Annotated in this window: 53 protein-coding genes and 1 riboswitch; of the genes, 34 read left to right on the top strand and 19 right to left on the bottom strand. The window is 73.2% G+C overall.

The window, feature by feature from the left end:
- The first annotated feature begins 200 nt into the window (after nt 1–200).
- Nucleotides 201–953 (top strand): carbonic anhydrase, encoded by a 753-nt coding sequence (locus ACPXCB_RS24070; RefSeq protein WP_425877793.1) that lies wholly within the window; start codon nt 201–203, stop codon nt 951–953.
- A 123-nt stretch (nt 954–1,076) separates the two neighbouring features.
- Here the strand turns inward: ACPXCB_RS24070 and ACPXCB_RS24065 are convergent, their stop codons facing one another.
- The 3 genes from ACPXCB_RS24065 to ACPXCB_RS24055 form a co-directional block, all read right to left on the bottom strand.
- On the bottom strand, nt 1,077–2,093 hold the full coding sequence (locus ACPXCB_RS24065) for a coiled-coil domain-containing protein (protein ID WP_425877792.1): 1,017 nt from the start codon (nt 2,091–2,093) through the stop codon (nt 1,077–1,079).
- Nucleotides 2,094–2,096: 3 nt separating this feature from the next.
- A riboswitch (cyclic di-AMP (ydaO/yuaA leader) is annotated at nt 2,097–2,228 on the bottom strand.
- 166 nt (nt 2,229–2,394) lie between these two features.
- Entirely contained in the window at nt 2,395–3,726 is a 1,332-nt protein-coding gene (locus ACPXCB_RS24060; protein WP_425877791.1) for a YibE/F family protein, read from the bottom strand.
- A 315-nt stretch (nt 3,727–4,041) separates the two neighbouring features.
- A complete protein-coding gene (locus ACPXCB_RS24055) occupies nt 4,042–4,344 on the bottom strand; it encodes a metal-sensitive transcriptional regulator (protein ID WP_132231828.1) in 303 nt (100 codons plus the stop codon).
- Between the two features lie 150 nt (nt 4,345–4,494).
- Between ACPXCB_RS24055 and ACPXCB_RS24050 the strand changes: the two genes are divergently transcribed.
- From ACPXCB_RS24050 to ACPXCB_RS24030, 5 genes are all read left to right on the top strand, one after another.
- Nucleotides 4,495–4,704, top strand: a complete 210-nt coding sequence (locus ACPXCB_RS24050; protein ID WP_132231826.1) for a heavy-metal-associated domain-containing protein — start codon at nt 4,495–4,497, stop codon at nt 4,702–4,704.
- Nucleotides 4,705–4,733: 29 nt separating this feature from the next.
- Nucleotides 4,734–5,732 (top strand): hypothetical protein, encoded by a 999-nt coding sequence (locus ACPXCB_RS24045; protein WP_425877790.1) that lies wholly within the window; start codon nt 4,734–4,736, stop codon nt 5,730–5,732.
- 8 nt (nt 5,733–5,740) lie between these two features.
- Nucleotides 5,741–7,993: a heavy metal translocating P-type ATPase gene (locus ACPXCB_RS24040; protein ID WP_425877789.1), complete on the top strand. Its 2,253-nt coding sequence runs from the start codon at nt 5,741–5,743 to the stop codon at nt 7,991–7,993.
- A gap of 175 nt (nt 7,994–8,168) precedes the next feature.
- A complete protein-coding gene (locus ACPXCB_RS24035; RefSeq protein ID WP_151455121.1) occupies nt 8,169–8,342 on the top strand; it encodes a CsbD family protein in 174 nt (57 codons plus the stop codon).
- Nucleotides 8,343–8,525: 183 nt separating this feature from the next.
- Complete coding sequence (locus tag ACPXCB_RS24030) at nt 8,526–9,023, top strand: hypothetical protein (RefSeq protein WP_425877788.1); 498 nt, start codon at nt 8,526–8,528, stop codon at nt 9,021–9,023.
- Between the two features lie 94 nt (nt 9,024–9,117).
- Here ACPXCB_RS24030 and ACPXCB_RS24025 read toward each other — a convergent pair whose 3' ends face one another.
- From ACPXCB_RS24025 to ACPXCB_RS24000, 6 genes are all read right to left on the bottom strand, one after another.
- Nucleotides 9,118–10,389 carry an RNA polymerase sigma factor gene (locus ACPXCB_RS24025; RefSeq protein ID WP_425877787.1) on the bottom strand — a complete coding sequence of 424 codons (1,272 nt, stop codon included), beginning with the start codon at nt 10,387–10,389 and terminating at the stop codon, nt 9,118–9,120.
- Entirely contained in the window at nt 10,386–10,754 is a 369-nt protein-coding gene (locus tag ACPXCB_RS24020) for a YciI family protein (RefSeq protein ID WP_151455124.1), read from the bottom strand. Before ACPXCB_RS24020 ends, ACPXCB_RS24025 begins: the two co-directional genes overlap by 4 nt.
- Before the next feature lie 98 nt (nt 10,755–10,852).
- On the bottom strand, nt 10,853–12,091 hold the full coding sequence (locus ACPXCB_RS24015) for a DUF2786 domain-containing protein (RefSeq protein ID WP_425877786.1): 1,239 nt from the start codon (nt 12,089–12,091) through the stop codon (nt 10,853–10,855).
- Between the two features lie 227 nt (nt 12,092–12,318).
- The gene (locus ACPXCB_RS24010; RefSeq protein ID WP_425877785.1) at nt 12,319–13,278 is read right to left on the bottom strand and encodes an anti-sigma factor RsbA family regulatory protein; all 960 of its coding nucleotides are present in this window, start codon (nt 13,276–13,278) and stop codon (nt 12,319–12,321) included.
- Nucleotides 13,275–14,108 (bottom strand): MEDS domain-containing protein, encoded by an 834-nt coding sequence (locus ACPXCB_RS24005; protein ID WP_425877784.1) that lies wholly within the window; start codon nt 14,106–14,108, stop codon nt 13,275–13,277. Before ACPXCB_RS24005 ends, ACPXCB_RS24010 begins: the two co-directional genes overlap by 4 nt.
- A gap of 171 nt (nt 14,109–14,279) precedes the next feature.
- Nucleotides 14,280–14,735 carry an ATP-binding protein gene (locus ACPXCB_RS24000; RefSeq protein ID WP_425877783.1) on the bottom strand — a complete coding sequence of 152 codons (456 nt, stop codon included), beginning with the start codon at nt 14,733–14,735 and terminating at the stop codon, nt 14,280–14,282.
- A gap of 122 nt (nt 14,736–14,857) precedes the next feature.
- On the opposite strand from ACPXCB_RS24000, the gene ACPXCB_RS23995 reads away from it, so the two are divergent.
- On the top strand, nt 14,858–15,265 hold the full coding sequence (locus tag ACPXCB_RS23995) for a four-helix bundle copper-binding protein (RefSeq protein ID WP_225852248.1): 408 nt from the start codon (nt 14,858–14,860) through the stop codon (nt 15,263–15,265).
- 68 nt (nt 15,266–15,333) lie between these two features.
- On the opposite strand, the gene ACPXCB_RS23990 is transcribed toward ACPXCB_RS23995, so the two are convergent.
- Nucleotides 15,334–16,434: an L-dopachrome tautomerase-related protein gene (locus ACPXCB_RS23990; RefSeq protein WP_425877782.1), complete on the bottom strand. Its 1,101-nt coding sequence runs from the start codon at nt 16,432–16,434 to the stop codon at nt 15,334–15,336.
- Between the two features lie 182 nt (nt 16,435–16,616).
- Here ACPXCB_RS23990 and ACPXCB_RS23985 point away from each other — a divergent pair, with 182 nt between their 5' ends.
- The 9 genes from ACPXCB_RS23985 to ACPXCB_RS23945 all read left to right on the top strand — a co-directional run bounded on the left by ACPXCB_RS23985 (nt 16,617) and on the right by ACPXCB_RS23945 (nt 27,171).
- Nucleotides 16,617–18,725: a copper-translocating P-type ATPase gene (locus ACPXCB_RS23985; RefSeq protein WP_425877781.1), complete on the top strand. Its 2,109-nt coding sequence runs from the start codon at nt 16,617–16,619 to the stop codon at nt 18,723–18,725.
- A 350-nt stretch (nt 18,726–19,075) separates the two neighbouring features.
- Entirely contained in the window at nt 19,076–19,729 is a 654-nt protein-coding gene (locus ACPXCB_RS23980; protein ID WP_425877780.1) for a Crp/Fnr family transcriptional regulator, read from the top strand.
- 119 nt (nt 19,730–19,848) lie between these two features.
- On the top strand, nt 19,849–20,652 hold the full coding sequence (locus tag ACPXCB_RS23975) for a hypothetical protein (protein WP_425877779.1): 804 nt from the start codon (nt 19,849–19,851) through the stop codon (nt 20,650–20,652).
- The gene (locus tag ACPXCB_RS23970; RefSeq protein WP_425877778.1) at nt 20,645–22,768 is read left to right on the top strand and encodes a hypothetical protein; all 2,124 of its coding nucleotides are present in this window, start codon (nt 20,645–20,647) and stop codon (nt 22,766–22,768) included. The genes ACPXCB_RS23975 and ACPXCB_RS23970 overlap by 8 nt, the downstream gene beginning before the upstream one ends.
- A 10-nt stretch (nt 22,769–22,778) precedes the next feature.
- Nucleotides 22,779–23,780 carry a hypothetical protein gene (locus tag ACPXCB_RS23965; RefSeq protein ID WP_425877777.1) on the top strand — a complete coding sequence of 334 codons (1,002 nt, stop codon included), beginning with the start codon at nt 22,779–22,781 and terminating at the stop codon, nt 23,778–23,780.
- A gap of 34 nt (nt 23,781–23,814) precedes the next feature.
- Complete coding sequence (locus ACPXCB_RS23960) at nt 23,815–25,251, top strand: DUF4407 domain-containing protein (protein WP_425877776.1); 1,437 nt, start codon at nt 23,815–23,817, stop codon at nt 25,249–25,251.
- 19 nt (nt 25,252–25,270) lie between these two features.
- Entirely contained in the window at nt 25,271–25,684 is a 414-nt protein-coding gene (locus ACPXCB_RS23955) for a hypothetical protein (protein ID WP_425877775.1), read from the top strand.
- 118 nt (nt 25,685–25,802) lie between these two features.
- The gene (locus tag ACPXCB_RS23950; RefSeq protein WP_425877774.1) at nt 25,803–26,411 is read left to right on the top strand and encodes an ArsR/SmtB family transcription factor; all 609 of its coding nucleotides are present in this window, start codon (nt 25,803–25,805) and stop codon (nt 26,409–26,411) included.
- A gap of 1 nt (nt 26,412) precedes the next feature.
- Entirely contained in the window at nt 26,413–27,171 is a 759-nt protein-coding gene (locus tag ACPXCB_RS23945) for an SRPBCC family protein (protein ID WP_425877773.1), read from the top strand.
- Nucleotides 27,172–27,205: 34 nt separating this feature from the next.
- On the opposite strand, the gene ACPXCB_RS23940 is transcribed toward ACPXCB_RS23945, so the two are convergent.
- Nucleotides 27,206–28,138 (bottom strand): NADP-dependent oxidoreductase, encoded by a 933-nt coding sequence (locus ACPXCB_RS23940; protein ID WP_425877772.1) that lies wholly within the window; start codon nt 28,136–28,138, stop codon nt 27,206–27,208.
- Nucleotides 28,139–28,214: 76 nt separating this feature from the next.
- Between ACPXCB_RS23940 and ACPXCB_RS23935 the strand changes: the two genes are divergently transcribed.
- From ACPXCB_RS23935 to ACPXCB_RS23910, 6 genes are all read left to right on the top strand, one after another.
- Complete coding sequence (locus ACPXCB_RS23935; RefSeq protein WP_425877771.1) at nt 28,215–28,619, top strand: winged helix-turn-helix transcriptional regulator; 405 nt, start codon at nt 28,215–28,217, stop codon at nt 28,617–28,619.
- A 250-nt stretch (nt 28,620–28,869) separates the two neighbouring features.
- On the top strand, nt 28,870–30,465 hold the full coding sequence (locus ACPXCB_RS23930; protein ID WP_425877770.1) for an ABC transporter substrate-binding protein: 1,596 nt from the start codon (nt 28,870–28,872) through the stop codon (nt 30,463–30,465).
- A complete protein-coding gene (locus tag ACPXCB_RS23925) occupies nt 30,462–31,526 on the top strand; it encodes an ABC transporter permease (RefSeq protein WP_425877769.1) in 1,065 nt (354 codons plus the stop codon). The genes ACPXCB_RS23930 and ACPXCB_RS23925 overlap by 4 nt, the downstream gene beginning before the upstream one ends.
- The gene (locus ACPXCB_RS23920; protein ID WP_425877768.1) at nt 31,519–32,388 is read left to right on the top strand and encodes an ABC transporter permease; all 870 of its coding nucleotides are present in this window, start codon (nt 31,519–31,521) and stop codon (nt 32,386–32,388) included. The genes ACPXCB_RS23925 and ACPXCB_RS23920 overlap by 8 nt, the downstream gene beginning before the upstream one ends.
- Complete coding sequence (locus ACPXCB_RS23915; protein WP_425877767.1) at nt 32,385–33,428, top strand: ABC transporter ATP-binding protein; 1,044 nt, start codon at nt 32,385–32,387, stop codon at nt 33,426–33,428. Before ACPXCB_RS23920 ends, ACPXCB_RS23915 begins: the two co-directional genes overlap by 4 nt.
- Before the next feature lie 48 nt (nt 33,429–33,476).
- A complete protein-coding gene (locus tag ACPXCB_RS23910) occupies nt 33,477–34,166 on the top strand; it encodes an ABC transporter ATP-binding protein (protein WP_425877766.1) in 690 nt (229 codons plus the stop codon).
- 54 nt (nt 34,167–34,220) lie between these two features.
- Here the strand turns inward: ACPXCB_RS23910 and ACPXCB_RS23905 are convergent, their stop codons facing one another.
- From ACPXCB_RS23905 to ACPXCB_RS23890, 4 genes are all read right to left on the bottom strand, one after another.
- A complete protein-coding gene (locus ACPXCB_RS23905) occupies nt 34,221–36,395 on the bottom strand; it encodes a cytochrome c oxidase assembly protein (protein ID WP_425877765.1) in 2,175 nt (724 codons plus the stop codon).
- 86 nt (nt 36,396–36,481) lie between these two features.
- On the bottom strand, nt 36,482–37,111 hold the full coding sequence (locus ACPXCB_RS23900; protein ID WP_425877764.1) for a copper resistance CopC family protein: 630 nt from the start codon (nt 37,109–37,111) through the stop codon (nt 36,482–36,484).
- Between the two features lie 51 nt (nt 37,112–37,162).
- A complete protein-coding gene (locus tag ACPXCB_RS23895) occupies nt 37,163–37,918 on the bottom strand; it encodes a zf-HC2 domain-containing protein (protein ID WP_425877763.1) in 756 nt (251 codons plus the stop codon).
- Nucleotides 37,919–38,005: 87 nt separating this feature from the next.
- The gene (locus ACPXCB_RS23890) at nt 38,006–38,572 is read right to left on the bottom strand and encodes a sigma-70 family RNA polymerase sigma factor (RefSeq protein ID WP_425877762.1); all 567 of its coding nucleotides are present in this window, start codon (nt 38,570–38,572) and stop codon (nt 38,006–38,008) included.
- A 204-nt stretch (nt 38,573–38,776) separates the two neighbouring features.
- Between ACPXCB_RS23890 and ACPXCB_RS23885 the strand changes: the two genes are divergently transcribed.
- Nucleotides 38,777–40,375, top strand: coding sequence for an amidohydrolase (locus tag ACPXCB_RS23885; protein WP_425877761.1), 1,599 nt, complete (start codon nt 38,777–38,779; stop codon nt 40,373–40,375).
- 81 nt (nt 40,376–40,456) lie between these two features.
- On the opposite strand, the gene ACPXCB_RS23880 is transcribed toward ACPXCB_RS23885, so the two are convergent.
- Complete coding sequence (locus tag ACPXCB_RS23880) at nt 40,457–41,419, bottom strand: hypothetical protein (RefSeq protein ID WP_425877760.1); 963 nt, start codon at nt 41,417–41,419, stop codon at nt 40,457–40,459.
- Nucleotides 41,420–41,733: 314 nt separating this feature from the next.
- Here ACPXCB_RS23880 and ACPXCB_RS23875 point away from each other — a divergent pair, with 314 nt between their 5' ends.
- The 8 genes from ACPXCB_RS23875 (at nt 41,734) to ACPXCB_RS23840 (ending at nt 49,664) form a co-directional block, all read left to right on the top strand.
- Nucleotides 41,734–44,571 carry a Na+/H+ antiporter subunit A gene (locus ACPXCB_RS23875; protein ID WP_425877759.1) on the top strand — a complete coding sequence of 946 codons (2,838 nt, stop codon included), beginning with the start codon at nt 41,734–41,736 and terminating at the stop codon, nt 44,569–44,571.
- The gene (locus ACPXCB_RS23870; RefSeq protein WP_425877758.1) at nt 44,568–45,053 is read left to right on the top strand and encodes a Na(+)/H(+) antiporter subunit C; all 486 of its coding nucleotides are present in this window, start codon (nt 44,568–44,570) and stop codon (nt 45,051–45,053) included. The genes ACPXCB_RS23875 and ACPXCB_RS23870 overlap by 4 nt, the downstream gene beginning before the upstream one ends.
- Entirely contained in the window at nt 45,050–46,627 is a 1,578-nt protein-coding gene (locus tag ACPXCB_RS23865) for a Na+/H+ antiporter subunit D (protein WP_425877757.1), read from the top strand. The genes ACPXCB_RS23870 and ACPXCB_RS23865 overlap by 4 nt, the downstream gene beginning before the upstream one ends.
- Before the next feature lie 11 nt (nt 46,628–46,638).
- Nucleotides 46,639–47,256, top strand: coding sequence for a Na+/H+ antiporter subunit E (locus ACPXCB_RS23860; protein ID WP_425877845.1), 618 nt, complete (start codon nt 46,639–46,641; stop codon nt 47,254–47,256).
- The gene (locus tag ACPXCB_RS23855) at nt 47,253–47,516 is read left to right on the top strand and encodes a monovalent cation/H+ antiporter complex subunit F (protein WP_425877756.1); all 264 of its coding nucleotides are present in this window, start codon (nt 47,253–47,255) and stop codon (nt 47,514–47,516) included. Before ACPXCB_RS23860 ends, ACPXCB_RS23855 begins: the two co-directional genes overlap by 4 nt.
- A complete protein-coding gene (mnhG, locus tag ACPXCB_RS23850; protein ID WP_425877755.1) occupies nt 47,513–47,875 on the top strand; it encodes a monovalent cation/H(+) antiporter subunit G in 363 nt (120 codons plus the stop codon). The genes ACPXCB_RS23855 and mnhG overlap by 4 nt, the downstream gene beginning before the upstream one ends.
- A 143-nt stretch (nt 47,876–48,018) precedes the next feature.
- Nucleotides 48,019–48,585: an RNA polymerase sigma factor gene (locus ACPXCB_RS23845; protein WP_425877754.1), complete on the top strand. Its 567-nt coding sequence runs from the start codon at nt 48,019–48,021 to the stop codon at nt 48,583–48,585.
- Nucleotides 48,582–49,664 carry a hypothetical protein gene (locus tag ACPXCB_RS23840; RefSeq protein WP_425877753.1) on the top strand — a complete coding sequence of 361 codons (1,083 nt, stop codon included), beginning with the start codon at nt 48,582–48,584 and terminating at the stop codon, nt 49,662–49,664. The genes ACPXCB_RS23845 and ACPXCB_RS23840 overlap by 4 nt, the downstream gene beginning before the upstream one ends.
- A 316-nt stretch (nt 49,665–49,980) precedes the next feature.
- On the opposite strand, the gene ACPXCB_RS23835 is transcribed toward ACPXCB_RS23840, so the two are convergent.
- The gene (locus tag ACPXCB_RS23835; RefSeq protein WP_425877752.1) at nt 49,981–50,247 is read right to left on the bottom strand and encodes a helix-turn-helix domain-containing protein; all 267 of its coding nucleotides are present in this window, start codon (nt 50,245–50,247) and stop codon (nt 49,981–49,983) included.
- A 74-nt stretch (nt 50,248–50,321) separates the two neighbouring features.
- On the opposite strand from ACPXCB_RS23835, the gene map reads away from it, so the two are divergent.
- Nucleotides 50,322–51,140 carry a type I methionyl aminopeptidase gene (map, locus tag ACPXCB_RS23830; RefSeq protein WP_425877751.1) on the top strand — a complete coding sequence of 273 codons (819 nt, stop codon included), beginning with the start codon at nt 50,322–50,324 and terminating at the stop codon, nt 51,138–51,140.
- Between the two features lie 138 nt (nt 51,141–51,278).
- Here map and ACPXCB_RS23825 read toward each other — a convergent pair whose 3' ends face one another.
- Nucleotides 51,279–52,235, bottom strand: a complete 957-nt coding sequence (locus ACPXCB_RS23825; protein WP_425877750.1) for a DUF817 domain-containing protein — start codon at nt 52,233–52,235, stop codon at nt 51,279–51,281.
- A gap of 1,303 nt (nt 52,236–53,538) precedes the next feature.
- Between ACPXCB_RS23825 and ACPXCB_RS23820 the strand changes: the two genes are divergently transcribed.
- Nucleotides 53,539–53,841, top strand: a complete 303-nt coding sequence (locus ACPXCB_RS23820; protein WP_425877749.1) for a DUF4193 domain-containing protein — start codon at nt 53,539–53,541, stop codon at nt 53,839–53,841.
- Between the two features lie 9 nt (nt 53,842–53,850).
- On the opposite strand, the gene ACPXCB_RS23815 is transcribed toward ACPXCB_RS23820, so the two are convergent.
- The gene (locus ACPXCB_RS23815) at nt 53,851–54,162 is read right to left on the bottom strand and encodes a hypothetical protein (RefSeq protein WP_425877748.1); all 312 of its coding nucleotides are present in this window, start codon (nt 54,160–54,162) and stop codon (nt 53,851–53,853) included.
- A 400-nt stretch (nt 54,163–54,562) separates the two neighbouring features.
- Here ACPXCB_RS23815 and ACPXCB_RS23810 point away from each other — a divergent pair, with 400 nt between their 5' ends.
- Nucleotides 54,563–55,840 carry a GNAT family N-acetyltransferase gene (locus ACPXCB_RS23810; RefSeq protein ID WP_425877747.1) on the top strand — a complete coding sequence of 426 codons (1,278 nt, stop codon included), beginning with the start codon at nt 54,563–54,565 and terminating at the stop codon, nt 55,838–55,840.
- The last annotated feature ends 98 nt before the right edge of the window (nt 55,841–55,938 follow it).

Here is a 55,938-nt window from a genome sequence, read left to right as displayed (position 1 = left end):
TGCTTCGTGTTTTCCTGCGCGCCCTCGCGGCCGACGGACGCGCGGAGGCCCGGCCGCCGTCGCGCCAGGGCCGCCGAACACATGAAATGCATATCACGCATCCCTTGACGTATCTTGCAGTGCGTGTGACGGTGGTGGCAGCCCGCGTCCAGCGTCGGCCCGGGTGACCAGGCCGTTCACGTGAGGTAGCGAGGTGTGGGATGAGTCGTCCCGGATCGCCAGGAACGCAACCCGGCCCGGAGCGGACGCTCCCGGTGCCGGCCACGGCCGGGGCCCCGGCCGACGTCGGCACCGCGTTCGCCGTCCCCACGAGTCCCAGGCAGGCGCTCGCCGAGCTGCACGCCGGCAACCGGCGGTTCGTGACCGGCGCCCCGCGCCACCCCAACCAGGACGCCGGGCACCGCGCCGCGGTCGCCGACGGGCAGCACCCCTTCGCGGTGATCGTCGGTTGTTCCGACTCCCGGCTCGCCGCCGAGATCATCTTCGACCGCGGCCTCGGTGACCTCTTCGTGGTCCGCACCGCCGGGCACACCATCGGTCCCGAGGTGCTGGGCAGCGTGGAGTACGCCGTCACGGTCCTGGGCACGCCGCTGGTGGTGGTGCTGGGGCACGACTCCTGCGGGGCCGTCCAGGCGGCGCGTACGGCGGACGCCACCGGCACCCCGCCGGTCGGGCACCTGTGCGCCGTGGTGGACGCCGTGGTGCCGAGCCTGCGCCGGGCCGCCGCCGAGGGCGTGGACGACATCGACGGGATCGTCGACATCCACATCGCGCACACCGTCGAGGCGATGCTGGGCCGCTCCGCCGTCCTCGCCGTGGAGGTGGCCGCCGGCCGCTGCGGGGTGGTCGGCATGTCGTACCGGCTGACCGCCGGCGAGGTGCGGACGGTGGCCGAGGTGCCCGCCCGTACGGCCGACGCGCCGGAGACGGCGGCCAGCGCCGCGCTCGCCTGAACAACCGCCCACCGCCCGCCCGTCACCGCCGTGGCGGGCGGGTCCGTACGACGAGACAGGGCCGCCCCGCGTTCGGCGGGGCGGCCCTGTCCGCGCTCTCGGCTGTGCCGCGCGTGTGCGTGTCTACCAGAGCGACACGTGGACGTGGTCGGTGTGGTTCGACGGACCGCTGTAGGAACTCCAGCCCGTCGCCGGGAACCAGATCTGTCTGTTCCAGATCACGTAGTAGACGCCGAGCCGGTCGGCGTTGCGGACCAGGAACGCGGTCAGGTTGTTGCCGTACATGTAGGTGTCGTCGTTGTGCCAGGGGGAGAAGCCGCTCCTCTGCAGCGACCAGTCGCAGGCCCGGCCCTTCGGGTGCTCGTACGGCCCGCCGGAGCGGTAACAGCCGACGAACCGGTTGAAGCCGGCCCGCTTGACCTCCTTGTACATGTGCAGGGTGCGCGCGGTGATGCGGCCGGAGGTGGTGGGGTCGTCCTCGGTGGGTGACAGCGGCGTCCAGTCGCCGTCGGCTGCCCGCCCCGGCGCGATCTTCGCCACCGGCGAGGTGGCGACCACCTTGCCACTGGTCAGCCCTCTGCCGCCGACCAGCGCGAGCGCCTTCTCCGCCTCCCGCTTGCCGCGCGCGATCTCGTTCGTCAGCTTCTGCTGTTCGCGGACCTCGGTGTCGAGCGCCAGCTTGGCCTGCTCGGCGCGGTCCTTGACCGCGTTCACCTCGGCGAGCTTCTTGGAGTTGACCAGGTTGAGCTCGTCGAGGGCGGCGGCGCGCTTGACGAACGAGTCGGGGCTGGCGGTGTCCAGCAGCATGGACACCGCGCCGATCCGCCCGGTGCGGTAGGACTGGGCGGCGATCTGGCTGACCTGGGGGGCCAGCGCGTTCAGTTCGGCCTGCGCCCGGGAGACCTCCAGGGCCAGTTCGAGTTGGCGCTTCTTCGAATTGGCCAGCTTCGCCTTGGCCTGCACGTAGGACCGGTTCCGGGCCTCGATGAGGTCGTCGAGCAGCTTGGGCTCGTCGTCCCCGTGCCCGGAGGGCTTGGGCGGGGTGGGCGCGGCCGCTGCCGGGAGAGGCCCGGCGAAGACCGCCAGGGCGGCGAGTACGGCCACCACGGGCGTCAACCAGCGGCGTAGGGGTGCCGTCACAGTTTTCCCTTCCGTCGACCGCCGACCGGGTTAGCTGACGGGTTCGGGGCGGAAGTGGCCCCTACCGCTGTCGCGGATTCACCCCACGTACCTGGGTCCCCGGTTCGCCTCGCGGCGATTGGGCGGCGGCACCGCAGGCGCCGCTGCGCGCCTTCGGCGGTGACCGGCAGCGAGGTTACCCGAGAACGCTCCCGGGGATCTACGTCCCTAAGCCGACTAAATGCGTTATTTCGTAATGGCGGACGGTGAGCAGTGACGCGTTTATCAGGTCGAACGTTCTGTTCGGTCACGCTGAGGAGCGTCACCATGCGATGTCCGTACTTCTGCCCCCGGCGGGCGCGGCGGACGGCGTGTCCCCACGCGGCCCGCTGAGGGCCTCCAGCGCCTCGGACCGGTCGGTGGCCGGCCGGGGCGTCGGCGCGGGCGTGGCGCGGTCGCTGGCGTCCCCGCCGCGTCGGCCGGCCGTGGTCACCAGGGCCGCCAGCGCGGTGGTCAGCGGCACGGCGGCGATCAGGCCCAGGGTGGCGACCGCGCTGCGGACGATCTCCTGGGCGAGGAACTCGCTGGTGAGAAGCTGGGTCACCGCCCGCGAGTCGGCGGTCAGCAGGAGCAGCACCGGCAGCGAGGCACCGGCGTACGCCAGCACGATGGTGTTCACCGTCGAGGCGATGTGCGCCCGGCCGACCCGGGTCGCCGCCCGGTAGAGCTGTGTCCGGGACAGCCCGGGGTTGGCGTGCGCCAGCTCGGTGACCGTGGCGGCCTGGGTCACCGTGACGTCGTCCAGCACGCCGAGGGAGCCGATGATGATGCCGGCCAGCAGCAGCCCGTGCAGGTCGACGTCGGCCTGGTACATCGACAGCGTGGTGGCGTCCTCGGAGCCGAACCCGGTCAGGTGGGTCGCGGCGGTGGCGATCGTGCCGAGGACACCGGTCAGCACCAGGCTGCCCAGCGTGCCGAGCACGGCGACCGAGGTCTGCGCGGTCACGCCGTGGGTCAGGTAGAGCACCACGAACATGATCAGAGCGGCGCCGACGACCGCGACCAGCAGGGGCGGGTTCCCGGCGCTGATGCCCGGCAGCACGAAGGTCAGCAGGATGGCGAAGCTCGCCGCCAGGCCGGCCAGCGCGGCCAGCCCGCGCCACCGCCCGAAGGCGACGATGGCGGCCGCGAAGAGCGCCACCAGCCAGACCAGCGGCTCGCCGCGCTGGTGCTCGGCGATGTTGTAGGTGCTGGCCGTGGGGTCGGCGGGGTCGGTGAGCTCGACCAGGATGATCTCGTCGTCCACGGCGACGGTCGGCGCGCCGGGGCCCGCGGGCACCGGCGTCTCCACCTGCTGGCCGGCGTCGGGGCCGTCCTGCACCTGCACGGTGACCGTGCCGCAGGGGCCCTGCGACGCGTCGGGGCTTCCCTCCGGGGCCTCCGGGGCGGGCGGGCACGGCTCCGTCACCACCCGGGTCACCGTGCCGTGGTAGCGGGGCGCGTCGGTGCCGGTCGCCGGGTCGGGCGCGTCCCACGGCCACAGCACCAGGGCGGCGATCAGCGTGGCGACGAAGAGGGGCACCACCGTCGCGACGAGGATCCGTCGCACCCTCGGCGGGGCGGACGGAGCGGGACGGCTGTGGTCGGCGCCCATCGAGTGTCTCCCTACGAATCCAGGGCGGGGTACGTGCCGGCGGGGCCGGTCGGTTCACCCGTCGCCGCGTGGCCGGGACGGGGATCGCTTCCGCGTGGCGGTGCGGTCACGTACCGCGGTCCTGGGCCCCTGCCCGGTCGCGGGTGGGCGGTGCCGCCGCCCGGCGGGGCGCGCGGGGCGGGCGGTGCGGAATCCGGAGGGCCACCGGCCGAATGGTAGCCACCCCGACATCCGGGCGCAGGTCGTGCGGGTGGTGTCGGAGGAATGGCGTCGCCGTGGGGGCGCGCTCGTCGCGGGGCCGGGTGCCGGGGCGGGTCAGCCGCGCTTCATCAGGCGGCCGACGGCGGCCATCATCTCGGTGGCCATCTCGTCGGCGCGGCCCTCGGCCGCGCCCTCGCGCATGCAGTGCCGGGCGTGCCCGTCGAGCAGGCCCAGCGCGACCTTGTCCAGGGCGGCCTGGATCGCGGAGATCTGGGTGAGCACGTCGATGCAGTAGCGATCCTCGTCGACCATCTTCTCGATGCCACGGACCTGCCCCTCGACGCGGCGCAGCCGCGCGAGCAGCTGATCCTTGGTGGCGGTGTAACCCCTGGTCGGGGTGGGCGTCGGTGTGGTCATGGGGTCGAGGATACCGTACCCCTCGGGGGTATGGTACGTTCGCTCTTGACCGGGATACCCCCACCGGGTACCGGTACATGGCACAGGCGCCGGTCCGCCTCCGATTTACCCCTGGGGGGTATAGGCTGGAGGCGTCGAGAGGAGAGTTCCATGATCACCACGACGTACCAGGTGCAGGGCATGACCTGCGGGCACTGCGCCACCGCGGTCAGCACCGAGGTCGGCGCGATCCCGGGCGTCAGCGACGTCCAGGTCGACGTCGCCGCCGGTCAGGTCACCGTCACCAGCGAGGGTCCGTTGGAAACCGACACCGTGCGCTCCGCCGTCGACGAGGCCGGCTACGACCTCGTCGGCGCCTGACGGCGGGCACGGGGGAGACGAGGCACACCATGAACACGGCGACGAAGCTGAGCGGTTTCGCCCTCGGCCTCGCGGTGGTGTTCGGCGCGACGTACGGGGTCGGCCGGGTGGCCGACCCCGTGGCGCCGCCCGCCGAAGCCCCGCACGACGCCACCGGGGGGCACGGCAACGGCGGCGAGGACGGACACGGGAGCGACAACGGCGCGGCGGCGCACCTGCCCGGCGGCCTGCTCGTCTCCGACCGCGGCTACACCCTGCGCCCGGTGGACGCCCCGGCCGGGCAGTTCGCCTTCCAGGTCACCGGTCCGGACGGCCGGGCGGTGACCGCGTACGACGTGGCGCACGACAAGCGCATGCACCTGATCGTGGCCCGCCGCGACCTCTCCGGCTTCCGGCACGTGCACCCCGAGATGGCACCGGACGGCACCTGGCGGGTCGACTCGCCGCTCGCCGGGCCCGGCGTCTGGCGGGCGTTCGCCGACTTCACCCCGACCGGGGGCGAGGCGCTGACGCTCGGCGTCGACGTGACCGTCCCCGGCGCGCTGACCGGGCGGCCCCTGCCCGCCCCGGCGACCAGCACCACGGTCGACGGCTACACCGTCACGCTCAACGGCGCCCCGGAGCCCGGCCGCACCGCCGAGCTGACCCTGACCGTGAGCCGCGCCGGCGCGCCGGTCACCGACCTGGAGCCCTACCTGGGCGCGTACGGCCACCTGGTGGCGCTGCGCCAGGGCGACCTGGCGTACCTGCACGTGCACCCGCACGGCGAGCCGGGCGACGGGCGGACGCGACCCGGCCCCGAGGTGAGCTTCTCGGCGGAGATGCCGTCGGCCGGGGCGTACCGCCTCTACCTGGACTTCAAGCACGGCGGCGTGGTGCGTACCGCCGAGTTCACCGTCGTCGCCGGCAGCCCGACCGCGCCGGGTGTGCCGGCGGCGACCAGCTCCCCGACGGCGGGCACGCCCGCCGCCACGAGCTCCCCGACCGCCGGCGCCGACCACGGCGTCCCCGGTCACGGGCACGACTGACGGGAAGCATGATGACCACCAAGCCCTTGCTGACGGCGCCGAACCAGATCGAGCTGGCGATCGGCGGGATGACCTGCGCCTCCTGCGCGGCCCGGATCGAGAAGAAGCTGAACCGGATGGACGGGGTGACCGCCACCGTCAACTACGCCACGGAGAAGGCCACCGTCCGGTACGCCGACGAGGTCACCCCGGACCAGCTGATCGCCACGGTGGAGAAGACCGGCTACACGGCGGCCCTGCCGCCCCCGCCCACGCCCGCCGGCAGCGAACCGGCCGCCGAGCCGGTGGACGAGCTGCGCGGCCTGCGTACCCGGCTGTGGGTCTCGGCCGTGCTCACCGTGCCGGTGATCGTGCTGGCGATGGTGCCCGCCTGGCAGTTCGACTTCTGGCAGTGGCTGTCGCTCACCCTGGCCGCCCCGGTCGTGGCCTACGGCGGGCTGCCCTTCCACCGGGCGGCCTGGATCAACCTGCGGCACGGCGCGGCGACCATGGACACCCTGGTCTCGCTCGGCACCCTGGCGGCGTTCGGCTGGTCGGTCTGGGCGCTCTTCCTCGGCACCGCCGGTACGCCGGGGATGACCCACCCGTTCAGTCTCGCCATCAACCGCTCCGACGGCGCCGGCAACATCTACCTGGAGGCGGCGGCCGGGGTGACCGTGTTCATCCTCGCCGGCCGCTACTTCGAGGCGCGGGCGAAGCGGACCGCCGGCGCGGCCCTGCGGGCTCTGCTCGAACTCGGCGCCAAGGACGTCGCGGTGCTGCGCGGCGGCGCGGAGACCCGGATCCCGGTGGACCAGCTCGTGGTGGGGGACCGGTTCGTGGTGCGGCCCGGTGAGAAGATCGCCACGGACGGCGTGGTCGACGAGGGCACCTCGGCGGTCGACGCCAGCATGCTCACCGGCGAGTCCGTCCCGGTCGAGGTCGGTCCGGGTGACTCCGTGATCGGCGCGACCGTCAACGCGGGCGGCCGGCTGGTGGTCACCGCCACCCGCATCGGCGGCGACACCCAACTGGCCCAGATGGCCCGGCTGGTCGAGCAGGCACAGACCGGCAAGGCGGCGGTGCAGCGGCTGGCCGACCGGATCTCCGGCGTCTTCGTGCCGATCGTGATCGCCCTCGCGGTGGGCACCCTCGGCTGGTGGCTCGGCAACGGGTCGGGCGGCACCGCCGCGTTCACCGCCGCCGTGGCGGTGCTGATCATCGCCTGCCCGTGCGCCCTCGGGCTGGCCACGCCGACCGCCCTGCTGGTCGGCACCGGCCGGGGCGCGCAGCTCGGCGTCCTGATCAAGGGGCCGGAGGTGTTGGAGTCCACGAAGCAGGTGGACACCGTCGTGCTGGACAAGACCGGCACCGTCACCACCGGTCGGATGACGCTGGTGGACGTGGTCCCGGCGGCCGGCGAGGAGCGCGAGGAACTGCTGCGGCTCGCCGGGGCGCTGGAGTCCGCGTCCGAGCACCCGATCGCCCGGGCCGTCGCCGCCGGGGCGGCCGAGGCGGGCGTGCTGCCGCCGGTGACCGGGTTCGCCAACGCCGAGGGGCTCGGCGTGAGCGGGACGGTCGACGGCCGGAAGGTGCTCATCGGTCGGCCCCGGCTGCTGCGCGAGCACGGCCTCGACGTACCGGAGGAGGTCGCGCGGGCGGCGGCCACGGCGGAGGCCCAGGGGCGGACGGCGGTGCTGGCCGGCTGGGACGGCCGGGCCCGCGGGGTCCTCGCGGTGGCCGACGTGGTCCGACCGACGAGCCGGGCGGCGATCACACAGCTGCGCGCGCTCGGCCTGACGCCGGTGCTGCTGACCGGCGACAACACCACCGTCGCCCGCGCCGTGGCCGCCGAGTTGGGCATCGACGAGGTGGTCGCCGAGGTGCTGCCCGCCGACAAGGTCGACGTCGTGCGGCGGCTCCAGGACGAGGGGCGGGCGGTGGCGATGGTCGGCGACGGGGTCAACGACGCCGCCGCGCTGGCCCAGGCCGACCTCGGCCTGGCGATGGGCACCGGCACGGACGTGGCGATCGAGGCGTCCGACCTGACCCTGGTCCGGGGCGACCTGATGGCCGCCGTGGACGCGATCCGGCTCGCCCGGCGCACCCTCGGCATCATCAAGGGCAACCTGTTCTGGGCCTTCGCCTACAACGTGGCGGCCCTGCCGCTGGCCGCCGCCGGCCTGCTGAACCCGATGATCGCCGGTGCCGCGATGGCCTTCTCCTCGGTCTTCGTGGTCGCCAACAGCCTCCGGCTGCGCGGCTTCCGCCCGGTCTCCTGACCCCCTCCGCACCGGTGCCGCCGGCCCCATCTGTCAGGGGCCGGCGGCACCGATCGTGGCGGGCCCGCCGGCCCGCCGGCCGGGCCGTCCGTCGGCGGTGGGCGACCGGACGGTTGGGCGGTGGCGGTGCGGGGTATTCCAGGGGCGTACCGGCACCGCCAATCGGGAGGTCGACATGGGTTTCGAAGACAAGGTCAACAACACGACCGAGGATGCGGCCGGCAAGCTGAAGGAAGGCGCCGGCCGGGCCACCGACAACGAACGGCTCGAGGCCGAGGGGCGTAACGACCAGGCCAGCGCCAAGCTCAAGCAGGCCGGCGAGAAGATCAAGGACGCCTTCAAGAGCTGACCCGAGTACGCGCCCTCCGCCGGATCGGTCTCCAGCCGACCCGGCGGAGGGCGTACTGGCGCGTCCGGCGGACGTTTCCCTCGGCCGGCGCCACTCGTTGGCAGGTCGACGTCCCGCCGCCCGGCGCCGGCCGCACCCGTGCCGTCACCCCCGGGAAGGCCGAGACCCCGAACGGGAGGTCCCGTGTCCCGATCCGTCGTCTACGCGCGCCGCGCCGCCGCCACGGTGGCGCTCGGGGTGCTGGCCGTGGGATGCCAGGACACCGCGCGGGAGGAGGCCGCCCCGACCGGCGCGGCCCCGCCGAGCCCGACGGCCCCGGCGAGCGCCGTCCCGAGCCCCTCCCCGGTCGCCACGACCGCCGCCAACACCGTCGAGGTCTGCCGCGAGGTCGACCAGCTCATCCTCGCCGGCAGCCGGAGGATCGCCACCGACTCGGCGGCCTCGGTCACCCGCGACCTGACCGGTGAGCAGGTCGCCGACCAGCTCCGGCGCAACCTGGCGGGGCTGGCGGACGACGTACGCGCGCAGGCCCGCCGCGCCGCCGACCCGGAGATCCGCGCCCTGATCCGGGAGACCGCCGACCGGATCGACGCCGGTTCCCGGGCGTCCCGGCCGGCCGCCTGGATGGACTCCACCTTCACCGCGATCCCACCGAAGCTGACCCGCGAGTGCCGCGCCTGAAGCCCACGGGCACGTCGCCCGGGAACCGGCGTGGACGCCTGACCCGGGACGCCGGCCGGCATGCACCCCCGTGCCGCACGCCGGCCGGCGTCCGTCAATGTGGTTCGCGCAGCCGCCGGGACTCGTCGGTCCCCGTCAGCCGGGCGGCCCGCAACTCCAGGTAGCGCTGCTCCGGCAGGCTCGTCGTCCCCCGTGCCGCGGCCAGGTACGCCGCCCGCGCCCGCTCCGGTTCGCCGGCCAGCTCCAGCAGGTGGGCGCGGACGGCGGCGAGCCGATGGTGCCCGGCCGTGCGGTCGTCGTCGTCGAGCGGGGCGAGCAGGGCCAGGCCGGCGCGGGGGCCGTCCACCATGGCCACCGCGACGGCCTGGTTCAGGGTGACCATCGGGCTCGGGGCGGTCCGGGCGAGCAGCCGGTAGAGCGCCAGGATCTGCCGCCAGTCGGTACGTCCGGCGGACGGGGCCTCGGCGTGCACGGCGGCGATCGCCGCCTGGAGCTGGTACGGGCCGGGCGGTGACCAGGTCAACGCCTCGGTGACCAGCGCGGTCCCCTCGTCGATGGCGGCGTGGTCCCAGCGGTCGCGGTCCTGCTCGGCGAGCGGGACCAGCTCCCCGGCCGGCCCGGTGCGGGCGGCCCGGTGCGCGTCGGTGAGCAGCATCAACGCCAGCAGCCCGGTCACCTCGCCGTCGCCCGGGAGCAGCCGGTGCACCAGCCGGGCCAGCCGGATCGCCTCGGTGGTCAGGTCGGCCCGGTGCAGGTCCGGCCCGCTGGACGCGGTGTACCCCTCGTTGAAGATCAGGTAGAGCACCTGGAGCACGGCCCGCAGCCGCTCGTCCCGGTCCCCGGGGGCGGGCATCGTGAACCGTGCCCCGGCGGCCTCGATCCGCTGCTTGGCCCGGCGGATGCGCTGGCTCATCGTCGCCTCGGGCACGAGGTACGCCCTCGCGATCTGCGCGGTGGTGAGGCCGCCGACCGCTCGCAGCGTCAGCGCGACCTGAGCCGACCGGCCCAGCGCCGGATGACAGCAGAGGAACAGCAGGGCCAGCGTGTCGTCCCCTGCCGGTGGCTGTTCGTCGACGGCCGGCGCGACCGTCGCGTACGCCGGCTCGCGGGCGGCCAGCGCGGCCTCCCGGTTGCGCCGGGCGCGCTCGCTGCGCCACTCGTCGGTCAGCCGGCGCGTGGCGACGGTGAGCAACCAGGCCCGGGGGTTGTCCGGCACGCCCTGTTGCGGCCACTGCACGGCGGCGGCGAGCAGCGCCTCCTGCACGGCGTCCTCGGCGGCGTCGAACTGGCCGTGCCGGCGGACGAGCAGGCCGAGGACCTGCGGCGCCAGGTCGCGCAGCAGGTCCTCCAGATGGCCTCCGCTCACATTTCCGTCCCGGCCTCGTCCATGATCGCCCGCACCTCCAGCACGCCGAAGCCCCGCCGCACGTCCGGCCAGCTGGCGGCGATCTCGGCGGCCCGCTCGGGGCTGTCGCAGTCGACCATCAGGTAGCCGGCGAACTGTTCCTTGCTCTCCATGTACGGCCCGTCGGTCACCTCCGGCCGGTCACCGGCCAGCCGGACCGTACGCGCCTGCGACGGGTCGGCCAGGGCCTGGCCGCCGAGGAACTCGCCCGACTCGGTCAGTTCCCGCATGAGCTCGTCGACCTCGCCGAAGAGCGCGCTGCGCTCCTGCTCCGACAGCCCGTCCACGAACCCCGGACGGTTCCAGATCAGCAGCATGTACTTCATCGGGTGCTCCTCGTTTCCTCGGCCGAGCCCATGGTGGCGCGTTTCCGGTGAGGGGTCGGAGCCGACCCGCCGGTTCCGACAGCCGGCGGTGCGGAATCTCAGCGCCGGCCGCGTACCTGGCGCTTCGGGGCGGGGCCGGCGCCGAGCGAGGCGCGGTCGGCGGCGGAGGTGCCCGACGACCAGCCCTCGGCGTCGCGCACCGTGAGCCGCCCCCGGACGACGCCGGGGAAGAGCGTGTCGAGGCGTTCGCGTACCGCCTCGGCGCGGGTGGCGAGCACCGGCAGCAGCCGTTCCGGCCCGGCCTGCGCCGTCGCCTCCCGGTCGGCCGCGTCGGTGGCGGCCCGCAGCCGCTCGCCGATCCGCAGCGCGAAGGCGTTGAGGAAGGACTCGTCGTAGTCCCGGGTCCGCCGGCCGGTGCTCCTGGCCCGCCGTTCCCCCCGGCCGCGCAGCATCGCGGCGGTGGCCTGCACCAGCAGCGAGGTGTAGAGCAGCTCGACCGCCTCCAGGTCGGCCGGCCAGCCCAGCACGGTGGTGAAGCCGAGGTCGTCGGACCAGACGGCCTCGCAGCGGTTCGCCGCCGCCACCTCCTGCGCCAGCAGCGCCTTCGCGCCCGCGTACGGGGGCTCGGTGCCGAGGCGCATCCCGCCGGGCCGGTCGGCGGGCTCGGCGACGCCCGCCAGCAGCGCCTGGTCGATGCTGTGCCGGGCGATCAGCTCCTGGGCCTTGCCGGTCAGCGCCTCCGCCTCCGCCGGGTAGGTGGTCGACTCCGCCTTGGCCAGCAGCGCCCGCACCCGGTCGAGCATCCGGGAGCCGCTGCCCGACCCGCCGCGCGCGACGGCCGTTTCGGGCGCGCCGGGCGGCGGGCGCAGCACGGCGATCGGCGGGAGCCCCTCGACCAGGGCCAGCGCGTCGACCGCCGCCCGCAGCGCGGTGAACCGGTCGCACCCGGCGCGAATGGACCAGGCGGCCAGGTGGCTCTCGTCGGCGTCCCACCACACCCCGGCGCCCAGGTCGCGCAGCTGGTCGTCCCACCACGGCGGCACCGGGTCGGCCAGCTCGCGGCGCTGCGCGGCGAGCGCGTCGGTGACCAGCCCGGCCGCGCGGGGGTCGAGCCGACGGGCGGCGAGCCGGCCGAGGTCCACCGGCTGCCAGCCGCGCTGGGCCAGCCGCCCCACGCCCCGCGCCAGGCGGCGCAGGAGCGCGGCGTCCACCGCCGCCGCGCCGTCCGCGGCACCCGTCCCGATCATCAGCCGGTCCAGCTGCCGCTCCGCGAGGCGTACGTCGGTGCCGCGTACCGCCGCGAGCGCGTCGTTGACCAGTTCCTCGGCGTCCGGCACGGCCGTGTCCTCCTGGGGTCTGCTTCTTCCGCGCCGGGAAACGATCGTCGCCCGCCCGCCGAAGGTACCGCCGGGCCCGCGCGCCGTCCGCCGGTCGTGACCCGTGCCACCGGAAGGCCGCTCCATGGCCGTCCCGTCGGCGGGGAACTTCCGCATGGTTCGGGCCGGTCCCGGGTAGTTCGGGGGTGGCGAGCGATGCGAGGTGGTGGGATGGCGGGCCGTCCCGGTCAGCCGGTGTACGCCTTCCCGGCCGTCAGCCGGAGCGTGAACCCGGCCTCGTCGCGCTGCCAGGTGACGTGGTTGCAGGACTGGTAGGTGATCCAGAGGCCGAGCCCGCCGGGGGCGCCGTCGGACACGGGGAGCAGCCCGCAGAACGGATCGCCCGGCCCGTCGCCGCCGTCGCTGACCGTCGCCACGATGCGGTCGTCGCCGGCCCACACGCGCAGTCGGACCGGCGGCCTGCCGTGGCGCAGCGCGTTGGTGACGATCTCGCTCACCGCGACGACCAGATCCTCCACGTCGTCGTCCGGCACCTGGCCCTGGTCGGCCTTGTGCACGGCGGCGCGCGCCTCGGCCGCCGTCGGGTCCGTCAGCTCCACAGCCGGCGGTTGCGCCTGGACCGGGTCGGGCACGACCCGGGGGCCCTGCCGCAGGTATTCCCTCGGCGGCGTCCAGGTCGGGCTGGCCACGTGCCGCCCGTCGGGGGTGGCGAACCGGGGGTGCGTCCGGGCCACGTCCGCCAGCACCTCCGGCGGTGTGATCCGGGTGTCGTACGCGCACATGCTCCACAGCGGGAAGTCGTCGTACGCGTGGTTTATCGCCGACTCGTAGCGGGCCCACCAGTCCCAGGTCGCGCCGAACGAGACCGGGGGCACCTCACCGATGATCCGGATCTGCCCGGCGCCGGCGGCCACCTGCTCGGCGAGGAGCTGGCGGTAGGAGCGGATGGCGGCGGCGGGCCGGGCGTAGACGTCGCCGCCGGGCAGGAACTCGACCCCGGAACCGGCCGGCAGCGCCGAGCGGAGCAGCCCGCCGGTGCGCTCGCCCAGGGCCACGAAGGTCGGCTCGCCCGCCTCGACGCCGCCGAGCAGGAACGGCACCGCCACGGCGAGCAGCTCGTCGTCGGAGTCGTAGCGCACGGCCTCGTGGTAGTAGCCGTGGTGCTGGGCAGCCGCACCCGTCCTCATGGCGTGACCTCCACCCGCACGCCGGGCAGGTCCAGCAGCTCCGCCAGGCGGGCCGCGGCCGAGCGGGAGGTGCGCAGCACGGCGGTCGCGCCGCGGTGGTGCGCGTACTCGGCCAGGTGGGTCAGGGCGCGGTGGTCCACGAAACGCAGGTCGGCCGCCGACAGCACCAGCTCACCGTCGGTGGGCCGCAGGTCGGCGCGGTCCAGGGCGGTGCGGAACAGGTCGTGGTTCGACATGTCCAGCTCGCCGGCGAGCGCGGCGTGCCCGTCGGCGGGCGCCACGGCGTACAACCGGAACAGCAGGTCCTCGACGTTGGTCTGCGGGTGCATGCAGGCCAACTCGGTGACCGCCCGGTCGCCCAGCTTCAGCCGGTGGTAGGCGCACATGGCCTTGAACGGCCGGGTGCGCATGTAGCGGTCGATGAGGTGCTCGTAGCGGGTGAAGACGTCGAGCTGGGCCGGGGTGCGGACCAGTTCGGTGGCCTCCGCGACCACGCGCAGCCCGGTGTGGCCGGCGGCCAGCGCCTCGTCCGTGGCGGCCGCGTAGGCGGCGACCTGCGTCGTCGGGTCGACGACCTGGTCGGGCGAGTAGGTGGAGACCAGGGGGACCACCGCGGCGGCGCCCCGGCGCACCGCGTCGGTGAAACTCGGCAGCGCGTGCAGCCGCTCGGCCACCAGGTCCGAGGGGCGCGGTGTCACGTACCAGAAGCGCTCGCCGGCCGCGAGGCCCGCGGCGAGGTGGCGCTCCGCCTGGTCGGCGAGGGATTCCAGGTCGTCGTACGACCAGCAGATGTGACTGCCCGGCGCGGTCCGCCGTTCGCTGCTGATCATGCTGGTTGCCTCACGCTGACCAGTGTAGGCCGCCCCGGAACGGGCGCCGGGCCTGCGACCTGCCGGGACGCCGGGGACGGGGGCTTTCGACCGGTTCGTCGCCCCGGGGTGAGCCTACCGGCCGGCCGTTCCGCTCCCGGGGTCTGCGCCGCCGCGCCGGCCGGTGCCCGGTCAGGCGCTCCGCGCGCCACTGAGGCGCTCGGTGCGGGGGAAGGACGCCCAGATGTTCTTGGTGGTGCCCGTGGCGTACCAGCCGACGTCGAGGGAGAGGGCGCGGGCCAGCTCCAGGCCGCGCCCGCCGTCGCCGACGGGCCGGGCCTCGGCGAGCTGCGGCAGGGACCCCAGATCGTGGTCGGCGACGTCGAGGATGAGGTAGTCGTCGGTCGCGAGCAGCCGGACGATGGTCGGTGGGATCGCGTGGCGCAGGGCGTTCGTCGCTAGCTCCGTGGCGATCAGCGCGACGAGCTCGGGGACCTCCGCCAGGGCCTCGCCCTCACCGAGCACGTCGCCGGTCAGTTCCTCGTGCAGGGACGCCCGCAGGGCACGCAGGTCCGCCGGCTCCTGCAACGTCCATCGCCGCAGCTCAACGGCCTGCGTCGGGGGTGGGGAACTGCTCAGCTGGCCCATGGTTCCGTTCTACCCGATCTCCGGCCGGCTCACTCCAGCGCTCATCCCGCCGTACCGCCGGTGGCCGCATGCCGGGCGACGGTCGCGGGTAGTGCACAGGCAATGACCGAGAGGAGAACGCCGTGCCCAGCACCACGATGCCGATGCTCGAGACGTACCCGAAGTCGATCAACCTGGACCGGGCCAAGCTGGCCGCCGTCGTCGAGGCGCTCAACACCTGCGCCCAGGCGTGCACCGCCTGCGCCGACGCCTGCCTGAGCGAGGACATGGTCGCCGAGCTGACGAAGTGCGTACGGACGAACCTGGACTGCGCGGACATCTGCACGACGACCGCCCGGGTGCTGTCCCGGCACACCGGCTACGACGCCAACATCACCCGCACGCTGCTGGAGGCGTGCGCCACCGCCTGCAAGTCGTGCGGCGACGAGTGCGCCGGCCACGCGGGCATGCACGAGCACTGCCGGATCTGCGCCGAGGCCTGCCGCGCGTGCGAGCGGGCCTGCCGGGACCTGCTCGCCACCATGAGCTGACCGTCCCCGGACGAGACGGCGCCGGCATCCCGCGTGGGGTGCCGGCGCCGTGTCGTCCGGGGCGATGGTCAGCGCAACCGGACCGGGCCGGCGTCGATCCGGACGCGGAACAGGGCGTACGGCTTGCGCCGGAGGTCCTGCCCGCGCTGGTACTTCGCCTGGCGGTGCAACTGGTTGGCGGTCACGTACAGGTGCCCGTCGCTCGCCACGGACATGGTGTCGGGCCACAGCAGCCGCGGGTCGTGCGCCACGGTCTCGTACCCGCCGTCGGGGAGGCGGCGCAGCACCGCGTCGTGCTCGTACGACGTGAGGTAGAGCCGGCCGGCGTCGTCGGTCTCCAGGCCGTCGGAGGCGCCGCCCTTGTCGCCCTCGTCCACGACCGACGCGGCGACCTGGTCGTCGGCCGTCGAGCGGTCGGTGAGCGCGTCGGTGGACACGCTGTACCAGCGGCGGGAGGCGAGCGGGCAGTAGTGGAGCCGGGACCCGTCGGCGGAGATGGCGATGCCGTCCGCGCCCATCGTCACCGGCTTCGTTGGCCCGTCGGCGGGGCGCTCCAGGAACGGCCGGCCCTCGACCACGGGCCGGAACGTCTCCAGTGGCTCGGCCTTCGTGGACGGATGGTCGTGCAGCCGCCGCCAGGACGCGCCGCTGGCCAGGTCCACCACGATGATCCCGTTCGGGCCGGAGTCGGAGGAGTCGGTGACGTAGGCGGTGCCCGCCTCGCCGCGGCGCAGGTCGAAGCGCACGTCGTTGAGGTAGGTGCTGGGCAGGGCGACGTCGGTCGGGAAGGTGATCACCTGGGCGACGGTGTCGGTGTCCAGGTCGACGCGGACCAGTTTCGGGCCGCCGGGCGTGGTGGGACGGAACATCGGGCTGCCGGTGTCGAGGACCCAGAGCCGGTCGGCGGGGTCGACGACGACGCTCTGCACCGACACGAACGCCTCGGCGTCGTCGTCGCTCGACGGGCTGTTCCACCGTTCGTCGGGGAAGGGCACCTCACGGCCGTCGCGCAGTTCGACCACGGTGGCGGGCACCTCGTCGCCCCACTTCGGGAAGTTGACGAAGATCCGGCCGGTGTGCGAGACGCTCACGCCGGTGGGCATCGGGCCGGTGAAGGAGTGGACGAGTTCCAGCTCACCGACCGGCTCGCCGGCGACCGGCCCGCTCACGACGCGTTCCGGGGGCGCGGCGGACCTCCGTGGAGCACGTGCATGCGTCATCTCCCTCTCGCCCGGGGTCGACCGTCGGGCTTCCCGGCGCCCACCGCCGCAAACCCCCGTCCGCCTCCGCCGGGCCGATCCGTCAGCCGATACCCGGTGGGGGTATGTATGGTGGTCGTGAGGAGGCGCAGATGCCCCACGGGACGCACCACCACGACGGCCACCCGCCCCGCGCGACGGGTACCTCCGACGCGCACGCCGGCCAGCACGCTCCGGGCGCGGGCGGGCACGCCGGGCACGACAAGCACGCCGGGCACGACCCGGAGATGTTCCGCCGGAAGTTCTGGCTGAGCCTGGCGCTGACGGTGCCGATCGTGCTGACCAGCGACATGGTGATGGACTGGTTCGGATACCGGCTCGAGTTCCCGGGCATGGCATGGGTCGGCCCGGTCCTCGGCACCGTCGTCTTCCTCTACGGCGGCTGGCCGTTCCTGGCCGGGGCCGCGCGGGAGGTGCGCGACCGGGCGCCCGGCATGATGCTGCTCATCGCGATGGCCATCACGGTGGCGTACGTCGCCTCGGCGGCCACCGCGCTCGGCGTCTTCGACCTGGACTTCTGGTGGGAACTCGCCGCCCTGGTCACGATCATGCTGCTCGGGCACTGGCAGGAGATGAAGGCCATCGGGCAGGCGCAGGGCGCGCTGTCCGCCCTGGCGGCGTTGCTGCCCGACGACGCCGAGCGGGTGGCGGCCGACGGCGGGGTCGAGCGGGTGTCCGTGGCGGACCTGCGGGTCGACGACCTGGTGCTGGTCCGGCCCGGCGCGCGGGTGCCGGCCGACGGTCGGATCGTCGAGGGCGGCGCCGAGTTGGACGAGTCCATGGTGACCGGCGAGTCGCGGCCGGTCTCCCGGGGCGTCGGGGACCGGGTGGTCGCCGGCACGGTGGCCACCGACGCGGCGATCCGGGTACGCGTCGAGGCGGTCGGCGAGGACACCGCGCTGGCCGGCATCCAGCGCCTGGTGGCCCAGGCCCAGCAGTCCAGCGGTCGCGCGCAGGTGCTCGCCGACCGCTTCGCCGCCTGGCTGTTCTACGTCGCGACCGTGGTGGCCCTGGCGACCTTGGTGACCTGGACCGTGCTCGGCGACCTCGGTGCGGCCGTGGTGCGTACCGTCACCGTGCTGGTGATCGCCTGCCCGCACGCGCTGGGCCTGGCCATCCCGCTGGTGATCGCGCTGTCGACCGCCGTGGCGGCCAGGGGCGGGATCCTGGTCAAGGACCGGCTGGCGCTGGAGCGGATGCGCACGGTCGACGCGGTGCTGTTCGACAAGACCGGCACCCTGACCCGGGGCGAGCACGTGGTGTCGGGGGTGGCGGCCACGGGCGGCGGCAGCGAGGACGAGGTGCTCGCCTTGGCCGCGGCGGTGGAGGCGGACAGCGAGCATCCGCTGGCCCGGGCCATCGTGACCGCCGGGGCCGGGCGCGGCGTGGCCGGGCGGGCGACGGGGTTCCGCTCGTTGACCGGGCGCGGCGTCCGCGCCGAGGTCGACGGCACGGCGTACGCCGTCGGGGGTCCCGCCCTGCTGCGCGAGCTGGGCGCGCGGATGCCGGACGACCTGGCCGACCGGCAGGCGGGCTGGTCGCGCCGGGGCGCGGCGGTGCTGCACCTGCTGCGCCTCGACGGCGACACGGCCACCGTTCTCGGTGCCCTGGCGCTGGAGGACCAGGTCCGCCCCGAGGCCCGGGAGGCGATCGCCGAGCTCCGGGAGCAGGGCATCGGCAAGATCGTGATGATCACCGGGGACGCCCGGTCGGTCGCCGAGGCGGTCGCCGCCGACCTCGGTTTCCGTCCCGGCGTCGACGAGGTCTTCGCCGAGGTGCTGCCCGCCGACAAGGACGACGCCGTGGCCGACCTGCAACGGCGCGGGCTGCGGGTGGCGATGGTCGGCGACGGGGTGAACGACGCTCCCGCCCTGGCCCGGGCCGACGTGGGCATCGCCATCGGCGCCGGCACCGACGTGGCGATCGAGTCCGCCGGGGTGGTGCTCGCCTCGTCCGACCCGCGGGGCGTCACCGGCGTGATCCGGCTGTCCCGGGCCTCGTACCGCAAGATGATCCAGAACCTGGGCTGGGCGGCCGGCTACAACGTCGTCGCCCTTCCGCTGGCCGCGGGCGTGCTGGCCTGGGCCGGGGTGACGCTCAGCCCGGCGGTCGGGGCGATCCTGATGTCCGCCTCGACGATCGTGGTGGCGCTCAACGCCCAACTGCTGCGCCGCGTACGCCTGCGACCCCAGGAGGGGTGACAGGCGGAACAGTGGACGGGGCCGTCATTTATCCGTCACCTGCCATTCGATCGGCTGCAGATGATCTCCGGCAATGTCGCTCGTTATGAGACGGCCGCAGGGAGTCGCCGACGTAACGCCTGATCTGCCGGCCCGTCCGCCGCCATTTTGCTCCGACCGAACGAGCTGATCTGGCAAGACGGTCCAGGTGGCGTACGTCGATCGTGCTCTTGACTGTTCCTGCTGCTCTCATGTCTTCTGGACTGCGCTTCGTGTGAGTCATGCGGGAATAATTCGGAGGCGCGTTGAACGGTCCGTGCAATGGGCAGGCGCAATTGCGGGCCTGGCCGAGGGCGACGCTCCTAGGTCGGATGAATCCGACGACGAGCCGAGCACTGTTGGGAACCGGGACCGGCGTATTGTTCCCGCCCGACCGTGTGATCATCCGGCAGGGGGACCGCGACAGCCACGTTTATCTTTTGCTCTCCGGCATCGTCAAGGTCACCACGATGGACGCGGACCAGGAGTCGATGCTCGCAGTGCGGGTCTCCGGCGACATGGTCGGCGAGATGGCGGCGCTGGAGCGGCGACCCCGCTCCGCCAGCGTGGTCACGTCTGTGGAAACGCGCGCCCGGATCATCAGCCGTGCCGAGTTGACCACATTCGTCGGCTCGTATCCGGACGCAGCGCTGGAGATCATGCGCATGATGAGCGAGCGGTTGCGCTGGTCCAACAGTCGACGAGTGGACATCACTACTCGTCCCGCCGGGGTGCGGCTCAGCCGGATCATTCTGGAGATCGGGCGGATCTACGGCCATCCGACAGCGAACGGCTGGGACCTGGGTGTTGCCCTGACTCAGGCCGAGCTGGCGTCTCTTGCCGGTGTCGCGCTTCGCACCGCCGAGAAGGTGCTGCACGGCCTGAACAAGGACGGTCTCGTTGTCCGCGGATATCGACGAATGGTGATCAAGGATCTGGTGGGCCTGCGGCGGGCGGCGGAGATGTATGACGAGATTCCGCACTGAGACGGATTGATCTTGCGCGATCGACGTCAGAGTGGGGCCACCGAACCGATGCGGCAGGAGAACGGATCATGGTGGCCCGATCTACGAGTACCGACCGTCGTTTGTGCGTAGCCGTCGACATGCAGGGTTACGGCCGCCGGGCCGGCCGTCAACACACCGACATCCAGCAGAATCTGGTCTCACTGATCGCCGACGCGGCGTCGCGTGTGGGTCTCGACCACGACACCTGGGATACGCAGCGCAGCGGAGACGGCGAGCTTTCGGTGCTTCCGACCGGTCAGCGCGAAGAGTTGCTGGTCGACGACTTCGTCCGCGAGCTGAACACCGGGCTGCGCCGGGTCAACGAAGGGCGTAAGGCTGAGTGGTGCATCCGCCTGCGCTTGGCGATCCACCACGGGCCGGCGTGGCGCGCCGCGAACGGATTCGCCGGAAGTGCGCCGGTCACCGTGGGACGCCTGCTGGATAGCGACCAACTGCGGCAGGCCCTCCATGCGTCTGATGAGACGTTCCTCGCGGTGATGTTGTCCCGCCAGGTCTACGAGGACACCGTGGTCGCGGCGCACACCAGCCTGAAGCCGACCGATTTCGTGCCTGTGCGGGTCCGCGTCAAGGAACTCGATCATGTGGGCTGGGCGCGGGTGCCGGGCCTTCCGCCGTCGGCGCTGAAGCGCGCGCTGGACGAGGAACCCGTTGCGGCCGAGAGCCGGGCGGCTGCCGCTGCGGCAGATGGACGTGACCGGCTGCGGCAGGCTGCGACAGCCGAGAGCGAGGGCGGGGTGCAGCAGGCCGGCCGTGACCTCACCGGCGCACGTTACGGCGGGGGTGAAGGCCCGACGTACGTCAACCACACCACGTTCCAAAAGAGTGTGACGGTCGATCGCGGCGTCATCGGGTTCAACTTCGGGGGCGAACGAAATGGATGATGACGAGCAGGGCTCCCCAGTTCCGCCAGCGGCGGAGAAGTCGACCGAGGAGAACGCCCCAGGTGCCCCCGCGCCGCAGGGGAGGGCGCCAGCGGCGGAGTCCGAGGAGGACCTTCGCGACGAGGTACATGAGCATGCGAAGTACATCAATTACCAGTACTTCTACGGTGTCTCGGCGTCGAACTCGAACTTCGGCATGTCGTTCGACGGGTCCTCGGGTCGTCCTGCCGCGGCCACTGGGCCGATGCGGCCCGAGGAGGTGCAGCACGCCCTTCGCCGCTATCTCCGGCCGCCGGGGGCGTTCCGAAAGGCTCGGGACGTCCTGACCCGGTGCGGCATGGTGGTCCTCTGCGGTCCTGATGGCATCGGCAAGTACACCGGGGCGATCGCGCTGCTGCACGAAGTGGCGTCGGACCAGATTCCACCCACGAACCTTTCGCCAGCGTTGTCCCTGACTGAACTGGCGCGGCTCAAGTTTGGCAACGCCGGCGGTTACATCGTGCGGGACCAACTGCGCGACGGAGAGGCCAGCGCCGTCCAACAGTTCGAGGTGCAACGGCTCACCGCCGCACTGCAGGGACAGGCGCATCTGGTGATCACCACCAATCTCGGAGTACGGCCCCGTGGCCCGCTGGCCGATCTGATGGTCGACTGGGCGGCGCCCGATCCTGTCGAGTTGTTCGACGAGTGGCTTGCCGAACTGCCGGGCGAAGTCCGCGACGCCCCCGCGTTCGAGCAGCTGTATCAGCACGTCCGTACGCTGATCTGTCCCCGGGACGTCCTCAAGGTCGTGGAATTGCTGGCGGACGGTCCGGAGAAGGCGCTCGCCGGGTTGAAGAGTTCCGAGCAGGAACGCGTGACGGCCTGGTTCGATCGTGAACCGACCGTTGACGAGGTGCTTGGGGTCGCCGCGCTCACCTTCGCCGCGGGCACGCCAGAGCCGACGTACGAATTCCTGCTCGACCGTCTCAAGGCGCTCCATCGCCAGAGGATCGGTCCCGTCTCGGCTGCCGGCGTGGAGCCCGGAATCGTAGCCGTGGGCACCGCGATGCCGCAGTCCCGACGCCGTGACCGGAACGACAGCCTGATCGCCGTCGACAGCAGAAAGCAGCTGAATCTGGACGGTGAGGCTGCCGGCCGCAGCGTGTCCTTCGCGCAGCCCGGCATGCAGGAGTTGGTTCTGAGGCAGCTGCATGACCGCTACGGCTACGAGTTGTGGGCTCCGCTTCGAGACTGGTTGGACGAGGTTGCCGCCCGCCCGCCGTCTTCGCTGCACATACGTCTCGGAATCGGTATGGCGCTCTACAGCACGCTGTCCTTCCAAGAGGTCGAACATGCGATTCTCGATCGGTGGGCGGACGGCACCGCCCCGGAACGCCTCGCGGCGGCCTCCACGCTGTCCTGGATCGGCTTGGACGGCCGCAACGCCTCGGCAGCGCTCGGCATCACCAAGCGGTGGGCGCAGAACTCCGGCCAGCGGCGGGCGACGACAGCCGCGAGTGCACTCGGGGGACCTCTGGGCGCACGCTACTCGTCCGACGCACTGCGCTGGCTGTGGACCCTTGCGATGCGGAGCGCCAGTATCCGAATGGTCGCCTGCGCAGCATTGGGCATGCTGTTCGCCACCGCCGCAGAGGACCCGGACACCACCCGTCGGGTGCTGAAGTTCCTACAGATCCAACTGCGGCGCTCGCTCGAGCCTGGCGCCCGCCAGCGAGACCGACGAGCCACCTTCGAGACGGTGCTCAACGTCCTGTCCGCCCGGAAGGAGCCGACGGACGTGCTGGTGGCCGCGACCGTGATCCGGGCGGACAAGCGAAACGCCGCTCGGCTCGGCTCACTGTGGGGCGAACTGTTTCGCAGCGCCCCGCACCGGAGCCGGACACGGACGACGCTTTTCGTCGCGCTACAGGCGCTGAGTGGCGACCAGGACACCCTGCCTGCCGTTCGTCTTCTGGGGGAAGCGATGCGCGAGGTCCTATCTCCAGAGCAATGGGCGGACCTGGACGGGGGCCTGCGACAGGAGGCAGAACGTGCCGACAACGGGCTGCCCCTCACCACCGTCCTGACGGCGCTGCTCGGGCGCCGGTCATCGACAACCACCACGCGGCCGTAGGGAGAGCCCGATGACTGACAGTACCTATCCAGTGATCTCCGAACGCCCACTCGACCGACCCCGCTCATCCTTCCTCAAGTTTGCCCGGCGAGACCTTTCTGAGCTGCCACGGCAGGAGCCGGGGACGGTCCTCGTATTCGATCTGGGTAATCGGTATGCCGTTTTCGAGGACCGTCGGCACCTCACCGGCCGTGAGGAGGCGGTGGTGGAGGCGGTCGCCGTCAGCCTCGTTCACGTACGCCCCAGGCGGGTCACGGTCGACATACGGATCCCGTCGAAGAGCCCGGCGGACGTGTTCCGCGTCCGGGTGGCCTTCCAGTGCCGCGTCACCGACCCCGAGACCGTCGTCCGGGACGGCCTGCTCGACGTGACCGGGCCGTTACTCGACCACATCAAGCGGGACCGGGAGCTCGACAGCCTGGGCGTCAGCTATCCCGTCGACGCCATCAACGAGGTCCGCGACGAGGTCAACGCCGAGCTGAGTGCGTACTGCACCATCCACCCGCCTCGGATCCGGGGAATGGAGGTGGAGTTCGGGATGGTCGAGGTGGCGACGCCGTCCGCGCTCGTCGACCACGCCTCGAAGATCCGCGACACGAAGTGGCAGCAGAACCTGAAGGACCTCGAGGGTGGGTTCGTCACGAAGCAGGCCGAGGAACTGGCCGACCTGATCCGTACCGGCCCCGAGGTGCTGGAGGCCCTGGCCATCGCCCGTGGCGAGACCAGGGTGTCCCACGCCGCCGACCGGGCCTACGCCCGATCGGCGGAAGACCAGGGCAAGATCACGGAACTGCTGGCCATCTTGCAGAAGGACGGCCACCTGGAGCGTCTGAACGTCGATCCGAGCCTGCTCGTGCAGGCGTTCACCGACAGCCTCCGACTGCGTCGGTCGGAGCCCGCCTCCGGGATCGAGTCCGGCGGCGGGCCTGGGCAGCGGCCCCGCAGCATCACCGCCGAGGGCGGCGACGATCTGCTCCTGGACGAGGACGAACTGAATGATGAACAGCCGTAGTCCCCAGGAGGGGCCGTCGCCGGAGGCGGCTGCCGTGCAGGAGCCGACGACCGACAGTGACGCCAGCGTGCACGTGGAGAAGGCCCCGAAGGACCGAGGCCCCGGCCGCTACCTGCGGGTGCTGACCGGCGTCGACGAGGAGATGTTGGCGTGGGTTCCGACCGAGCGTGCCCGATACACCGCACTGGGCGGGGTCGTGCTCGGGACGGCGGTGCTCGCCGGGTTCTCGATGTGGAACGCGCTGAGTGCGGTGTTCGGCCGCAACTACTGGTGGCTCGCCCCGCCGGTGCTCGCGTGGATGCTGTTCGTGCTCAACCTCGACCGCTGGCTGGTGGCCACGTCGACCGGGTCGCAGTGGCGGCGGCGGGCGTCGGTGCTGGTGCCCAGGTTGGTGGTCGCGGTGTTCCTGGGTGTCGTGGTGGCCGAACCTCTGGTGCTCAAGATCTTTCACACGGCGGTGGTGCAGCACATCCAGGACGGGCGCAAAGGGGAACTTGACGACCTTCGCGGAAACATCGTCGCCTGCAACCCGCTGCCCACGGATTCCCAGGCGAGGACGATCACGCCGCCGTCGGACTGCCGGCCTTTCGTCGTCGCGTCAGGAGCAACTCCAACCGGTGCCGCCAGCCAACTGTCCGCCGCCCGGAAGGACGCGTCAGCGCTGCGGAAGCAGATCGATGAGGACACCGCGGAACTGCGCCGGCTGAGGGATCTGACCCGGCGGGAATGCGCGGGTGCCAGGGGCAGCGGACTCAGCGGTCAGGTGGGCGAGGGCCCGCGTTGCCGACGCCTCGAACGCCAGGCGCAGTCGTTCGAGGCGGAACACCCGATCGGGGCGGACAACGAACGTCTTGCGGCCCTGCAGAGAACGATTTCCGAATTGGAGTTGCAGGTCCGTACCGGGACCGAGACCGCCGAGCAGCAACGGGCCGCCGAGATCGACAGGCAGGTGGTCGAGTTGGCGAGCCACCAGCGTGCGATCGGCTTCCTGGAGCGACTGGACGCACTCGGTGACCTCTCGGACGACGCGCCGTCCCTGCTCGCGGCGACCTGGCTGATCCGCATCTTCTTCATTCTCATCGACTGCCTTCCGGTGCTGGTGAAGTTCATGACCGGGGCCACGGCGTACGACCGGTTGGTGGATCAGCGCATCGCGAGCACCGAGCGTCTTCACGAAAAGGCAACGCGCAGTGCCGAGTCGACCGTGGCCGAGGACCTCGATGTCCAGCGCCACCGCGCCAGGGCCGACGGTGACATGCGGCGCCAGCGCATCGACTTCGAGGTCCGCAGGCACACCGCACAGATCGAGGCCGAGGGGAACAGGGCCGTACAGGAGCTGGCGCAACGTCTGCGACGGTCGGCGGCGCCCCAACCAAGGGCCTCCGACGACGCATCGGGGCCCCGGCCACGAAACGACCGGGTCAACGGTGCCCGGGCGTCGTCCAGGACATCAGCCGAAGCTGACGTCTGACCTGAGAAGGAGGGCATACGTGGATATGAATCAGTGGGCGGAGCTTGCGCAGGCCGGCGCGGGCGCGCTGGTGGCCGCGATGACGACTGAGGCGTGGGCCGCCGTACGCGGCACGGCTGCCCGGCTGGTCGGCGGCAGCGACGAGCGTGATGCGGTGGCGCTGGAATGGCTTGAAAAGCGGCGGGAGGACCTAACGACGTTGCCCGGCAGCGATCGGGACGCGGCCAGCAACGCACTGCGCAACCAGGTCGCCGGTGTGCTGTTGACCCGGTTGGCGGACGATCCCAACCAAGCCGCGTTGGTGGAGCGGATCGTTTCGGCGGCCAACGCGCCGACGCAACCCATGACCGTCACCCAGCACGCGTCCGCCAGTCTCGGCGGTCGGGTCTACCAGGTGGGTCGGGACGCCTCGTTCGTGGACCGGCAGAGGTGACCAGCCTGCGGTGGCAACGCGTGCTGCCGCCGCAGGCTGCGGCGGCGGGTCGGCTCCGAAGTCAACCGACAATTCCAGTTGTCTTGACAAGAAAAATTGTCGGTGGGACGCTGTGCCCATGTTCGACATCGCAGTGATCGAGGACCCGGCGGCGGCCGAGGCGTCGCTGGACCCGATGCGGGCCCGGCTGCTGGCCGCGCTCGCCGAGCCGGCCTCGGCGACGATGCTCGCCGCCCGCGTCGGCCTGCCCCGACAGAAGGTCAACTACCACCTCCGGGCGCTGGAGCAGCACGGCCTCGTCGAGCTGGTGGAGGAGCGCCGCAAGGGCAACGTGACCGAGCGGGTCATGCGGGCCACCGCGGCGTCGTACGTGATCTCGCCCGCCGCCCTCGCCGCCGTCCGGCCCGACCCGGCGCAGTCGCCGGACCGGCTGTCGGCGCGGTGGCTGCTGGCGCTGGCCGCCCGCCTGGTGCAGGACGTCGGCGCGCTCGTCACCGGCGCGGAGCGGGCGAAGCAGCGGGTGGCGACGTTCGCGGTCGACGGCACCGTCCGGTTCGCCTCGGCGGCCGACCGGGCGGCCTTCGCCGAGGAGTTGGCGGCCACCGTCACCGCCCTGGTCGGCAGGTACCACGACGAGAACGCCCCCGGCGGGCGCGAGCACCGGGTGGTGGTCGCCCTGCACCCCAGCGCCGACCCCGACGACAGAACCGCGAACGAGGAGCACTGACATGGGACACCACTTCGAGCTGCGCAAGGACGTCGAGCTGGCCGCCACGCCCGAGCAGGTGTGGGAGGCCATCGCCACCGGTCCGGGCATCGACTCCTGGTTCATGGGCCGCACCGAGGTCGAGCCGGGCGAGGGCGGCCGGACCCGCCTGACGATGGCCGGCCACGTCGAGGAGTCGACGATCACCGCGTGGGAGCCCGGCAAGCGGCTCGCCGATCGCACCGAACCGGCCCCGGACGGCACGTTCATGGCCATGGAATACCTGATCGAGGGCCGCGAGCGGGGCAGCACGACCCTGCGGCTCGTCCAGAGCGGCGTCCTCGGGGACGACTGGGAGACCGAGTACGAGGCCATGGGGATCGGCTGGGACATGTACCTCGGGACGCTGGCCGCGTACCTCGCCCACTACCCGGGCCGGACCGCGACCCCGGTCTCGGCCTTCCGCCCGGGCGTCGGTGGCGCGGACCGGGTGTGGCCGGCCGTGGCCGACGCCCTCGGCGTGGCCGGTCCGCTCGCCGAGGGGGAGCGGGTCCGGTTCACCGTCGCCGGGCTGCCGCCGATCGAGGGCGTCGTCGACCTGGCCGGCCTGCCGACCTACGTCGGTGTCCGCACCGCCGACGCGCTCTACCGGTTCCTGCACTCCGGTGCCGAGCGCGGCGACGCCCTGGTCCTCGGCCACCACGTCTTCGCCCCCGGGCAGGACCCGGCCCGGGCCGAGCGGGCCTGGCAGGACTGGCTGGCCGCCCTGCCCGTCGGCTGACCCGACGACGAGAGCGCCGGGCGTCCGGGTGTGGTCAGGGCGTGAGGACGAGGCGCCCGCGTAGGCCGCCCGCGGCGAGGCGGTCATGGGCCACGCCGACCTGGTCCAGCGGCAGGGTGTCCGCGACGCGTGGGCTGAGCCGTCCCGCGCCCACCAGCGCGGCCAGTTCGGTCAACCGTGCGCCGTCGGCGAACACCTCCTGCACGACGACGCGCGTGGCCCGCAGGGGCGGCGGCGCGAACGGTGCGACCAGGGCCACGAAGGTGCCCTCCGGCCGCAGTGCCTCGTGCGCCGCGACGCCGACCACCGCCGCGTCGACCACCGCGTCGACGCCGCCGGGAACCTCTCGGCGTACGGCCTCGGCGAGCCGTCGCGTACGCGGCACGAACCAGGTCGCGCCCAGGCCGCGGACGAGCGGTTCGTCGTCCGTGCCCGCGACGGCCACGGTGCGCACGCCCCGCATGGCGGCGAGTTCGAGCAGCATCCCGCCGACACCGCCCGCGGCGCCGGTGACGAGCAGCGTCTGCCCGGCACGCAGGCCCGTGAGGGCGAGCGACCGGTCGGCCGTGAGTCCGGCGAGCGGCAGGGTGGCGGCCCGTGCGGCGGGGACGCCGGTCGGCGCGGGGGCCACCGCGCGGTCGTCCAGGACGACGTACTCCGCCTGGGCGCCGCCGGCCGACAGCACGTCGCGCAGGCCGATCACCTGGTCCCCGGCGGCGAACCGGTCGACGCCGGGACCGATCTGGTCGACCTGCCCGGCCACGTCCCAGCCGAGCCACACCACCGGGGCGGGGGCGAGCAGGCCGGCCTCGCTGAGCGCACCGCTGCGGGTGGACAGGTCGATCCGGTTGACCGCCGCCGCGGCCACGCGGACACGCACCTGGCCGGGCCCGGCCTCCGGCACGGGTACGTCGACGACTTCCAGGACCTCGGGGCCGCCGAAGCGGCGTACGGCAACAGCCTTCATGCCGCTCACGCTAGGGCTGCTACTCTCCGGCGGTAAGTAGGTACCCGAAGGTGCGTAACCCTCCCGGAGGTCCGTCATGGCGACCCTGAGCGCCGCGCAGCTGCGGGAGCACCAGCGCGACGAGTACAACGCCTTCCTCGCCCAGTGCCCGGGCCACCAGTTGCTGGCGACGCTCAGCGACAAGTGGGTGACGTTGGTCCTCGCCGCCCTCGCCGACGGGCCCCTGCGCTACAGCGACCTGAGCCGCACCATCCCCGGCGCGAGCCAGAAGATGCTGACCCAGACGCTGCGCAAGCTGGAGCGCGACGGACTGCTCACCCGCACCGTCACGCCGTCGGTACCGGTGCGCGTCGATTACGAGATCACCGCGCTGGGCCGTACCCTTCTTCCGATCCAGCAGGCGATCAAGAACTGGGCCGAGACGCACATCGAGCAGGTCCATCGCGCCCGCGCCGCGTACGACTGCGGCGACGCCGGCTGACCGTCGCGCTCCGACGTGGACGGGGTGTGGCCTCGGCTACATGGCCGTCCGGCGCTTGTTGCACAAGATTGGCAATTGCGGAATGCTGGCGTTAGTGGCCGGCTGCCCCGGGCGCGACGATCCAGACCATCGCCGGGGCGTCCGCCCGCTCGTGACCGTGGACCGCTGCGGGCACGTCGGCCAAGATCAGGACGCCGGCCCGGGTGCGAACGCCGGGCGGTCGTGCGAAGAACAGACCCGGGAGCATGTGATGGGTACGCCTGTGTCCAAGCGCGTGGCGGCGGTGGCCGTCGCCGGCGTCCTCGCCGTGACCGGCTGCTCCTCGCCGACGACCACGTCGACGGGCGCGGCCGGCGCCGGCACGCTCGTCGTGGCGACGGCGGGTGAGCCGGACGCGCTGAACCCGGTGCTGAACTTCGGGGTCGACGGCGGCTCCCTGATCTTCGACGGGCTGGTCGCCCGCGACGCCCGCAACGAGTTGGTGCCGGCCCTGGCCCGCGAGCTGCCGACCGTGTCGGCGGACGGCAGGACGGTCACCGCGAAGCTGCGCGACGGCGTGCTGTTCCACGACGGCAGCCCGTTCACCGCCCAGGACGTGGTCTTCACCTACCAGGCGGTGCTGGACCCGAAGGTCGACTCCACGCTCCGCTCCGACCTGGACATGCTCGCCTCGGTCACCGCGCCCGACCCGTCGACCGTGGTGTTCACCCTGAAGTACGCCTACGCGCCCTTCGCGCAGCGGCTGGCCCTCGGGATCGTGCCGGCCAAGGCGCTGACCGGGCAGGACATCAACAAGGCCGAGTTCAACCGCAAGCCGGTGGGCACCGGCCCGTACCGCGTGACGTCGTGGACCCCGGGCGACCGGCTCGTGCTCGCGGCCAACGAGAGCTGGTGGGGCGGCAGGCCCGCCAACGGCGGCGTGGTGGTGGCGTTCGTCGCCGACGACAACGTACGCGCGCAGCGGATGCGGGCGGGGGAGTTCGACGTGGCGGAGCTGGCGCCGAAGCTGACCACCGGCTTCGACGGGCAGACCGGCTACCGGGTGCAGCGGGTGCCCACCGCCGACTACCGGGGCGTGATGCTGCCGATGGGCAACCCGGTCACCGCCGACCTCGCGGTGCGGCGGGCACTGAACGCGGCGGTGGACCGCGCGGCGATGGTCACCGGGCTGCTCGGCGGGGCGGGCGAGCCCGCGTTCGGGCCGGTCCCGCCGACGTCGGAGTTCGCCGAACCGTCGATCGTGGGCAGGCCTGCCGCCGACCCGGCCGCCGCGACCGCCGGCCTCGACGCCGCCGGCTGGAAGCCGGGCCCGGACGGGATCCGTGCCAAGGACGGCCGGCAGGCGGCGTTCGCGCTGATGTACCCGGCCACGGACAGCCTCCGCAAGGAACTCGCCCTCGCCGTGACCGCCGACGCGAAGAAGGTCGGCATCAAGATCACCCCCGAGGGGCTGACCTGGGACGCGATCACCCCCCGGATGGGCAGCGACGCGCTCGTGATGGGCTACGGCACCCCGTACGACCCGGACTTCGTCTCCTACAAGCTGTTCGGCTCCGCCTTCGCCGGCCAGGGCTTCTTCAACCCCGGCTCCTACCGGTCGCCCGTGGTGGACAAGGCGTTGCAGGACGGCCGCGCCAACGCCGACCCGGCCGCCCGCAAGGCCGCGTACGCCACGTTCCAGAAGCAGCTCGCCACCGACATGCCGTGGGTGTTCCTCACCTACCTCCAGCACACCTACGTGGTGAAGGACGCGGTCGTCGGCGTGACCCCCCGGGTGGAGCCGCACGAGCACGACGTCGCCAACAGCCTCTGGTGGAACATCCACACCTGGACGAGGAAGTCGTGACGACGCCCGCCCCGACAGCGAAGACCCCAGCCCCGCCCGCCGCGCCGCCCCCGGCGAGGACCACCGCCCGGCGCCGACCCCGACGGCTGGCGGGAGCCGGCACGGTGGTCCGCCGGCGGCTGCTGGTGGCCGTGCCCATCCTCGCCGCCACCAGCGTCGGCATGTTCGCCCTCGGCGCGGCCTCGCCCATCGACCCCGCCCAGCAGTACGCGGGCGCGGCGGCGTTCACCGCCACCGAGGAGAACCTGGCGCAGATCCGCGCCAACTGGGGCGTCGACGACCCGCTGCCGGTGCAGTACCTGCGCTGGGTCGGCAACCTGCTCCAGGGCGACCTGGGCTGGTCCACCAGTCGCCACGAACCGGTCACCTCCGTGCTCGCCGCCCGCGCCGGCTGGACCCTGCTGCTCGTGGGCGCCGCCCTCGCCCTCGTCCTCGTGACGAGCCTGCTGCTGGGCACGCTGGCCGCGTACCGCCGTGGCGGCTGGTTCGACCGGGCGCTGCGCGCCACCGCGTACGCCGTGCAGTCGATGCCGGTGTTCTGGATCGGGCTGGCCGCGATCGCCCTGTTCGCCCTCACCCTCGGGTGGCTGCCGGCGGGCGGGCTCACCGACATCACCGCCACCGGCACCGACCCCGCCGACGTGGCCCGGCACCTGATCCTGCCGGTGGGCGTGCTGGCGATCGCCCAGACGCCGTGGTTCGTGCTGTTCATCCGGGACGCCGTCGCCGACAGCCTCCGCGACGACCACGTCCTCGCCGCCCGGGCCCGGGGCCTGCCCGGCCGCACCGTCCTGTTCGGCCACGCCCTGCGTACGGCCCTGCTGCCGTTCCTCACCCTCGTCGGCACCCACCTGCCAGAGCTGATCGGCGGCGCCGTCCTCGTGGAGACCGTGTTCTCCCTGCCCGGCCTCGGCGCGGTCACCGTACAGGGCGCGCTGGGCAGCGACTTCCCGCTGCTGGCCGCCACGACCCTGGCCACCACCGTCGTGGTGCTGGCCGCGAACCTGGGCACCGACCTCGCCTACGCCGCCGCCGATCCCCGGGTACGCCTCGATGACTGACCTCGCTCTGCCCGCCCCGCTCCGGCGGCCGAAGCCGCGTACGGGCCGGGTCGGTGCCGCCGTCGCCTGGGCCGTGCTCGTCGGCGCGGGCCTGGCCTGCCTCCTCGCCCCCGTCCTCTGGCCGCTCGACGAGAGCGCGGTGGACCTGGCCCGGACCCGGCTCGCGCCCTCCTGGGCGGACCCGGCCGGCACCGACGACCTGGGCCGCGACGTGGCCCACCGCGGCCTCTACGGCCTGCGGGTCTCGCTGCTCGTCGGCGCGGTCGCCGCGCTCGTCGCCACCGTGATCGGCGGCCTCGTCGGCGCGGTGGCCGGCACCCTCGGCGGCTGGGTCGACCGCGTGCTGATGCGGGTGGTCGACACCATCGCGGCGCTGCCGCACCTGCTGCTGGGCATCTTCATCGTCGCGATGCTGCGCCCGAGCCTGGGCGCGGTGATCCTGTCGATCGGGCTGACGCACTGGCTCTCCACCGCCCGCATCGTCCGGTCGGAGCTGCTCAGCCTGCGCACCCGGCCGTTCGTCGACGCCGCGATCTCCGGCGGCGCGAGCCGCACCCGGGTGATCACCCGGCACCTGCTTCCGCACGTGCTGCCGCGGTTGGCGCTGGCCACCACGCTGATGGTGCCGCACGCCGTCTGGCACGAGACCGCGCTGTCCTTCCTCGGCCTGGGCCTGCCCCCGCACCTGGCCTCGATCGGCAACATGATCAACGATGGGCAGCGGTCCCTGCTCACCGGCGCCTGGTGGGCCAGCATCGTGCCCGGCCTGCTCCTCGTCGTCGTCACGCTGGCCCTGGCCGCCCTCACCGGCCGGTGGCGCGACCGCCTCGACCCGCGCGTACGAGCGGAGCTGCACCTGTGACCACCACCCGCGAGCCCACCGCCGCCCCCGCCGACACCGCCGCCCTCACCGCCCCCGCCGGTGCCGCCGCCGACGGTCGGCCGGGCCTGTTGGAGGTCGACGGGCTGACCGTCCGCTTCCAGCTCCGGGACGCCGTCGTGCAGGCCGTTACCGACCTGCACCTGACCGTCCACCCGGGCGAACTCCTGGCGGTGGTCGGGGAGTCCGGCTGCGGCAAGTCGGTGCTCGCGCACGCCCTGCTCGGCCTGCTCCCCGGTAACGCCACCGTCACGGGGCACGCCCGCCTGCGCCCGCCCACCGGGGCGCAGGTCGACCTGGTCAACTCCCCCGAGCGACACCTCGCCCGCGCCGTACGCGGCCGCGCGGTCGGGCTGGTCCCGCAGAGCCCCGCCACCGCCCTGACCCCCGTACGGACGGGCCGGCGGCTGCTGGAGGAGACCCTGCGCGCCCACGGGCGCACCCGGCGCGAGGCGCCCGCGGCGGCCGAGCGGGTCGCCGACGACGTCGGGCTCGACCCCGCCGACCTCGACCGCTATCCCCACGAGCTCTCCGGCGGCATGGCCCAACGCCTGGCCACCGCCCTCGCCCTCGCCCCCGACCCGCCGCTGCTGCTCGCCGACGAACCCACCACGGGCCTCGACCGGCCCCTGGTCGACCACACCCTCGACCTGCTACGCCGCCGCTGTGACGCCGGCGGCGCCGTCCTGCTCATCACCCACGACCTGGCGGCCGCCCGCCGGGTCGCCGACACGGTCGCCGTCATGTACGCCAGCCGGATCGTGGAACGGCGGCCGACGGCCGAGTTGTTCGCGGCACCCGCCCACCCCTACACCGCCGGCCTGCTCGACGCCCTGCCCGAGCGGGCCTTCCGGCCGGTCCCCGGCCATCCGCCGATGCTCACCGACCTGCCTCCCGGCTGCGCCTTCGCCCCGCGCTGCGACCGCGTCACCGACGTCTGCCGCACCCCGCCCGCGCCCTCGGCGGGCGCCCCGGCCCGGATCGCCTGTCACCACCCGCTGACCCTCGGAGCGCCGGCATGACCAGCACCGCCGGAGCGCCGGCATGACCAGCACCGCCGGAGCGCCGGCATGACCAGCACCGCCGGCATGACCACTACCGCGCTCGCCGCCCACGGGGTCGCGGTCTCCTACGGTGGCCGGCGCGTCCTCGACGGCGTCGACCTGCGCGTCGCCCCCGGCGAGACGGTCGGCCTGCGCGGGCCCTCGGGCAGCGGAAAGTCCACCCTCGCCCGGGTGCTGGCCCTGCTGCACGCCCCCGAGGCCGGGCACGTCACCCTCGACGGTCACCGGATCGCGGGCGCCCGGCACCGGCTGCCCGCCGCCGTCCGTACCCGCGTCGCGATCCTGTTCCAGAGTCCCCGCGCGGCCACCGATCCCCGGCTGGGCCTCGCCGACATCATCGCCGAACCGCTGCGCGCCACCGGCACGCCCGAGGCGCCGGCGCGGGCCCGCGCGGCGGAGCTGGCCGACCTCGTCGGCCTCACGCCCGACCTGCTCGCCCGCCGCCCCCACGCCGTCAGCGACGGGCAGCTGCAACGCGCCTGCCTCGCCCGCGCGCTCGTGCACCGGCCGGACTACCTGCTCTGCGACGAGGCCACCGCCATGCTCGACGCCTCCACCCAGGCGCACCTCGCGGCCGTCATCACCGACTACCAGCGGGAGCACGCCGCCGGGGTCCTGCTCATCACCCACGACCCGGCGCTGATGGCCCGGTGGGCCACCCGGGTGGTCGACCTGCCGCACCCGCCGCAACCCTGACCGGCCCGCCTCCCCCGGGCCGCGCGCCGACGTCTACGGGTGCCGGGCCGACGTCTACGGGGTACGGGCCGACGCCGCGGCGGAATCACCGGGCCCGGTGGCGTCGGCGCGGCCGGCGGCGGCGAGGAACGAGTTGTAGCGGGCCAGGTCGTCCGGCTCGCCGGTGGCCTCGGCGCGGGCGGCGGCCCGGTCGAGGCGGGCTTGCTCCCGCCGGTCGGCGCGGATCCACTGGCGGACCAGCACGACCAGCACGATCGCCGCGGGGATCTCCCCGAACGCCCAGGCGATGCCCGCGCCCAGCCGCTGGTCCTCCAGCAGCGACGACGCCCAGTCGGGGTGGACGGCGACGTACCAGTCCGGGGCGATGAGGCTGGTGGTCTGCATCAGCACGAGGCCGAAGAAGCCGTGCGCCACCATCGCCGCGAGGTGGATGATCACCAGGATGGGGTGGGGGAGCCTCGGCCGGCCCGAATCGACCCCGATGAGCACCCAGAACAGCAGGTATCCGGCGACCACGAAGTGCGTGAGCATGGCCAGGTGGCCGAGGTGGGAGCGCATCAGCGTGCCGAGCAGGTCGCTGAGGTAGAGACCGAAGAGGCTGCCGGCGTAGATGCCCAGTGCGACCAGGGGGTGGGTGAGCAGCCTCGCGGGCCGGCTGTGCAGCACCAGCAGCAGCCATTCCCGGGCACCACGGACCTGTGGGTCGGCGGGGCGACGCAGGGCGCGCAGCGCGAGGGTGACCGGGGCGCCGCCGACGAGCAGGATCGGCACCAGCATCGACAGCACCATGTGCTGCACCATGTGGGCGCTGAACAGCACGTACGCGTAGCGGGCCACGCCCAGGTTGGTGACGGCGGCCAGCAGCAGCAGACCGGCCGACCAGCTCGCGGTCCGGGCCAGCGGCCAGCGGTGCCCGGCCCGGTGCAGCCGCCACACCCCGGCCAGGTAGCCGCCGATGCCGAGGACGGTGAGGGTCAGGAAGAACATGTCCGGCAGTGGCTGGCCCACCAGGCGTTCCGGGGTCGGCGCGGCGGGCATCGGGAAGCCGAGCAGCTCGGTGATCGGATCGGCGTCGAGCGGGTCCTGCGTCACCGGGGTGGGGCTGCGGGACAACGCCACCGCCAGCCCGACGGTGGCGGCGAACACGACCACCTCACCGGCGGCCAGCCGGGCGAACGCGCCGCGCCGACCCGCGCGCAGGGCCGGCAGGGTCCGCGACCGGTGCACGGCGCCCAGGGTGCCCAGGATCGCCAGGGCGACGAGCTTGCCGACGACCAGCCAGCCGTACCGGGACTGCCAGAGCTGGGCCACGTCGCCGAGGCGTACGGCCGCGTTGGCCGATCCGCTCACCGCGACGGCCACGAAGCAGCCCAGGGCGAGGCGGCCGTACCGGTGGGCGGCGTCGGCCAGCTGCCGGCTGCGGCGGACCATCAGCAGCGCCACCAGCCCGCCGACCCAGAGGGCGGCGGCCAGCACGTGCAAGGCCAGGCTGGACACCGCGATCTGATGGTTGCCCGCCCCGGCGGCATGCCCGGTGAACGCCGGCGGCAGCACCCCGACCAGCGCGACCAACGCCGTCACGGCGGCGAGCCCGCGCGACACGCCCGCCCGGGCCAGCACGGCCACCGCCAGCGCCAGCCCCGCCTGGAGCAGCAGCGCCCGCCCCTGCGAGATCGAGGTGGCGAAGCTGACCACGGTGGGGGCGCCGAGCCCGTCCACGGGGACGCCGAGCAGGTCCGAGACCGTCAGCACGATCAGCGTCACCGCGGCCACCGCCCAGCCCGCCGCCGCCGTGCCCGCGCGGCGCAGCAGCAGCCAGCCGTACGCCGAGACGCTCCGCCCGTCGCCGGGCAGCAGGAAGGCCGCCGTCACCAGCATCCCGACCGTCAGGGTGGCGAGGCCGTCGGCGAGCAGCCGGACCACGGGCAGCGCCCACGCCGTGACCGGCCCCGGGTCCGGCAGCCCGGGGATCGCGACCGCGAGCGCGTCGCCGGCCCGCAGGCCGAGCAGGAGTACGGCCACCGCCGACGCCACGGCCGCGACGGGTACGAGCCACGCGCCACGCCCCCGGGAGCCGGGGCGGACGCCGGCGCCGGACGGGCCCACGACCGGCCTGGCGGCACCGGGTGTGTCCGCGACCGGCCCGGCGGCACCGGCCGCCGTCGTCGTCACGGAGTCGGCGCCCGGGCCCCGGGCGGGCTGGGCGGGGCGGGAGGTGGTGTCTGGCACGTCGGTGTCCCTTGGGTTCGGGGAGGGCGGCGGTTCGCGCCCGGGGCGGCCCGGGGCGCGGTGCCGGAGGGGCGGGGTGCTGCCGGTCAGCGGGTCTCGCGGCGCCGGCGCAGCAGCAGCGCGGTCCCGCCGAGGACGGCCACCAGGACCCCGGCGGCCAGCAGCACGCCGCCCGTCCCGAGGCCGCCGGAGCCGGTCGCGGCGGCGGGCCCGACCGACCCGGCGGCCGGCGGGGCGGCGGCATCGGTCGGCGCGGCGGCAGACGCGGCGGCGGCCGGCGGATCGGCGACCGCCCCGGTCGCCGTGGGCGCTCCGCCGGCGGTGTCGCCGCCGACGGCGACGGTGAACCGGTACGACCCCTGCACCGGATGCCCGTCGGCGGAGACGATCCGGTAGACGACGGTGTAGGTGCCCTCGCCCAGCGTCTCGTCGACGGTCACCGTGCCCTTCGTCCCGTCGACGGTGGGCCCGCCGGTGGGGATCTTCCGCCGGGCGGCGTCGGTCAGCGCGATGGTGGTGAAGGTCGGGTCGAGCCGCTGCGCGAACTCCAGCGTGACCCGCGTCGGCGGTGTCGTCAGGCGGTCGCCGTCGGCGGGGCTGGCGGCCCGCAGCGTGTTGTGCGCGGCGGCGGGGGCGGCCGGTACGAGCAGCAGCGCGGCGGCCAGCGCGGCGGCGACGAGGGCCGCGACGGTCGGGCGGCGGGACGGGGTGTGCATGTCTGGCGCTTCTCCTGGTTGGTGGTGGTCGGCCGGGCAACTGGTGACCGGTCAGGCCGCGCGGCGGTCGGAGACGCGGGCGGAGCCGGGATACGGCGACGGGAGCAGCCGCAGCCCCGGCGACTCCGTGGGCTCGTCGTCGGGCAGGCTCCAGCGGGGCTCGTCCGGAAGGCTGCGCCGCGCGGGGCCGTCGGGGCGCAGCCCCGGGCGGGACAGGGCGACGACGATCACGTAGCCCGCGAGCAGGAAGCCGTGGCTGACCAGCCGGGCGGTGTCCACCCGCCCGGTCAGCAGGTCGTTGACCGACAGCAGCGCCAGCATGCCGACGAAGGCGCTCAACATCGGCACCAGCCCGGTCGGCGGGGTGCGTCGGGCGGCCACGAAGAGGAAGCCCGCGCCCACGGCGACGTTCCACGCCGCCGACTCGTGCCACAGGTGCCCCGACATCAGCCCGCCGGCCGCCGTGTGGGCGTGGGCGCTCGCCGTGCCGCGTCCGATCTGCGCCAGGCCCAGCACGAGTTGCAGCGCCCCGACCAGGCCCAGGACCGCCCGCAGGGTGAGCACGACCCGTTCCCGTCGGCGGCGCGGAGCCGGGGTGGGCAGCGCGCCGAGGATGACGTCGGTGCGGTCGTCACCGGCGACGGCGACCGACAGCCGCGCCCGGCGGGTCACCGCCGTGGCCCGGTCGTACCACGTCCGGCAGCCGGCGCAGCCGGCCAGGTGGGCCGCCACGGCTGTCCGCTCGGCGGCGGTCTCCTCCCCGTCCAACTGCGCCGACAGCACCTCACGCCACTGCTCACACCCCATGTACCGGTAGTCGTCCCGGGCCCGTCGTTGGTTCCCGCGCAGTTTCGTGGACCGTGGCCTTCCCGCAGGTCAGCGCGGGCGGGCGGGTCAGCCGGTGGCGTCGCCGCCCCGGCCCGCGTCCGGCTCCGACCAGCCGTGCGCGGCGGCGACCAGATCCTCCCGGGCCCGGGCCACCCGGGAGCGGATGGTGCCCACCGGGCAGCCGCACACCTGTGCGGCCTCGACGTAGGACAGGCCCAGCACCTGGGTGGCGACGAACGCCTCCCGCCGGTCCCTCGGCAACGCCGCGATGAGGCGTTCGAGCACGACCTGCCGGTCGAAGCCGCTGCGCGCCGGGTCGGGGACGTCGTACCCGGCGGGCATCGGCACCGTGCGCGGTCGTGACGTGACGGTACGGACGTGGTCCGCCGCGACCCGGCGGGCGATGGCGAGCAGCCACGTCCGCGTCGAGGAGCGTCCGGCGTACGACGGCAGCGACCGCATCGCCCGCAGGTAGGTCTCCTGGGTCAGGTCGTCCGCCTCGCGGGGCGCGACCAGCGCGGCGAGGAAACGGCGGACCTGCTGCTGCGTCGCCCGGACGAAGCAGGCGGCGGCCGTCCGGTCACCCCGGCCGGCGGCCAGCGCCCACGCGGTCAGCTCCGCGTCGTCAGCCATCCGGCACCTCCGTGTCGGGCCACCGGAGGGCGGGGTGCCCGACGGTGATCACGACGGGTCGTAGTAGTGACTGGCCGGTAGCGTACCGCAAGCGGCCCGGTGGCGGCCCTCCCCGACGCCCCGCCTCCGGGTGCCACCGCGCCCGTCGCCGAGGGCGGCTGTCTAGCATTGACGGCCCCGCCCGACCGTCGAAGCAGGCAGCCCATGACCGGTACGGTTTTCGAGAACGCCCGGATCCACACCCTCGACCCCGCCCGTCCGCACGCCGAGGCGATGCTGGTGCGCGGCGAGCGCATCGTCGCCGTCGGGGACCTCGACGAGTGCCGCGACCGCGCCGGCGTCGGCGCGCGCCGGGTCGACCTCGGCGGGATGACGGTGCTGCCCGGCCTGATCGACAGCCACCTGCACTCGGCGCTCTACGTGCGCGGCCTGGAGCAGGTGGACCTGCGCGGCACCACCAGCCTCGACGAGGCGCTGGCGCGGATCGCCCGGCACGCCGCCACCCTGCCGCCCGACGCCTGGCTCTTCGGCGGGCGCTGGGACAGCCACAAGTGGGACCGCCCGGTGCAGCCGACCCGGGCCGACCTGGACCGCGTCTGCCCGGACCGGCCCGCCGTGCTGCCCACCATCGACGGGCACACCACCTGGGTCAACACCGCCGCCCTCCGGCGGCTCGGCATCGACGCCGACACCCCCGACCCGGTCGGCGGGCAGATCGTCCGCGACGAACGCGGCGAGCCGACCGGCATCCTGCGCGAGTCGGCCGGCGACGCGGCGTACGACGTCATGCGCACCTCGCTCAGCGGTGACCTGGTCGCGCAGCTGCGTACCCACCTGCCCCGGCTGCTCTCCGTCGGCCTGACCAGCATCCACGACATCGACGGTCAGGACTGCCGGGCCGCCTACCAGACCCTGTACGCCCGGGGCGAACTGCCGCTGCGGGTGCACAAGTCGATCCCGTCGACCGCGTTGGACGAGGTGATCGACCTGGGCTGGGCGACCGGCGACGGGGACCGCTGGCTGAGCACCGGCCCGGTCAAGATCTTCACCGACGGGGCGCTCGGCTCGCACACCTGCCTGATGACCGAGCCGTACGACGGCGAGCCCGACAACCACGGCATCGCCGTCACCCCGGCGGAGGAGTTCGAGCGGCTGGTGGCGAAGGCGGCCGGGGCCGGCATCGCCGTCGCGGCACACGCCATCGGCGACGCGGCGAACGAGATGGTGCTGCGGGCGTACGCCAACTGGCAGGAGTCGGCGCGTACCAACCCGACGGCGGTACGGCGGCTGCGGCACCGGATCGAGCACACCCAGCACCTGCGCCCGGCGGACGTGCCGCTGCTGGCCCGGCTGGGCGTGATCGCCTCGATGCAGCCCACCCACTGCACCAGCGACATCCCCCTGACCAGCCGGATGCTCGCCGGCCGGGACCTCGCCTCGTACGCCTGGCGGAGCCTGCTGGACGCCGGCGCGACGGTGGCCTTCGGCTCGGACGCCCCGGTGGAGGACCCGGATCCGTTCTTCGGCATCCACGCCGCGGTGACCCGGCAGCAGCCCGACGGGACCCCGCCCGGCGGCGTGGACCCGCACGAGCGGGTCGATCTCGACACGGCGCTGCGCTGTTTCACCGAGGCCGGCGCGTACGCCTCCTACGAGGAGCACCTGAAGGGGCGGCTGACCCCGGGGATGCTCGCGGACTTCATCGCGCTGCCCACCGACCCGTACCGGGTCGAGCCGGCGGCCCTGCGCGATCTCTCGGTGGCGCTCACCGTGGTCGGCGGGGTCGTGCGCTGGCAGCGCTGACCGGGGCCGCCGCCCGCTGACCGAGGTCGCCCGCCGCCCGCCGACCGGGGTCGGACGCTTCCCGCGGGCCGTGGTCGGCGGTCAGGCGGGCCGCTCGGGCGGCAGGTCGACCACCAGTGCCGGGCCGGTCCGGCGGCGGTCGCCGGGGCGTCGGGTCAGCGCGACCACGGCGTCCGCGGCACGCGGGGACCGCAGCGCCTCCTCGGTCGGCCGGCGCGACCCGGCGCCGTCGGCGGCCGGGGCGACCGCCAGTCGCCGGGCGCCGGCCGGCGCCTCCGCCACGCTCGTCGCCGCCCCGGTCAGGCCGAGCGGGCCGGCGTCGGGCAGGTCCGCGGGACGGGTCCCGTCCGCGGCGTGCGCGGTGGCGTCCGGGCCGCCGCAGCGCAGCAGGGTGACGCGCCCCTCGGGGGAGACCTCCACCAGGGTGGCGGCGAGGTAGCCGCCCGGGGCGATGTCCCGCACGAGGTCGTCGAGGGCCCCGGCGATCCGCGGTAGCGATCCTCCGCCGCGCAGGGCCTCGTCGCGGAAGGCCGACTCCAGCGCCCGGGTGTGCTCCGGGCGGGCCAGGGTGGCGCCGTGCGCCATGCCGAGGAGGACGCGCAGGCCGCCCCGGCGCAGCGGTACCGCCGTCGCGACCTCCCCGGGGGCGCGGCAGACGGCCAGCGCGGCGCGTCCGGTGCCGGCGGGCATGGTGAACACGGCGACGTCGCGGGGCGCGGGCACGCGGGCGACGGCCCGCTCCTCGCGGCGTCGCCGGGCCCAGGCCAGCAGCGGTACGGCGGCCAGGCTCGCCACGGAGGCGCCGAGCGCCCACGGATCGGCGCGGTGCCCGGGTACGACGGGAACGACCACGGACGCCGCCAGCAGGACGGCCGCCCAGGCGGAGATCAGCGCCGCCACCCGGGGGCGGGTGGACACGCCGAGCAGCCCCGGAAGCAGCACCCAGCCGAGCGGCGTGCTCACCTCGGCCACACCCATCACGAGGGCGTTGCCCGTGGCCCCGGCGAGAGCCGTCCGGGTCGACACCAGCACCCCACTCCGCATCGCCCCACCCATCCGTCGCCCTCGATTTCCGGCGCCGTCGCGTCGCGCCCGGGTGCGCGTCGTCGCCCTGCTCGCCAGGTCGCCAAGGGTATCCGCAGGGTGGTCGATCGCCTCCTGATCATGATAAGCAGGAGGGGCGCAGGCGACGAGGCCGCCGCATCGCCCCCCGTGGACCTCCCGACGGGAGCCCGGCGGCCGGCCGTTCGCGCCGCCGGCGGGCACGGGCACGCCGGCGGCGCCGTATCGCCGATATGCAGATTCGCTCCTTACCGGTTAGGGTTGGCTAACCGGTTGTCGAACTCTGGGGAGGGTATGTGCTGGTTCTGGTGGCGGTCCACGCACTCGCAGCCGTGATCGCCCCGGGACTGATACGTATCTGGGGCCGAAAAGGGCTCTACCTGGTGGCCCTGGCTCCCGCGGCGACCCTGGTCTGGGCGCTGACCCGGACCGGGACGGTCCGCTCCGGCAATCCGGTCGTCGAGACGGTCACCTGGGTTCCCCAGCTCGGCCTGGAGATCGCCCTGCGGATGGGCACCCTGGCCTGGCTGATGGTGGTGCTCGTCGGCGGGGTCGGGGCGCTGGTGCTCGCCTACAGCGCCCGCTACTTCCGCTCCGACGACCCGGGCCTGGGCCGCTTCGCGGCCGTCTTCGTCGCCTTCGCCGGGGCGATGCTCGGTCTGGTGGTCTCCGACGACCTGCTGCTGCTGTACGTGTTCTGGGAGCTGACGACCGTCCTCTCCTACCTGCTGATCGGCAGCGACCCCACCAAGCGGGCCAGCCGGCGCGCGGCCATGCAGGCGCTGCTGGTGACCACCCTGGGCGGCCTGGCGATGCTCGCCGGGTTCGTCATGCTCGGGCAGCACGCCGGCACGTACCGCTGGTCGCAGATCGCCACCGACCTGCCCGGCGGCGGCTACCTGGCCGTGGCCCTGGTGCTGATCCTGCTCGGCGCGCTGAGCAAGTCGGCGATCTTCCCCTTCAGCTTCTGGCTGCCCGGCGCCATGGCCGCGCCCACCCCGGTCAGCGCCTACCTGCACGCGGCGGCGATGGTCAAAGCGGGTGTGTTCCTCGTCGCGCTGATGGGACCGGCCGTGGTCGGGGTCACCCCGTGGCGGCCGATACTGCTCGCCGGCGGGCTGATCACCATGTTCCTCGGCGGGTGGGCGGCGCTGCGGCAGGTCGACCTGAAGCTGCTGCTGGCCTACGGCACGGTCAGCCAGCTCGGCCTGCTGATGGTGGTCCTCGGCGCCGGCACCCGCGACACCGCGCTGGCCGGCGCGGCGATGGTGCTGGCCCACGCGCTGTTCAAGTCCACCCTGTTCCTCGTCGTCGGGGTCGTCGACCACGTAGCCGGCACCCGTGACCTGCGCGAACTCAGCGGCCTCGGGCGGCGGGCGCCGGCGCTCGCGGTGGTGGCGGGCCTCGCGGCGGCCTCCATGGCCGGCCTCCCGCCGCTGGCCGGATTCGTCGCCAAGGAGGCGGCGGTCGAGGCGTTCCTGCACGGCGGCACCGCCGACCTGGTGGTGCTCGCCGGCGTGGTGCTCGGCTCGGCGCTGACCGTGGCGTACACGCTGCGTTTCGTCTGGGGCGCGTTCGCGACCAAAGGCGACGTGCCCGCCACCGAGGCCCGGCCGGTCGGGTGGTCCTTCCTCGCGCCGGCCGTCGTGCTCGCCGCCGCCGGCCTGGCGGTGGGGCTCTTCGCGCCCGCCGTCGACAAGGTCCTCGCCCCGTACGCGGACCTGTACCCGAGCGCCGAGCCCGGCTACCACCTCGCGCTGTGGCACGGCCCGACCCTGGCGCTGGGCCTGTCGGCGCTGGCGGTCGCCGGCGGCGTGGGGCTGTTCCTCCTGCGGCACCGGCGGCGGCTGGGCTCGTCGGTCCGACTGCCCTTCGACGGGGCCGCGGTCTACGACCGGCTCATCGGCGGGGTGGACCGGCTCGCGGTGGAGCTGACCGGCGCCACCCAGCGCGGCTCCCTCCCCTTCTACCTCGGCGTCATCCTGTTGGTGCTGGTCGCCTTGCCGGGTGGGGCGCTGCTGGCCGGGATGCCCTGGCCGCAGCGGTTCCAGCTGTGGGACACCCCGTTGCAGGCCGTCGCCGCCGCGGTGGTGATCGTGGCCGCCGTGGCCGCCGCCCGCGCCCGGCGCCGACTGACCGCGATGATCCTCGTCGGCGTCGCCGGCTACGGCACCGCGCTGCTGTTCATCCTGCACGGCGCCCCGGACCTGGCCCTGACCCAGTTCCTGGTGGAGACCGTCACGATCGTCATGTTCGTACTGGTCCTGCGCCACCTCCCCGCCAAGTTCTCCGAGCGGCCCATCCGGTCCAGCCGGCGCGGTCGCATCGCGCTCGGCGTCGCCGTGGGCGTGGTCACCGCCGGCATGGCGTACGTCGCGGCGGGAGCGCGGATCGCCACCCCGATCTCCGTCGACTTCCCCGACGAGGCCGTCTCCTACGGCGGCGGCAAGAACATCGTCAACGTGACCCTGGTCGACATCCGGGCCTGGGACACCATGGGCGAGATCGCCGTGCTGGTGGTGGCCGCCACCGGCGTGGCCAGCCTCATCTTCCGCCACTCCCGGGACCTCGACCTGCGCAGGGGCATCCCCGGCGTCGGCCGCACCGAGTCGGCGCGGCCCCGCTGGCTCACCACCGGCGCCACCACCCGCCAGCAGTCGGTCATCCTCCAGGTCGTCACCCGGCTGCTGTTCCACGCCATCGTGCTCTTCTCGATATACCTGCTCTTCTCGGGGCACAACGCCCCCGGCGGCGGCTTCGCCGCCGGACTGGTGGCCGGGCTCGCGCTGGCCGTGCGCTACCTCGCGGGCGGGCGTACGGAACTCAACGGGGCCGCCCCGGTCGACGCCGGCGCGGTGCTCGGCGCCGGGCTGTTCGTCGCGGTCGGCACGGGCGTCGCCGCGATGCTGCTGGGCGGAGAGTTTCTCCAGAGCGCCCTGCTGGACCTGCACCTGCCGGTCTTCGGCCACGTCCACTTCGTCACGTCGGTCTTCTTCGACGTCGGCGTCTACCTCATCGTGGTCGGCCTGGTCCTGGACATCCTGCGCAGCCTGGGCGCGGAGATGGACCGGCAGCAGGAGACCGACCAACGCGAGACTGAACAGGCCGACGACCGGACGAAGGAGCTGGTGTGAACCCGAACCTGACCTACGTCCTCGTGGTGGGCGTCCTCTTCGCCGCCGGGGTGACGCTGCTGCTGGAGCGCAGCCTGACGCGGGTGCTGATGGGCGTCATCCTGCTCGGCAACGGCGCCAACCTCCTGCTGCTCACCGGCGGCAAGGCCGGCGGGCCGCCGATCGTCGGCACCACCGCCGAGGGGGACATGAGCGACCCGCTGCCCCAGGCCATGGTGCTGACCGCGATCGTCATCACCCTCGGCATGACCGCGTTCCTGCTCGCCCTGGCGTACCGCAGCTGGCACCTCAACGGGCACGACGAGGTGCAGGACGACGTTGAGGACCGCCGCATCATGGAGCTGGCCGACCGGGACGAGGGACCGGGCACCGCCGACAACGACGCCGGAGACGGTGACGGTGACGGCGACATCGCCCTGGTCACCGTGCCCGCAGACGACACCACGGCGAGCCCGGCCGGGGACGCGGGGAGGGGCCGATGACCTGGCTCGTACCCCTGCCGGTGGTGATGCCGCTGCTCGGCGCGGCGCTGACGCTGCTGCTCGTCGGCCGGCCCCGCGCCCAGCGCTGGGTCAGCCTCACGGTCCTCACCGCCACCGTCGCCGTGGCGGCCACGCTGCTGGTCCGCTCCTCGGTGGACGGGCCGCTGGTCGTCGAGGTCGGCGGCTGGGTGGCGCCGCTGGGCATCGTCCTGGTCGCCGACCAGCTCGCCGCGCTGATGCTCGTCGTCTCCGCCGCCGTCACCCTCTGCGTGCTCGTCTACTCGATCGGGCAGGGCACGGCCGACGGCAACGAGGAGACGCCGCTGGCGGTCTACCACCCGACCTACCTCGTGCTGACCGCCGGCGTGTGCAACGCGTTCCTCTCCGGCGACCTGTTCAACCTCTACGTCGGCTTCGAGATCCTGCTGGTCGCCAGCTACGTGCTGCTGACCCTGGGCAGCACGGAGACCCGGATCCGGGCCGGCACCACGTACGTCGTGGTCAGCCTGCTCTCGTCGCTGATCTTCCTGGTCGCGATCGGCCTGGTCTACGCGGCGACCGGCACGCTCAACCTGGCCCAGCTCGTGGACCGGCTCGACGCGCTGCCGGACGACATCCGGCTGATGCTGCAGGGGATGCTGCTGCTCGCCTTCGGCATCAAGGCGGCCGTGTTCCCGCTGTCGGCCTGGCTGCCGGACAGCTACCCGACGGCCCCGGCGCCGGTCACGGCGGTCTTCGCCGGCCTGCTCACCAAGGTCGGCGTCTACGCGATCATCCGCACCGAGACGCTGCTGTTCCCCGGCGGGCGCACCGCCGACCTGCTGCTGGTGGTGGCGGCGCTGACGATGGTGGTGGGCATCCTCGGCGCGGTCGCCCAGTCCGACGTCAAACGGCTGCTGTCGTTCACCCTCATCAGCCACATCGGCTACATGCTCTTCGGCGTCGGCCTGAGCACCTCCCTCGGGCTGTCCGCGGCGATCTTCTACGTGGTGCACCACATCACCATCCAGACCACGCTGTTCCTCGCCGCCGGCCTCGTCGAACGCCGGGGCGGGAGCACCGCCCTGGACCGCCTCGGCGGGCTGGCCCGACTCTCGCCGCTGCTGGCCGTCCTGTTCTTCCTGCCCGCGCTCAACCTCGCCGGCATCCCACCGTTCTCCGGCTTCCTCGGCAAGCTCGGCCTCGTCCAGGCCGGCGTGGACGACGGCAGCCCGCTGGCCTGGACGCTCGTCGTCGGCGGGCTGCTCACCAGCCTGCTCACCCTCTACGCCATCGCCCGCGTGTGGAACCTGGCCTTCTGGCGTGCCCCGCACCCGGACATGCCCGCCGCCGGCGACACCGCCCCGGCCGCCCGCACCGAGGGCGCCGAGCAGCCGCACCGGGAGGCGGACCCCGAGGCGTCGGGCGCCGTGCTGCCCCGGCTGATGATCGGGTCGACCGCCGCCCTGGTGGTGCTCGGCCTGGCGCTGACCGTGGTGGCCGGGCCGCTGTTCGACATCAGCACCGACGCGGCCGACGACCTGTTGCGCCGGACCCCGTACGTCGAGGCCGTGTTTCCGGACGGTGCCCCGTGACCAGTGACCCGATGAGCCCGCCGAAGCCCGTCGCGCCGGCGAACCCGCCGCTGACCCGCACGGCCCTCCGGCGCAACCGGATCGTCGCCGTGACCGGGCTGACCGCCGTCTGGGTGCTGCTGTGGGGCACCCTCTCCTGGGCCAACCTGATCAGCGGGCTGGTGCTCTCCACCCTGCTGCTGGCCGTGTTCCCGCTGCCGCCGGTGACCTTCGCCGGGCGGATCCGCCCGGTGCCGCTCGCGCGGTTCTGGGCGCGTTTCCTGCGGGACCTCGTGGTCGCCTCCGCCCAGATCGCCTGGCTGGCGCTGTCCGGAAAGCCCCCGCTCAGCGCGATCATCGCCGTGCCGCTGCGGGTCAACACCGACCTCAACCTCACGCTGACCGCCGAGGCGCTGTCGCTGGTGCCCGGCAGTCTGATCATCGAGGCCGACCGCACGACCGGCACCCTCTACGTGCACGTCATCGGCGTCCGCAGCCGCGACGAGGTGGAGCGGTTCCGCCGGGGCGTGCTGGAACTCGAGGCCCGGATCGTCGCCGCCATCGGCTCGCCCGACGAACTGCGCCGCGTGGCGCAACCTGACCCCGCCGGCCAGTCGGAGCCGGCCCACCCGGAAGGGGCATCCAGATGATCGCCGTCACCGTGACCGTCGTCGCGCTGCTCGCCCTGGCCGTCGGACTGACCCTCGTCCGCATCATCCGCGGGCCGTCCATCCTCGACCGGGCCGTCGGCACCGACGTCCTGCTCGCCGTCGTCGTCGCCGCCATCGCCACCGAGGCCGCCTACAGCCGCGACGCCACCGCGCTGCCCGTGCTGGTCGTCCTCGCCATCCTCGGCTTCGTCGGCTCGGTCAGCGTCGCCCGGTTCGCCGCTCGGAAGAACGACAAGTGACCCTCGACGCGGTCCTCGACGTCATCGCCGCGGTCTGCCTGATCGCCGGCGCGCTGCTCTGCGTCGCCGCGGGAGCGGCGCTGGTGCGCTTCCCCGACCTGCTCACCCGGATGCACGCGGCGGCCAAGCCCCAGGTGCTCGGCCTGCTGCTCGTCCTGCTCGGCTGCGCGCTGCGCCTGCGTACGGGGGTGGACATCACCACTCTCGTGCTCGTCGGTGCCTTCCAACTCGCCACCGCGCCCGTCGCGGCGCACATGGTGGGCCGGGCCGGCTACCCGCACGACGAGATCCGTCGCGACCTGCTGATCACCGACGAACTCGCGCCCCACCTGGACCGCATCAGCTCCGGCCGCTCCTGACCGGCGGGGCCGCCGCGGCACTCCGGTCGACGTGCGGACGGCACGGGAGTCGACCGACGCCGCCGCCGCTCGACGCCGTCTGACGACGACGCCCACGTGGCGACGGCCCGTCACGATCGGCGTCCGACCGGACATGGAGTGACGTGAGCTCCGTGACCGAGCACGAGGACCGTTTCCGAAGCGTCTACGCCGAAGGCTTCGAGCCGCTGCTGGCGTACGCCCTGCGGCGCGTCGAGCATCCCGAGGACGCGGCCGACGTGGTCGCGGAGACCTTCCTCGTGGCCTGGCGGCGCAGACACGAGATGCCGACGGAAGCCGAGACCCGGCTGTGGCTGTACGGCGTCGCCCGGCGGGTGCTCGCCAACCACCACCGCAGCGGCAGACGCCGGCAGCGGCTGGGCGAGCGGCTGCGACAGGGGCTCACGGCCGCGATCGCCGCCGACCCGGGCAGCGAGGTGCCGGCACGGCTCACCGTCCAGGCCGCGCTGGGCCGCCTCTGTGAGCTGGACCGGGAGGTGCTGATGCTGACCGTCTGGGAGGGCCTGGAGCCCCGCGAGGCGGCAGCGGTCCTCCGGGTGAGCCCGGCCGTCGTCCGTACCCGCCTCTCTCGCGCGCGGGCCAGGCTGCGCGACCTCGTCCGTGACGACCCCGACCCACCCGGACATGTACTCGACGTCCTGACCGCACCCACCCCGAAGGAGGGCCGATGACCGAGGAGCACCTCGACCGGATGGTTCGAGACGCAGACCCCTACCGACCCGCCGTCATCCGGCGCCTGGACGGGGCGAAGCAGACCCTCCTGGAGGAGATCATGTCCGAGCCGAGGCTCGAACGCGTCGTCGAGTCACCGCCACCACGCTCCCGAGCCGGCCGCGTCATCGTTCGCCGCCTCGCCGGCGCGCTGACCGCCGCCGCCGTCCTCACCGGCCTGCTCGCCGTGTCCACCGTGCTGCGTGAACGTCCGGCCGGCAGTCGGGCACCTGTCACGGATGCCGCCAGTGCGGGCGCCCCCGTCGTCTACTCGCCCGTGGCGATGAAGGCCGCCGAGGGGAACCCGCGGCTGCTCATCGACCAGCCAGGCTGGAAGGTGACCACCGTCTACGGGTTCACCGAGCAGCAGGGCACCATCGCGTTCAGCAACGGCGGGCGCCAGTTGGAGATGAACTGGTACCCGGCCGGACAGTACGAGGGCTTCCACGCCGACCGGCTCCACGTCAGCCCCCCGCAACCGGTGCGGGTCGACGGCTGGCCGGGCGACGTGTTCCGCTACAGCTCCGACGACTTCGCGGTCATGCTCCGCCCCCGCGACGGCGTCTTCGTCGAGCTCCGTACCGCAGGAGGCTGGAGCCGGGACGAGTTCGACGCGGTCCTCGCCGCCGTCGTCCGCGTCGACGTACGCACCTGGCTGGCCGCGCTACCGGCGGAGATCGTCACGCCCGCGCGGGTTAACGAGGAGGCGGCCAAGGTGCTCGCCGACGTGCCGCTTCCGCCGAACTTCGACCCCACCGCGCTGGGTGACGTCGGCACCAACGACTCCTACCAGTTCGGCGCCCAGGTGACCTCCCGGGTCGGCTGCGCATGGATCGCCGAATGGCTACGCGCGAAGCGGGTCGGCGACGCCGCCGCCCTCCAGCGCGCCGGCGACGCCCTGCGCAGCAGCCACAACTGGCGCGTGCTGCACCAGATGAACGACGAGGGCGACTGGCCGGAGGTGTTCTGGGAGATCGCCGACAAGGTCGCCGCCGGAAACCCGCCGCCCGCGTACGCCCAGGGGTTGGGCTGCGACTGAGCGCCTAGACCGTCGCCACGCCGGCACTCGCGCAGCGCGAGTGCCGGCGTCGAGGGTTTATTGCGGGCTGCCGTGCGGGTCTACGGCCTGCCGCGACGGCGCTGGGGCATCAGGAGAGCGCTGCCGCCGGCGCTACGCCTGGACCCGCGAGGCGAAGATGACACGTGCCGAGCCGGCGCAGTCCGGCCCGCAGGGTCGTCTCCGCGGGTGCGATTCCGCTCGATCAGCTAGCAAGCAAGATCTTCCAAGACACACCGCCGCGTCCGGTGACCAGCGTCGCCAGCTCGACCACCGAGCCGTTTCGGGCGGCTGGTCACTAGGACGCCTGGCGGACGGGCACGTCGGCCCGCCAGACATCGGCCAGGTCGCTGAGCGGGACGTCGAGGGCCTGACTGAGGCCGACCACGGTGCCGAACGCCGGCGCGGGAAGGCGACCCGCCTCGATCTTGCGTAGCGTCTCGGGGGAGATGCCGGCTGCCAGGGCCACCTCGACGAGGCTGCGGCCGGCCCGCGCGGCCCGGAGGGCGGCTCCGAGGCGCTGGCCCGCTGCGATCTGTTCGGCGGTGAGTGGTTGGCGAACCATGCCAGCAGGATACCCCCGGAGCATCCCGACCTGACGTGGTATAAAAATACCGCACAGGGGAGAGGGAGGCTGTCGTGATCGAGCTCAAGTCCGCCGAGGAGATCGACCGGATGGCGGTGACCGGCCAGTTCGTCGGCGAACTGCTCGCCGAACTGCGCGGTGTCGCCGCGGTCGGCGTCAACCTGATGGACCTCGAACACCACGCCCGCCGCCGGACCAAGGAACGCGGCGCCGAATCCTGCTACTGGGACTACGCCCCTTCGTTCGGCCGCGGTCCCTTCCGCAACGTGCTGTGCCTGTCGGTCAACGACGCGGTGCTGCACGGTCTGCCGCACGACTACGTCCTGCGCGACGGCGACCTGCTCAGCATCGACATGGCGGTCGGCATCGACGGCTGGGTCGCCGACTCCGCGCTCTCCGTCGTCGTCGGCACCCCCGACCCGGCCGACCTGAAGCTGATCGAGGCCACCGAGGTCGCACTGGAGGCCGCCATCACCGCCGCCCAGCCCGGCGGCCGCCTCGGCGACATCTCGGCCGCGATCGGCGAGGTCGCCCGCTCCTACGGCTACGGCGTCAACGCCGAGTTCGGTGGCCACGGCATCGGCCGCACCATGCACGAGGCCCCGCACGTGTCCAACGACGGCCGCCCCCGCCGCGGCCTGAAACTTAACCCCGGCCTCACCATCGCCATCGAGCCCTGGTTCTGCCGCTCCACCGACAAAATCAAGTTCGACAAGGACGGCTGGACGATCCGCTCCGCCGACGGCTCCCGCACCGCCCACTCCGAGCACACCGTCGCCATCACGGCTTCCGGCCCCCAGGTCCTGACCCGCCGCCCCCCTCAGGGCGTCGCCTCGGCCGGCCCCACCACGAAGTCCGCCGCAGCCTCCTGACCCACTGCCCGCCTCGGGCGTGAGTGGATATCGACCGGACAGTGGGCCGGGGCTGCGCCGACGGCTCTCGCGGACGGCGGTCCCGCTGACGACTCTCGCGGACGGCGGTCCCGCTGGAAGCGGAGACCTGGTCAGGATTCAGAGCGTCTGACTGTTCCGCCGCTCCTGCTGGCCGGTTGGCACCGGGTCGGGCGCCCTCTCATCGGCCTGTCGGGGCGGCTGCCGGTCGTCGGGCGGTTGCGGCGGCGAGATCCAGGTGACCAGCACGACCGAAATGATCATCAAGAGGAACCACGACGTCAGCTTTGTCAGCGAGACCGGATGCCATCCGCCCACTTGGCTCGGGTAGAGCCAGGCGTTCGACCAGGTGGCGATGTTCTCCGCGAGCCAGATGAAGAAGGCGACGAGGAGGAAGGCCAGCAGCAGCGGTATCCGCCACCGCACCCGGAATATGCGGAAGTGCATGACACAGCGCCCGAACACGAGTGCGACGAGCGCGACGAGCAGCCACCGCAGGTCCTGCACGTAGTGGTTGGCGAAGAAATTGAGATAGATCGCAGCTGCCACGGCGGCCGTCAACCAGCGTTTCGGGTAGCGCGTGAAGCGCAGGTCGAACAACCGGTTCACCCGGACCATGTAGGAACCGACCGCGGCGTACATGAAGCCGCTGAACAGGGGCACCCCGCCGAGCCGGAGCACGCCGTCGGGCTCGTAGGTCCACGAACCGATGTGGGTCTTGAACAGCTCCATGAGCGTTCCGACGAGGTGGAACAGGACGATCACTCGTAGCTCGCGCAGGGTCTCGAGGCGACCGGCCACCATCGCGACCTGGATGGCGATGGCGGCGACCGTGAGGGCATCGTTGCGGGCGAACGCTGCTTCGTCCGGATACCACAGGTGCGCCGCGCAGACGACCGCGAGCATGGCGGCACCGAACACACATGCCCATGCCTGTTTGAGCCCGAAGGCCAGGAACTCGGTCAGCCACCCGGCCGGCCCGTGACGCGGCAGCCGGGCCAGCGCGACGCGCAAGCGGGCATCGATCGCGCGTTCGGCCGTGGTGAGCGAGGCCGGTTCGACGGGGACGTGTCGCATCGCCCGAGGTTAGTGCTCTCGAAACGGCGACATCCGCGCCGGCGGCACGCGGATGGCCCGCACGATCGCGACTGGCCGGACGGCGATGACCACAGCAGCCGGCGGCACTGGAAGACCTACGGCTCGTCGAGTGGGCCGCAGGACGGCGCTTCGACCTGTACTTCTACGACGAGTCGTGCACCCTGCTCGGCGTCGTCGGCCGCCGACGAGTCCGGCACCATCCCGGGCGGGACCCGGTACGTACTGGCCCAGCTCTGTCTGGGCGCCGCGTGCCGTTCACGCTCACCGCGACGGGCGCGAGGTGATGTAGAGGCGCGGCGAGCCCGAACCGCTTCCCCCTGAAGCTGTCCGTGCCGCCTGTCGAATGTTGGCTGCCGGATGCCCGGCAGCCACCACCCGACATCCCGGCGGCCCGCCGTATGCCGGAGCCATCGCCGGGGTCCCGCGTCAGATCTGGCGCGCGTCGGCCTGAGGCGCAGTACTAAGATCCCGGCGTCACGCCGTTCGCCGAGCTTCCGGAGCAGTCTGCGGCTGGCGATGGTCCGCAGTAAGCCCCACGAATCCAGGGAGATACCGATGTCGGAGCCTGATCCCGTTCAAGACGCCCACGCCGAGGATGCCGACACGCCAACCACGGCCGAGACCGAGACCGAGACCGAGACCGACGACCCTGCCGTTTACGAAAATCGGGCTGCCCGGCGCGGGAAGAGCAAGGGCGCCTCGCCTCAACCGTATGGAAAGGGTCAGCGCCTTGACGGTCGGGGCTCGGTCCAGGGCCCGCGCCAGTGGGGCAACCGCCGGAGCGGCTGATCCGTTGGTGGAGCCTTCGTCGGCACACGGCTCCGGGTGTCTGCGGCGACGGTGGCGGGGAGCAGGTGGCGGGGAGCAGGTGCCGGGGAAGCAAGTGCCGGGGGTGATCCCGTCGAGGCACTCGTGCCGTACCGTGCGCACCCGTCTCTCCGCGTACACGTTGGCCTCGGCGCTTGTGGCGGGGTGCGCAGGATGTCGATGCCTTCAGAGGCAGGAGCGCGGGCGCGCACTTCGCGTCGCGGTCACGGATTATCTCTTCGCGAGGGCGACAGACGGCAACGACCGGTCCGGGACACCGTCTGGCAGTGCCTGTCGGGGGCCGGCCATGGCCGGGGGAGTGGGAGTCATTCTCCGCCGGGATGGCGATCACTGCCTATGGCGCCCTCGCATCCAAGGGCGAGCGCTACCCTTCCACCGCTCGCTTGAGCGCCACGACATGGGCCGCGGGTTACCGACGTGACACCCGTGAACCAAAGCCGGAGAGGCCATCACGATGAGCAAGCCCATCGATTACGACGCACCGCGCCGACCGGCCGTTGACGTTGAAGACGACAGCCTGGAGGAACTCAAGGTGCGCGGCGCGGCGCCGCAGTCAGCAAGAGTCGACCTCGACGAGGCCGAGGCCGCCGAGAACTTCGAGCTGCCCGGCGCGGACCTGTCCGGCGAGGAGCTGACTGTGGCGGTCGTGCCAATGCAGCCGGGCGAGTTTCGATGCGCGCGCTGCTACCTGGTGCACCACCGCAGCCAGCTCGCCGCGCAGGCCGACGGCCGGGACGTCTGCCAGGAGTGTTCCTGACGTCCACTGTCAGGCCGCCACTTCCCGCCACTCCGGACGCCCACCCAGCCATGCGCCGGCGAGGATCTCCGCAGACGCCCGACCCGGACAGGGATGTAGCTTCGACCGACCTGCGGTGCCGCCGGCCTGCGCTTCTACCTCCCATCGCTGGCCGTCGGTGCGGATGTAGACGTCGCGACGTCCCCGCATACTCCGGTCCCCGTTCCACCAGTGCCGCTCGATTCTCACCTGCTGACCGTATAGCACGCTTGCGGAAAGACCAGCCATAATGATCTTGGGAAGATGATCGAAGCGATTCAACAGCGCGCCGACGGCGACCACGTTCGACCTCCTCGGCGCACGTACCTCCCAGCCATCCAGTCAGACCCCAGCGCAGGTCATGTCATGAGCTGTCCGACTTTCATCACCCGGGCGCCGAGACGGGCGGCGCCTACACCGTGCGCTGTTGCACTGGGGCGACCACCCCGGCCAGGTCACGATCGGTGCGGCGGTCGCGGATCGCGGCAACACCCTCAACGGGGACACGTTGATCGGGCTGGCCGACGCGATACAACGTGCGTGGGTAAGGCCGAGCGGCGGTCCACCGCCACCGCCCGATCGGGCGGTCCAGTCGTGAAGACGTGCTGATCCACCTGCACAGGGTCCTCGGTCCCCTGTTGGCCCTCGCACCGATCCATCGGCGGCGATGTGGCGGGTTGAATCGGCGGTCCACGATGGGTGGATGACGACAGGCAGTGCCGCAAGGCGGCCCCGAAGCACCGCAGCGAGCATTCATGATGCGACGGAGGCTGAGATCGCCGCGCTCGTCGCACTGGACGAAGCCTGCTTTCCGGTCGACGACGAGACCCAGAAACCCGCGGCCCCGGGCGAGATCGAGAACGCCGTGCGTGAGGGCCGCGTCCGAGTGGTGCGCCTCGACGGCCAGGTCGTCGGTTTCCTCCGACGGGAAACGCCATCAATGCACCATCTCTACATCGGCGCGTTGGGTGTGCATCCCGACCGCCGTGACCAGGGCCTCGGGGCCGCGCTGCTCGACGATCTGCTCGATATCGGTTGGGCGCCGGAACGCCGCGAACTGCCGTCCGTGTCCACGGTCACGAGCCCGCAGAACCTGGCGATGCTTGGTCTCTTGTTGTCCCGGGGTTTCGTGGTGCGCACGCTCATGCCGGACTACTTCGGTCCGGAACAGGACAGGTTCTACTGCCAGTACAAGTCGCGGGTCGAGTACGTCGACCCGGATGACCGGTTCATCGTTCCGGTGAAGGGCGCGCTCCAGTGGTCCGCGCTGCTCGCGTCGGAGTCGTACCAGATCACTGCCCTGCTGTGGCTTCCCAGCGGGCCCGCGTTCGAGATCTCTCGCTTCGAGAAGGATGATCTGGGTGCGCTCCAGTCGGACGAGACCAGCGCCAGCGTCGCCTTCACCAGTGGCATCCTCGCCTCGATAACCTTCCTGCTGGGGCTCTCCTTCGCTTACGCCACCTTCCCGGACGCGGTACGCATCCTGCTGATGGGTGCGGCCCTGGCAACCACCTCGTCTCTGATCATCTATGCGAACACCTCGGGTGAACTGGCCCGGCTGCGCACGAACAGCTTCGGGCGGTACGCCAAATGGGGCAATGTGCTGTCCGAGTTCGGTGGTGTCTTCCCGTTTCTGGTTTCGCTACCGGTGACCTTCGCGCAGGTGACCTCCTCGATGACGGCTGCGCTGTTGGCGGCCCTGCTGTTCTCCGCAGCGCTCTCCCTGTACGACCGGTCGGCTTTTACGATTTCCGCGCGGTTCCGGCAGAGCGGCTGGACCCGGTCGCTGTCCCTGGTCACCGCAGTCGCCCCGCTGGCCGGAGCCGCGACAATTCGCCTCGGACCGTCCTGGCTCACCTGGGTCTGGACGGGCGCCGTCGCCCTTGCCCTCATCTCTCGGTCGTACATCTGCCTGGCACGCCGCGGAGACGAGACCACACCTACCATTGCCCTCGACCGTCGTTGGCAGATTCGGCGCTGAGCCGCAGGCTGATCCCGGTGAGGTCACGTCCGCGCTGGTGGTGTAAGAGACGGCCATCGCGGGATCCGGTCTGATGCTATGCGGCGATCGGGGTCGGG

Origin of the sequence: Micromonospora sp. DT62 (assembly GCF_049847285.1) — a bacterium.
GTDB classification, from domain to species: domain Bacteria; phylum Actinomycetota; class Actinomycetes; order Mycobacteriales; family Micromonosporaceae; genus Micromonospora; species Micromonospora reichwaldensis.
The sequence above is the reverse complement of the archived record's forward strand: the minus strand, read 5'-3'. Positions and strand labels throughout refer to the sequence as shown.

Coding starts and splice junctions, on each gene's coding strand:
- ACPXCB_RS23895 (WP_425877763.1), bottom strand. CDS start 37,918: ATGGGGTGTGAGCAGTGGCGTGAGGTGCTGTCGGCGCAGTTGGACGGG.
- ACPXCB_RS23825 (WP_425877750.1), bottom strand. CDS start 52,235: ATGCGACACGTCCCCGTCGAACCGGCCTCGCTCACCACGGCCGAACGC.
- ACPXCB_RS23890 (WP_425877762.1), bottom strand. CDS start 38,572: ATGGCTGACGACGCGGAGCTGACCGCGTGGGCGCTGGCCGCCGGCCGG.
- ACPXCB_RS23945 (WP_425877773.1), top strand. CDS start 26,413: ATGGGACACCACTTCGAGCTGCGCAAGGACGTCGAGCTGGCCGCCACG.
- ACPXCB_RS24050 (WP_132231826.1), top strand. CDS start 4,495: ATGATCACCACGACGTACCAGGTGCAGGGCATGACCTGCGGGCACTGC.
- ACPXCB_RS24055 (WP_132231828.1), bottom strand. CDS start 4,344: ATGACCACACCGACGCCCACCCCGACCAGGGGTTACACCGCCACCAAG.
- ACPXCB_RS23900 (WP_425877764.1), bottom strand. CDS start 37,111: ATGCACACCCCGTCCCGCCGCCCGACCGTCGCGGCCCTCGTCGCCGCC.
- ACPXCB_RS23950 (WP_425877774.1), top strand. CDS start 25,803: ATGTTCGACATCGCAGTGATCGAGGACCCGGCGGCGGCCGAGGCGTCG.
- ACPXCB_RS23965 (WP_425877777.1), top strand. CDS start 22,779: ATGACTGACAGTACCTATCCAGTGATCTCCGAACGCCCACTCGACCGA.
- ACPXCB_RS23940 (WP_425877772.1), bottom strand. CDS start 28,138: ATGAAGGCTGTTGCCGTACGCCGCTTCGGCGGCCCCGAGGTCCTGGAA.
- ACPXCB_RS23910 (WP_425877766.1), top strand. CDS start 33,477: ATGACCAGCACCGCCGGCATGACCACTACCGCGCTCGCCGCCCACGGG.
- ACPXCB_RS23935 (WP_425877771.1), top strand. CDS start 28,215: ATGGCGACCCTGAGCGCCGCGCAGCTGCGGGAGCACCAGCGCGACGAG.
- ACPXCB_RS24000 (WP_425877783.1), bottom strand. CDS start 14,735: ATGGGCCAGCTGAGCAGTTCCCCACCCCCGACGCAGGCCGTTGAGCTG.
- ACPXCB_RS24045 (WP_425877790.1), top strand. CDS start 4,734: ATGAACACGGCGACGAAGCTGAGCGGTTTCGCCCTCGGCCTCGCGGTG.
- ACPXCB_RS23840 (WP_425877753.1), top strand. CDS start 48,582: ATGACCGAGGAGCACCTCGACCGGATGGTTCGAGACGCAGACCCCTAC.
- ACPXCB_RS24005 (WP_425877784.1), bottom strand. CDS start 14,108: ATGATCAGCAGCGAACGGCGGACCGCGCCGGGCAGTCACATCTGCTGG.
- ACPXCB_RS23880 (WP_425877760.1), bottom strand. CDS start 41,419: ATGCGGAGTGGGGTGCTGGTGTCGACCCGGACGGCTCTCGCCGGGGCC.
- ACPXCB_RS24060 (WP_425877791.1), bottom strand. CDS start 3,726: ATGGGCGCCGACCACAGCCGTCCCGCTCCGTCCGCCCCGCCGAGGGTG.
- ACPXCB_RS23865 (WP_425877757.1), top strand. CDS start 45,050: ATGACCTGGCTCGTACCCCTGCCGGTGGTGATGCCGCTGCTCGGCGCG.
- ACPXCB_RS23810 (WP_425877747.1), top strand. CDS start 54,563: ATGACGACAGGCAGTGCCGCAAGGCGGCCCCGAAGCACCGCAGCGAGC.
- ACPXCB_RS23820 (WP_425877749.1), top strand. CDS start 53,539: ATGAGCAAGCCCATCGATTACGACGCACCGCGCCGACCGGCCGTTGAC.
- ACPXCB_RS24035 (WP_151455121.1), top strand. CDS start 8,169: ATGGGTTTCGAAGACAAGGTCAACAACACGACCGAGGATGCGGCCGGC.
- ACPXCB_RS23985 (WP_425877781.1), top strand. CDS start 16,617: ATGCCCCACGGGACGCACCACCACGACGGCCACCCGCCCCGCGCGACG.
- ACPXCB_RS24010 (WP_425877785.1), bottom strand. CDS start 13,278: ATGAGGACGGGTGCGGCTGCCCAGCACCACGGCTACTACCACGAGGCC.
- ACPXCB_RS23855 (WP_425877756.1), top strand. CDS start 47,253: ATGATCGCCGTCACCGTGACCGTCGTCGCGCTGCTCGCCCTGGCCGTC.
- ACPXCB_RS23930 (WP_425877770.1), top strand. CDS start 28,870: ATGGGTACGCCTGTGTCCAAGCGCGTGGCGGCGGTGGCCGTCGCCGGC.
- ACPXCB_RS24020 (WP_151455124.1), bottom strand. CDS start 10,754: ATGAAGTACATGCTGCTGATCTGGAACCGTCCGGGGTTCGTGGACGGG.
- ACPXCB_RS23975 (WP_425877779.1), top strand. CDS start 19,849: ATGCAGGGTTACGGCCGCCGGGCCGGCCGTCAACACACCGACATCCAG.
- ACPXCB_RS23860 (WP_425877845.1), top strand. CDS start 46,639: ATGAGCCCGCCGAAGCCCGTCGCGCCGGCGAACCCGCCGCTGACCCGC.
- ACPXCB_RS23970 (WP_425877778.1), top strand. CDS start 20,645: ATGGATGATGACGAGCAGGGCTCCCCAGTTCCGCCAGCGGCGGAGAAG.
- ACPXCB_RS23885 (WP_425877761.1), top strand. CDS start 38,777: ATGACCGGTACGGTTTTCGAGAACGCCCGGATCCACACCCTCGACCCC.
- ACPXCB_RS23980 (WP_425877780.1), top strand. CDS start 19,076: ATGAATCCGACGACGAGCCGAGCACTGTTGGGAACCGGGACCGGCGTA.
- ACPXCB_RS24070 (WP_425877793.1), top strand. CDS start 201: ATGAGTCGTCCCGGATCGCCAGGAACGCAACCCGGCCCGGAGCGGACG.
- ACPXCB_RS23920 (WP_425877768.1), top strand. CDS start 31,519: ATGACTGACCTCGCTCTGCCCGCCCCGCTCCGGCGGCCGAAGCCGCGT.
- ACPXCB_RS24040 (WP_425877789.1), top strand. CDS start 5,741: ATGATGACCACCAAGCCCTTGCTGACGGCGCCGAACCAGATCGAGCTG.
- ACPXCB_RS23835 (WP_425877752.1), bottom strand. CDS start 50,247: ATGGTTCGCCAACCACTCACCGCCGAACAGATCGCAGCGGGCCAGCGC.